The sequence below is a fragment of the Nitrospirota bacterium genome (assembly GCA_016194305.1).
In the GTDB taxonomy this organism is placed as follows: Bacteria; Nitrospirota; Nitrospiria; order JACQBW01; family JACQBW01; genus JACQBW01.
In genome coordinates this window covers 1-57,671 of record JACQBW010000005.1, presented here as the reverse complement: position 1 = coordinate 57,671, position 57,671 = coordinate 1, and the positions used below count along the sequence as shown (strand labels likewise).

Here is a 57,671-nt window from a genome sequence, read left to right as displayed (position 1 = left end):
AACCGGGCTATATTTATCATTTCCCCGCTGATCATGGATCGCATGAATCTTATCAAATCGAATGGTGGTATTTCACAGGTCACCTCTATGATAAGAAAGGAAATCAAACCGGATTTGAATTGACCTTTTTCAGAACCGGCATCGCCGATGATGCGATCCGCCGGAACCCTTCCAGGTGGAAGGTTGATAATATCTATTCGGCTCATTTTGCCCTGTCTCATGGGGCTACGAAAAAATTCTGGTTTAGCGAGAAGATGTCGCGTGATGCACTCGGCAGGGCGGGAGTGAAACAGGACCATTTCGAGGTCTGGATCGATCGATGGAAAGGCGAAGAGAAAAAGGGGGACTTTCGTCTCTCGGCTTCAGAGGGTTTCGGAAAGAACAGAAAAGAGATTGAACTTCTCCTGACTACGCAAAAACCCGCCGTGATACACGGCGAAAAGGGTGTAAGTCCAAAGGACGAAGCGGACCTGAACCGTTCTCATTACTATTCGCTGACCCGGCTTAAAACGTCGGGAAGAGTGATTTGGAATGGCGAGGAAAAAGAAGTCGAAGGGATCAGCTGGATGGACCATGAATTTGGATCCCATCCTCTTCTTCCCAGTCAATCCGGATGGGACTGGTTTTCGATCCAGCTCAACAACCAGACGGAACTGATGCTTTATCAAATTCGAAACAAAAACGGTTCTGCGCCCTTCTCTTTTGGCACTTTAATAGAATCCGATGGTTCTGTCATTTCCCTTCGGCAGAAGGATTTTACTCTAAGACCGAAACTCCAGTGGAAATCATCCGGTGGGGGAATATATCCTGTCGGATGGGATGTCTTGATACCGGACTGGAATATCTCTCTCAGTGTGGTTCCGATATTTCAAGACCAGGAATTGACGGTATTCGGGGGAAAAATGAGATACTGGGAAGGGAGTGTCGCCGTCACCGGATTTCCCGCTTCGGGGAACGGATATCTTGAGTTAACCGGCTATGCCAGGGACTTCGCCAGCCTTTTTTCGCAATAAGGACAGTAGTTCCAGTTAGGCTGAATCATTTGATTGCAATGACGGCACTTGTTATTCGGTTTTTCACCGCAGACGGGACAGAGGAGGTACTCTGCCCTGTAATGATGATTGCATTTTCCGCAAAAGGTTTCCAGATTTTCATCGATTCCGATACATCGCGTCACTTCGCTGCAGGTGGTGACGCCTTCTCTGACCTTCTGAAGCGCATTTTCATTCATGGAGACAAAACCGGCGTCTCTGCAGGCAGATTTAAATTGCTGTTCCGTGGGATTCAGCGAGAGGACTTCTCTCAGTTTGGAATTCATTTGAAGAATTTCATAGACGGCGCTCCTTCCCTTGAGTCCGGATTGATGGCAGAGTTTGCAGCCTTTTCCTTTGTAGAATTGAAAGGCTTTGCTTTTGTTTTCATTCAGATTAAAGATGATTTTCTCTTCTTCCGTAGGTTGAACCGGACTTTTGCATTCGGGACAGATATTCCGGACCAGGCGTTGGGCGATTACGCCGATCAGGAGCGAAGAGACCATGAAATTTGGAATCCCAAGATCGAATAAGCGGTTAACCGCGGAAGGGGCGTCATTGGTATGAAGGGTTGAAATGACGAGATGTCCTGTTAACGCGGCTCTCATGGCGATCTGTGCCGTTTCGGAATCACGAATCTCTCCGATCAGAATGACATTGGGGTCTTGTCTTAATATGGAGCGGAGCGCAGTGGCAAAAGTCAGACCTGATTCCGGATTGATCTGGACCTGGGTGACCCCCGGAAGGTGATATTCGATAGGATTTTCGACGGTAATGATATTGACGGTGTTTTGATTGATCTGGTTTAACATGGCGTAAAGAGAGGTGGTTTTCCCGCTCCCGGTGGGTCCGGTGACCAGGATTAATCCCTTGCGGTGAGAGAGCATTTCCCTGATTTTAGCCTGTTCGTCCTTCGAGAGGCCGAGCGATTCCAGCCGGAGGAGATCGGTCGTTTCGTCCAGAATCCGGATGACCACTTTTTCACCATAATAGGAGGGGAGGGAGGATATTCTTAACGTGATCTCCCTTCCGTTGGCTTTCAACCGGATATCCCCGTCCTGGGGAATTCGTTTCACCGAAATGTCAAGATTCGCCAGGACTTTGATTCTTGAAACGAGCGCACCATGAATCCATTTTGGAAATCGCATGCTTTCATGGAGGAGACCGTCCACCCGGTAGCGAACGATCGAATCATTTGCGAAAGGTTCGATATGGATATCGCTGGTATTGAGTTTCAGTGCCTTGGCGAGAATCAGGTTTGCCATTTCAATAATAGGGGCAAGCTGATGTCTTTGTTCGGCCATTCCTTCCGAACCGTCATCTCTGATTTCAGGAATAATCTGAAGCGCCGAGGCTGAAAAGTCCTTTTGGCTTTCATTGATAATTTTTTTGATCAGTTTTTCATCGGTCTGGCCATGAATATTTCCGTAAAATTTTTTAATCGACTCCTGGAGAAGCGTGGGAGTAGCCACCGCAGGCTGAATAATAAAGCCGCAATAAAAACTCAAATCCTGAATGGTATTAAAGTCGAGGGGATCCGCCATCGCAATGACCAGTTCCCCTTTTTCAAGTCTTAACGGGATGATCGAATGCTTTTTTACGAGGGTTTCGGGAACGAGGAGCAAAACCTCTTTATCGACAGCGCTAATGGTTTCCACAAACTGATATCCCAGTTGGGAGCCCACGGTCTGCGCGATCTCGATTTCAGAGGTAAATTTAGATTCAACGAGCACTTCACCCAGTCTTTTCCCGCTCTTCTTCTGTTTGTCCAGAGCCTTGAGAAGCTGTTCTTCAGTGAGGACTCCGCTTTGGAGAAGGAGTTCCCCTAATTTTCTTTTCTGAAGTTTTAAAGAGTTGCCGTTAACCTGGGGTTTGGCTGCCATGACGTGCTCCGTTTCGAAAGGGTATTATTCATAAAGGTTATCAAGAACCCGGAGTTTGTCAACCGGACGGGCCAGCCTGTGGTTAATACTGTATATCGAGAATACGCAGCCAATTTTCCCTTTCCTGCTTCCAGATCTCCTTTCCGGGGGTGATTTTCTCAGGCAATACATCTAAAGCGGAAAGGGTTTCGAAACGGGTTCCGTCTGTTCTGAAAAGGAGGCTCCCATCCCGGTCAGTCCGGTAGATGCGGGACTGAATTTGATGATAGAGTCGAAGGGCTTCAGTACTGGGATGATGATAGGGATTGTGCAATCCGACGGAAAAGAGGGCGATCTCGGGGGAAAGACCTCCGATAAAGTCGGGATCAGCCGAACTTTTTCCTCCATGATGGGGGACTTTCAAGAGGGTCACTTTCATTCCGGGATGCTCCCGCATCATTTTCTGTTCGGCTTCCTTTTCTATGTCGGCGGTCAGTAAAAGAGATCTCAGATTGTAATCAACCTTCAGGACGATCCCCTCGTTATTCTCATGGGAGTGAGATCGCGAGAGTGTCGGATTTTTCAGGTCGGGATTGAGAACGGTCAGTTTCAGATTTCCAATTTGGGACGTGTCACCGTTCTGGACAACTTTTGATTTGAGTTGCATTTCTCGCAGGGTATCGTCGAATTCTTCTGAAATATGCGATTCTTTGACGGCGCCATTCGTCCAGACTTCTTTGACCGGGAACTTTTTCATCACATAGATTAACCCTCCGATATGATCCGCCTGGGGATGGGTCGCGATCAGCGTGTCAATTTTTTGAATCCCTTTGTTCCAGAGAAATGGCGCAACGACCAGTCGTCCGAGATCAAACTCATGATATTTGCCCCCGCCATCCACTAAAATCGTCGTCCGGTCCGGAAATTCAATCAAGGCAGAATCTCCCTGTCCCACGTCCAGAAAGGTCACCTGGAGTTCTCTGGAGGGAAGGTGGATGCGTGGTCCCCAGAAGCACCAGACCGGAAGGAGAAGAATGACCATGAGGAATATTCCGGTGACTTTTCGGTTTTTTCGGAAAACGTAAGCGATGATCAGGCTGGTGTAAAAGAGAACGAGATAAATAATAGAGGGAGCGGCAAGATGAAGCTCCGCGTAGGGAAATCGCGCAAAGAATTGAACCATTTTGTAGAACCCTGTCATCACAGACTGAATGAGCGATCCTCCAAGCAGGAAATCAGTCTTAAAGAGAAGCGTGCAAAAAGAGAGTACGAGGCCAATAGGGACGACCAGAAATCCGACGAATGGAATGATAACGCTGTTTGCAAGAATCCCAACCCAGTTGAACTGATTGAAGTGATAAGCAACGAGCGGTGCGGTCCCGAGCGTTGTCGCAAGAGAGATCCACAGGTAATTCTGAGTCCCCTGAAGGATCTTTTTGTAAAGAAAGTGACTGCGGATTTTTTGATGAAGAGAAGAAGTTTGATCCTGCTCGTTCTTATTCCCGGAAGGGAGAGGAAGGGGATTCCGGTTCAATGCCATAGCGATGGCAAGTACGGATCCAAACGAGAGTTGAAACGAGATATCATAGGCCTGAAAAGGATCCGGAATGAGGATGAAGAGTGCAGAAAGTCCAAGCGGATTGAGAAGGTTTTGTTTTCGATGGATCATCTGACCGATGAGAAAGATCGCAATCATCATCATGGAGCGGTTTGTCGCAACTTGATTTCCCGCAAGGAGTCCGTAAATAAAAACCGGAGGGATGGAGAGAAATAAGGCAAGCCGCGACGGGAGAATGGTTCTACCCACTTGCAGGAGAACGGAAGATGGAAGCTGTAGAATCAGCCATCGCACGCCGTGAAAGGAGAGAAAGGCAACCAAAGCGAGATGAGACCCCGAGATCGAAAGAATATGGGTTGTTCCTGAAGCCATAAAAGTGTCCCGGATCGGGTTGGTCAAATAGCCTGATTCTCCGATAATCATGGCAAGAAAGAGTGCAAGGCTGTTTCCGGATAATGATTGAGAGGCTTTTTCCCGGATCTCCTCTCGCCAGGGATAAACTTTCCTGAAAATGAGGTTTCCCCCCTTTTTTTCCGTCAGGGTCATTTCTTCAGGATGAGTCAGACTGGCCGTGGCGTGGATGCCATGTCGCCAGAGATATTGACCATAGTCAAATCCGAAGGCGTTTCTAAATCCATGTGGTTCCCGGAGTGTCAAAGAGGCGCGGATTTCATCGCCGTAAGAAAGGGGAAACGGGATAGCCCGATTGATATTCAGTTTGATTCTTCCCGAAGTTGGAAAATTTTTCGAATCTTTTTCCAGCTGGCTTGATTGAAGAATCAGGGTCGTGTGATCAGGGTAATGTGCGACCGCTTCATCAATGGTACCGGTATAGAGAACGGTTTGACCCTGCCATTGTGAGATATCATTTTCGGAGAGGTGAATCTCTTTCCATTCAATAGAAAGAAATCCGCTCCAAAAAGAGAGGAGAATCAATATCGTATGGTAGAACTCCAGATGGAACCAGGAGAAAAGGGCTTCAGCGCCAAACAGGAGGAGAAGAAGAGTTAGAGTCGTCCAGGGATAGTAACAAAAGAAATCACCCGAGAAAACGCCCGCAATGAAAGAGAGCGCCATCCAGAGAAGGGGAGCTCTAGTCATTGCCTATCCTTATCGAATATGACAGACCAGGCAGAGGGTTTTGGGTGATTCTCTCAGATAGGCTGAAATTTTTGAAGAATGGGGATTATGACAACTCCCGCAATTGATTTTACCGTAGGAGGTGCGGACTGCCATCGCCGGGAGGGTCTGTTTCGAATAGTAATCCGATGTCGGACCGGTCGGCAGGGTAATGCCATGTCCGTTCTGATCTGGAATTGACCAATATCGAAGCTCCGTGGGGAGGGGGAGCGCGGGGACATAATGTCCGTTCGATTCTCTTGGATAGAGAATGTCAACAGGATGATCTTGAAACTTCCCGTGATTCTGTTTCATTCCATAAATATCGGCACCTATCGCTCCATCATGACAAGCCAGACAGGCAGCGGAAGGTTCATTTTTCAGGATCCCGGAACGTGCAGGGGAATAGCTTACCTGGTGATTGGACGCGCTCCAGAGAATCCTGGAGTTTTCCGGTCTTTTTTGAGGGACCGGTTCAAAGATAGCGGCGAGTTCCGGAGGTGTCTGCACTGCAGGTTCCAGGTAATTTTGAACTTCGTCCAGGGTGTGGCAAGTGAGGCAGACCTGGTGCGGCGAGGTCGGCGTTTCGCCTTTTGGAATCATATTATGACTGCTGCTGATGACTTCTTCGTATAGAGAACGCGGTTCATCGCCGAAAGCGGGAGAAGCGATCAGAATCAGGAGCCAAAGAGAGGGGAATAACCTGGTTTTCATTATCACCGAAGAGGACTGGAACGCAAAAACTGTTCTCTCGAGAATAACAAAAACAGAGAATTTTGTAAAGAAGATGCGGAAATATCAGCGAAAAGTTGACAAAACATTCAGGTCTGTTAAACTCCCTGACTATGGCAAAATCGTCCAAATTTAAAATCACCTTTTCAGAGTGGGGAATATTGATCATTTGGATGGCCGTTATCTTTTTTATGTCCACGGAATCCTTTTCATTTAGCCGGACGAGCAAATATGTGATTCCCTTGCTCCATGCGATTTTCCCCTTCTTCTCATTGAAAACTATTCATGATTTACATACCTTTTTGCGAAAATTGGGTCATTTTACAGAATATGCAGTCCTTTCCTGGCTCTGGTTCCGGACCCTGCAGGCGAGAGATCTCACCTGGTCTACCCGATCCGCCCTGATGGCCTTTCTTTTATCGTCGCTTTATGCCTTGACGGATGAATTTCATCAGTCCTTTGTCCCTTCACGAGGCCCTTCGTTTGTCGATGTGGGAATTGACTCCGCGGGGGCTGCGTTTGCTCTTCTCATTCTCAAACTCCGGAGAAAGTAATCGGTTTTCACCTCTGTTGACAGCTCTTTATAGCGAATGATACACTAACTCGCTTATGAACTATAAAGAGACGCTTAACCTCCCCCAGACGCAATTTCCGATGAAAGCCAGCCTGACCCAAAAGGAACCTGATACCCTCTCCTTTTGGGAAACGGAAAAGATTTATCAGGAATTGCGCCGGGTTAACGAGGGTCAGCCGGATTATATTCTCCACGATGGACCTCCCTACGCAAACGGTCATATTCATATCGGCCACGCGTTGAACAAAATTCTAAAAGATATTATCATTAAATTTCAATCGATGGAGGGGTATCAAGCTCCCTATATACCAGGCTGGGACTGTCATGGTCTTCCCATTGAGCACCAGGTCCTCAAGGAGCTGGGGTCGAAGAAAAAAGAGCTGACCACTCTGGAAATCCGCCAGCGGTGTCGCCAATACGCTGAAAAGTATATTCATATTCAAAAAGAGGAATTCAAACGCCTGGGTGTTTTAGGAGACTGGGACCATCCCTATCTCACGATGGATTTCAAATATGAAGCCGGCATACTCAAAGAGCTTGGAAAATTTATCGGAAAAGGAGGCGTCTATAAAGGGAAGAAGCCGGTTCTCTGGTGTATGTATTGTGAAACCGCTCTCGCAGAGGCTGAAGTGGAGTACCACGACGAAACCTCCCCGTCCGTTTACGTCAAGTTTGAACTGATCGAACTCCCCTCCTCCTACGAAAAAAAATGGGAGGATCCGGAAATAAAAAGATCCCTCGTCATTTGGACCACGACGCCCTGGACTCTTCCGGCCAATATCGCGCTCTGTCTTCATCCGGAATACCAGTATAAGGAGGTTGAAACGGGGGGGGAAATATTTATCCTGGCTGAAAAGAGAATCGAATCTTGTATGAACGCCTGGGGTATCGCCGATTTTAAGATTCGGAAAGGATATTACCTCGGACGCGATCTTGAAGGCGCGACGGCCCGGCATCCCTTTATTTCCAGGAAGTCTCCCTTGATTACAGGTGAGCATGTGACGCTCGACCAGGGAACGGGTATCGTTCACACTGCGCCGGGGCATGGCCAGGAAGACTATGAGATGGGCCTGAAATATAATCTGGATATTTATACCCCCGTGAATGGAAAAGGAGAATTTACCTCCGAAGTTCCTGAATATCAGGGGATGAAAGTCTTCGATGCGAATCCTGCCATCATTCAAAAATTAAGAGAAAAGGGAGCTCTCATAAAAGAAGAGCCGATTACCCATTCCTATCCTCACTGCTGGAGATGCAAGAATAAAGTCATTTTCCGGGCGACAGAACAGTGGTTTATCTCAATGGAAACGGGTGACCTGAGAAAGAAAGCGCTGCAGTGGATTGACAAGGTCCAGTGGATTCCGAAATGGGGACGCGACCGTATCTATGGGATGGTGGAGGGGAGGCCCGACTGGTGCATTTCGAGACAGCGTGTCTGGGGAGTTCCCATTGCCCTTTTTCACTGTCTTGACTGCAAACAGGTCTCCTTAAAAGAGGAGTGGGTGGAACATGTTGCCTCGTTGATGGAAAAGGAGGGGGCAGACATCTGGTTTAGCAAATCGACAGAGGAACTTCTCCCACAGGGTGCCACCTGCGAGGTCTGTCAAAGCCGGAAATTTGGAAAAGAGATGGATATTCTCGACGTCTGGTTTGATTCGGGAGTCAGCCATGCCACGGTGCTTCGAAAACGTGACGAGTTAAAATGGCCGGCTGACCTTTATCTGGAGGGTAGCGATCAGCACCGGGGTTGGTTTCACAGCTCACTCTTGACCGCCGTCGGTATTGAAGGAGAACCGCCCTACAAAGCGGTCCTGACCCATGGCTTCACCGTGGACGGCTCGGGAAAGAAAATGTCGAAATCCGCAGGTAACGTTGTTGCCCCTCAGGAGATCATCCGGCAATACGGCGCTGAGATCCTGAGGTTATGGGTTGCCGCGGAGGATTACCGTGATGATGTCCGCATTTCGTCTCAGATTATCAGTCAATTATCTGAAGCGTATCGAAAAATCAGAAATACCTGCCGGTTCCTGCTGGGGAATCTCTATGATTTTAAAATGGCAGAGAACTCTGTTTCTCCGCAGGATTTGACGGAAATCGACCGGTGGGCGCTCCACCGGCTGAATCTATTGATCAAAAAAGTACGAAAAGCTTATCGAGAGTATGAATTTCATGGCGTCTTCCATTCCATTAATAATTTTTGCGCGGTAGATATGAGCTCATTTTATCTCGATATACTTAAAGACCGCCTCTATACTTTTAAAAAAGACTCGAAAGAAAGAAGAGCGGCTCAATGGGTGATGTCGCAAGTCGTCGTCAAACTGGCTCAGCTCATGGCCCCCATTCTCTCATTTACTGCAGAAGAAATCTGGGTTCACCTCCCCGGAGATCTGAAAAAGGAAAAATCGGTGCTGCTTTCCCGCATTCCAAGAGAAAATGACTCGGAAATGGATCAGGCCCTTTCGAACCGGTGGGATCAATTGATTCAGATCAGGAATGAAGTGGCGAAATCGCTCGAAAATGCAAGGGCGCGAAAGGAGATCGGTTCATCGCTTGAAGCGGCGGTTCGTCTTGGTGCGACAGGGGAACTCTATCTATTTCTCAAAGAGGTTCAGAAAGATCTCCCGATGTTATTTATTGTCTCCCAGGTCGACCTTTCTGAAACGATGACCGATGAAATCAGGGAGACGCCTCAGGGACGCCTGGCCGTTGGAATTACCCGGGCCGCCGGAATAAAATGTGAACGTTGCTGGAACTACAGTCACCGGGTCGGCGAAAACAGGGACTATCCGGAATTGTGCGAGCGGTGTGCCCCTGTCGTTTCCTCAATAGTGTCTGCTTAATGGAGAAATTTTGTTGACGCCATTGGAAAACAAAAAACCCCCAAAATCGTATTTCTTATTGATTGCAATTGTTTCGGGCGTGATTCTGATTGATCAGGTGACGAAATCGTACATTGCGAAATGGCTCAATCTTTATGACTCGATTGTGGTCATTCGGAATTTTTTTAGTCTGACCTATACGCGCAATCCCGGTGCCGCGTTTGGGTTCCTGGCCGACCAGAACGGTCCATTGCGTACCGTCTTTTTTCTCGTTATTTCCACGGTGGCATTGGCTTTTCTGATCTACATTTTCATGAAAACCCCCTCGGCGGATACGCTTTCAATCGTGGCGCTCTCGCTGATCATGGGTGGTGCAGTCGGAAATTTTTTGGACCGTGTTCGAAGCGGGGAGGTGATCGATTTCCTCGACTTTTACATCGGCCGCTATCATTGGTGGATCTTCAATTTCGCAGATTCCGCGATTACAGTGGGGATTTCGATTTTAATACTAAGCTCTTTTTTCAAGAAATCCCGGGAGAATGAGTTCCATTTTAATCTATAATTCAGAGGAAATGAGTCCGACTGAATTAGACCCCTTCCAGCAAGTTGAATTTTTCGTTTCGAAAAGCGTGTCTCCCTGCCGGCTGGACCTTTATCTCATCAAGAGAGGGATTCCTCTGTCCCGGACCCGAATCCAGAGCCTGATTGAAGAAGAGAGAGTTCGCGTTAATGACAGAGCCGTAAAACCCGGTCATAAGATTCGACCCGGCGACAAGATTGTCCTGACCGTCCCAACGCCTCGCCAGATCCTCATTGAACCTGAACCCATCCCGCTTGAAATTCTTTACCAGGATTCCGATCTCCTGGTGGTCAATAAAAGTGCCGGGTTGGTCATGCATCCGGCTCCTGGAAACTACACCGGGACCATGGTCCATGCACTTTTGCATCATGTCAAAGATCTGAAGGGGATTGGAGGAGAAGAGCGGCCTGGAATTGTCCATCGCCTGGATAAAGAGACCTCCGGAGTGGTGCTGATTGCCAAATCGGATTATGTTTTAACCCATCTGATGAAACAGTTTAAGGCCCATACGATTGAAAAAACCTATCTTGCTTTAGTTTGGGGAAAAGTCAAACTCAATCGGGGAAAAGTGGAACTTTCTATTGGTAGAGACAAGAGGGATCGGAAAAAGATCTCGGCCAATACCGAAAGGCCCAAAGAAGCGCTCTCACATTATACGGTTTTGAAGAGATTTCAGCTTTCGCCCAAAGACGGGGATTTTATCTCGCTGATTGAAGTCAAGCCAGAGACAGGCCGGACCCATCAAATCCGCGTCCATATGGCATCGCTGGGACATCCGGTTGTCGGAGACAAGACCTATGGAGGAAAATCAGAGAGAAACGTTGAATTGAAAGCCGCACGGCAGATGCTTCATGCCTCGACCATTAGTTTCGTTCATCCCGTGCTTAGAGAGAGACTGGTATTTACGGCGCCCATCCATTCCGATATGAAATTCATCATTGACCAGCTCGAATTAGACCAGAAATCCCTTCCCAGTTCCTGAACTTCAAAAAAACCCGACAATTTTGCCCTCTTTTTGATGCCAAAAGAGGGATTTACAAACTGCCAGTATTCTGTACATTCCTTACCCTGGATACTTGATCAAAAAACGGATATTTACACTATATATAGTTGTTTATAACTATAATATACTATATATAGTGTATTTTAGATAGGGCACTATTCTTGCTTATTTATCCCTCTTTAGTGAATAGAGATCAGATTTCTTGATCTTTCGAAGAGGAGTCAAACTGAGATGACTAAACATTTAAAAACATTGGTTTTTTTCCTCTTTCAATTACTATTGATCAACAGTGCTCTATTCTCAACCTCATCTATTGCCAGCAGCACGGAAATTGGAAATAGCACCAAAGTGGTGCAAAATATCCCTCGGCCCAATTTCAACCATGATTCGACGACGTTTCAACTGTTAGGAGCGCATCGGGGGCTCGAATGTAATAAATGCCATCTTGCCGGAAGGTATAAAGGGACGCCTCGAAATTGTTCGGATTGCCACAATGGCCAGATCACCTATGGCAAACCGGCTGACCATATCATGACCACTCAGGCCTGCACGCTCTGCCATAGTCAAAATAGCTGGCTCCCGACGACCTTTACACACGATGCCTCTTCGGCGGGTCAATGTTCAACCTGTCACAATGGTCAAAAGGCAACTGGAAAGTCCGCAAATCATATCAGCACAAACAGCCAATGCGATACCTGCCACCGGACTTCTGCCTGGATCCCTGCAGGGTTTAATCATGCCAATCTGGGAAATCAGCTCTGTTCTTCCTGTCATAAGGCGGGGGGCACCGGCATGGCGCCGACGTCAGATGCCGTACATAGTAATCTGGGCGGACAGGATTGTAAAAGCTGTCACGCCAGCACCACGACCTTTACCACTTTAACCATGAATCATACCGGTATCGTCGCACCTTGTTCGACCTGTCACGCGACAGGGAATACTGTGGGAGCGATGGTCAAGCCGTCGAATCATATGGCGACGACACAGGAATGCAGTTCCTGCCATGCCGGAACCTCCACTTTTGCCAACGGCATTTTTAATCACTCAGGTCTGACCGGCCAGCTCTGTTCCTCCTGTCACAAATCAGGCGGCACCGGGATGGCGCCGAAGAGCGATGTTGTTCATAGTAATCTGGGCGGTCAGGATTGCAAAAGTTGTCATTCCGGAACGGTCACTTTTACCGGATCGACCATGAACCATGCTGGCATCGTCATCCCCTGTTCGACTTGTCACATAGCAGCTAATGCCGTGGGAGCAATGGTCAAGCCGTCAAATCATATGGTGACGACTCAGGAATGCAATCTCTGCCATGCCGGAACCTCCACGTTTGCCAACGGCATTTTTAATCACTCGGGTCTGACCGGACAACTTTGCTCTTCCTGTCATAAATCGGGCGGCTCCGGGATGGCGCCGAAGAGCGATGTCGTTCATAGTAATCTGGGCGGACAGGATTGCAGCAGCTGCCATACCGGAACGGTCACTTTTACCGGATCGACGATGAACCACGCTGGAATTGTTGCGGCCTGTTCCACGTGTCACTATGTCGGCAATTCGGTCGGTGCGGTGGCTAAGTCCTCGAATCATATGACGACGACTCAGGAATGTAATCTCTGCCATGCCGGAACGTCTACGTTTGCCAACGGCATTTTTAATCACTCAAGTTTAACTGGTCAGCTCTGTTCCTCCTGTCACAAATCGGGCGGCTCCGGGATGGCGCCGAAGAGCGATGTGGTCCATAGTAATCTGGGCGGACAGGATTGCAGCAGTTGCCACGCCAGCACCACCACTTTTACCACGGCGACTATGAATCACGCCGGAGTAGTTGCGGCCTGTTCCACCTGTCATTATGTCGGCAATTCGGTTGGCGCGGTGGCCAAGTCCTCGAATCATATGGCGACGACTCAGGAATGTAATCTCTGCCATGCGGGGACAACCACTTTTGCGAACGGGGTCTTTAATCACTCCACCTTGACCGGTCAGCTTTGCAATTCCTGTCACAAGACCGGCGGATCCGGGATGGCGCCTAAAAATGATGTTGTGCACAGCAATCTGGCAGGCCAGGACTGCAAGAGCTGTCACGCGAGTACGACGACCTTTACCACGGCGACCATGAATCACACCGGAATTGTTGCGGTCTGTTCCACCTGTCACTCTGTCGGCAATGCGGTCGGAGCGGTGGCCAAACCGTCGAATCATATGGTGACGACCCAGGAATGCAATCTCTGCCATGCAGGCACAGCAACTTTTGCGAACGGAATCTTTAATCATTCTACCCTGACCGGCCAACTTTGTAATTCCTGTCACAAGACCGGAGGGTCCGGGATGGCGCCGAAAAATGATGTCGTGCACAGTAATCTCAACGGGAAGGATTGCAATGGTTGCCATTCAAGTACGACGACCTTTACCACCGTGACGATGAATCACACGGGTATTTCTCCTCCGACTTCTTGCGCGACCTGTCATATTGCCGGGAATACGGTAGGAGCGGTTTCAACACCGAATCCGCATCCCTATGCGGCGGCCAATAGTGATTGCAGCCAATGTCATACCGGTTTTACCACATTTTCGGGGGCCTCCTTCAATCATACCGGTGTAACGACTTGCAAGACCTGTCATTTTGCGGGAAATACGACCGGGGCGATGGCTCCCCCGATGACGGCAGGAAACCTGATTCACAATCCGCTTTCAAATATTATTACCGATTGTAATTCCTGTCATACCAGCACGCAATCGGGTGGTTTTTCCAGCTATAGAATGGTTCATACGGCGATCTTGAATTATGCGACAACCTGTCAGAATTGCCACAAATCGGGAAATCCAATGGGTGCCGAATTTAAATCTAACCATAACGTCGGTGTCATTTGTGGAAATTGTCATAGCACTTCCACCTTTGACAAATAATAGGACGATGAAAGAAAAGTTAGAAATGCGATAATGGAAAACTTAATCTTCGGACAACTTCATTCGTAAAAGGGGTATGACCTGAGTGCCTTCAGATCAAGTCCTATTACTGTCTTTGTCAAATACCAAATCCTGACTTATTGTGCAATTGCGTTTAGGCATTTCCGCGGCTGGAATGCGACCCGGATCCATGGCAGGTTTTTGTACTACCTTTACCGTATGTACCATGACGACAGAATTGTTCAATTAAATTATCCTTTGTTTACAAACACTCCGAACTGCATGGACGTGTTTACACTCAGGCATTTTTATTGCATTTGAATTCAGGTGACTTGTTTTATCATTTTCAGACCAGGTCAGACTGAGACCTCGATAGACCTTACAGGAGGAGTTCAAATGACTACGGATTCAAAGGTTAATCGTCGAAGTTATCTTTCCAAAGTATGGATCTGCCTGGCAACAGGAATATTGTTCTTTTATTTCCCAATATCTGCCCAGGCTCAAACGACGCCTCGTCCCAACTTTAACCATGACTCCACCTCTTTTCAGCTTCAAGGGGCACACCGGATTCTGGACTGCAAGCAATGCCATTCCGGAGGAAGATATAAAGGGACCCCCCGCACCTGTGAGGAATGTCATAATGGACAGATCTCCTATGGTAAACCGGCTAGCCATCTCATGACCAATCAGAGCTGCATGTTCTGCCATAGCCAAAACGCCTGGATCCCTTCTACTTTTACGCACGACCCCTCGACAGCAGGCCAGTGTTCCAACTGTCACAATGGCCAGAAAGCCACGGGGAAACCTTCCAATCATGTCCCGACAACGAGCCAATGTGACACCTGCCATCGAACCACGGCTTGGGTGCCAGCGGGATTCAACCATGCAAATCTGATGGGCCAGCTCTGTTCCTCCTGTCATAAGATAGGAGGTCCGGGAATGCCTCCGCCCACGAATGCCACCCATAGCAATTTAGGAAGTCAGGATTGCAGTCAATGTCACAAGAGCACGAGCTCCTTTGCGGGTGCGGCATTTGACCATACCAATCTTGCCGGTCAGCAATGTAAAAGTTGTCATTTTTCCGGAAACTCCAGTGGGGCAATGGTACCCCCAACCACGGCAGGAAACCTGATTCACAATCCTCTTTCGAACATCATCACCGATTGTAACTCATGTCACACCAGTACCAAATCGGGTGGTTTTTCCAGCTATAAAATGGTCCATTCGGCGATTTTTAATTATTCATCGACCTGCCAGAACTGCCACAAAGCGGGAAATCCGATGGGTGCGGTCTATAAATCGAATCATAACGTCGGCCTGGTTTGTGGAAATTGCCATAGTACCTCCACTTTTTCTAAATAAAGTATGGTTGAGAAAGGGTATGAATTGATTAACAAAGGTTTGATTTTTTCCGTCGTTTTTTTTTTACTGAGCGGCTGTTCATGGGGACCGTCGTTCCTGAATCTAAGGGGCCATTCGGATGAAATGGCTAACGCGATTCGTTTTTATGAGCAATCGGACTTCGTCAAAGCCAAAAAACTGTTTTTGCATCTGATTGAAACGCGAATTGGTTCTCCGGAAATTGAAGATGCGCAGTGGTACCTGGTTCTGATCAGCGAGAAATCAGACAAACCGAATATCATTCGGCAGAAAATCAGATTATTTGTAAAAAGTTATCCCGGCAGTTCTCACAAGAAAGCGGCGGAGGGCAAATTAGTCCTTCTTGATCAGAAGTTGCCATCTAGTTCGGTCACTTCTGGCGCCGCCAGTTCCGTCCAGGCACATCCATCCCCTAAAGATCAATCTGATGAACTGGCCAAAGCAATCCAGCTCTTTCAGCAAGAAGAGTATAATCAGGCGAAATCGCTCTTTTATCGCCTGATTCAAAGCGGCAATGGTACGTCATCTGTGGAAGAAGCGTATTGGTATCTTGCTTTGATCAGCGAAAAGACGGAGAAGCCGGCTCTAGCCCTGGAAAGTTTCAAGCGCTTTTTGAAAAGTTTCCCCGCTTCACTTCATAAAAAAGATGCGGAAGAAAAGAGCCAGCTCCTGGCAAAATCGGGTACGGCAACCGGGGATCTTAAAGGGAAGGAAGGCGCGGAGAAGAAAGAAACCCCGGCAAAGCGGGTTCCGGTTCGAACAGGTCCGGACAGAATCTCCGGCTCACTCATTACCGAATATCTTTACGATTATGCCCTCGCAGGTGTTCCTGAAGGGATGTCTTCGAATACCCAGAGCCGCCTGAGCGAATTTCTGGATTTCAGATGGCGGAAGGGATCCGGTCCCGATCTCCGTTTCAACTTTTCCGGGATGAACGCAAACGACTTTTTGGTCAATCGAAATGACCGGACCCGACTCAATAAGTTATATCTTGAAGGGAATAATGTCGGCTGGTTTTCGAATTTCCGTTTGGGAAGACAGCCGAGCTCCGGAAGTACGTTATTTAACCGGTTTGACGGATTGTCTTTTGGTCTTCCGGTTTCTTCCGTGACCTGGACGAACAGCGTCGGAGCTCCAGTCGATATTTTTGCGACCGATACGCTCGCGATTGAATCCGAGCGAAAATTCTATGAAAGCTATTTATCGGTGGTCGACTATTATCATATCACGGGTAAGATCTACTTTACTCAGGAGTATTTTCAAGAATTTTCAACCCGAAGAGCCGTTGGTCTCAATGCATTCTGGATGTATGAAAACTTTAATTTGACGACGCTCCTCGATCGGGATATCGATTTCAATAAAATAAATGATGCCATGGTTAATTTCGACTATACCCGGTCCATCTTTCACTATTCCGGTCTGGTGGAGTACCGGAGAAATCCTTTTCTGGATTTCAACACGGCGCTTGCAGACCCGGCAAATTTCCTCGCGACTCCTCCTATTACGACGATGGATGATCTGATCGCAACCAAGTCGCGGGAGGAAATTATGGCCAGCGCCCTGGCTGCGACGCAAACGACGCTCGATTACAGTCTTGGACTTTCGATCGACCTCTCCCTTATCTGGCGAGTCGATTTCAGGTATGGGAAGACATTTTATAATCCAACCGATCTCGCAAGCCATATGATCACTTTTCCCATGGTCGATTCGGAGAAGATTGCAGACCGCTATTCGGCGTTTATTTTGGAGAGGAATTATTTCAATCAGAACGAGATTATTTCTACCCTTTTTCTCTATTCTCCCGGGACGGACTCCACGAATACTTCCATCGTCGCCAATATGCTTCGAATTTGGCCCAGTGGTTTCCAGGGGGGGCTTAGATTTCGATATGAAAACACCGTTTTCAATCTGTCAGCGGGGAGCTCCTTAACCCGGTATGTTCCGGGGTTTGTGATGAGATATTCGTTAAAGAATGGTGTGGAAGCGAGTCTGGAAGGGGATTATTTGATGGAAGACAATAGCTTCTCCTCGGGTTGGAACAATACCATCCAGACCCGCACCAGCGTCTCAATTCCGTTTTAATTCATTTTAAGAACTGCCCGGATCTTGACAAGTCAGAACAGAAAGGATTTATTAATGCAGATTAATATCGCCCAGCCGAAAGCGTATCAGAATATGCCAGCCAAGGAAAACTCGGCTCCTCCAAAAAATAGAGCGGATGCTGTTTCCAAAGAGTTCAATCCGATGAAATGGGCCAAATGGATCATGTTAATACTGGGACTCTCTGCGGCCGTCGGGGTTCCCATTTATATGGCGATATTTCCCTACAAAGTCGGCGATGACTTTTCCCGGCTGATCGGAATTATTGGTTCAGCCATGATGTTTGTCGGGGCCTCTTTTTATGTGATCCGGAAAAAGGTCAGAAGATTAAGTCATTTTGGAAAAATCAAGGATTGGCTCGACATTCATATCTTATTCTGTCTTTTTGGTCCGATGTTGATCGTATACCACAGCGGTTTTACGGTCACCGCGACCAATTCGGCCATTGCCTACTATTCGATGATGATCGTGGTGGGGAGCGGCATTGTGGGGCGTTATATTTACCGACATTTCCAATTCTCCCTTTCTGGAGAAAGAGCGACGTTAAGGGAAATGAACGAAGAGATCAGCCAGCTCAGTGAAAAGATAAAAACCCAGTTCTCCGATTCCCAGAAAACTTTGGACAGTATCAACCGGTTCTTTGGTTTAAGAGAGAGCAAGTCTTCTGCAGGACTTTTAAAATCTCTTTACCTGATGATCAAGATCGATTTACTGGAAAAAAAGGTCAAAAAAGAGGTGATTAAATATTTAAAGGAGAGAAAGTACCATGTTTTGGAAGGATCGCTTGAAGAGATGGTCATTAAACTCATCTCTCTGGAAAAACATGTGACCGTTCTCGAGTCGGCGGCGAAGCTCTTCTCGATCTGGCACAAACTCCATGTTCCTTTTATATGGATTCTGATTGTCACTTTTATTATCCATATTGCTGCAGTTATGATATTCTAGGTCCTGCCCTACCCCATAAAAACTAAAGGCCCATTTAAGAAACATTTGAAGAAACAGCTTCTATTTCTATCCATTCTCGTTCTTTTCTTATTGACTCCGTCCAAAGTCCACTCATTTGACCTCCTCAAAGGGGTCATGCCGGGCGAAGTTGCCTCTCTCCATCAGAAGATTGAAGGAAACTGTCTGGAATGCCACACCATCGGCCAGAAATTCTTTTTTGACAAATGCCTCGTCTGCCACAAAGAGGCAAAACGAGATGTCGACCAGAAGAGAGGATTTCATGGAAAAATCGATGCCACCAAATGCGAAATCTGCCACAGCGACCACAAAGGGAGAGTCTTTGAACTGGTCGATCTGAAAAAAGATGAGTTTGATCATCGTAAAACGGAATTTGATCTCGAAGGGAAACATCAAAAGGCAGACTGCGATAAATGCCACAAAAAGCCGAAATACCGTGAAACACAGAAAGAGTGCTCTCCCTGTCATATTAAGGATGACTACCATAAAGAGGCGCTCGGAAAGAACTGCAAGGAGTGCCACAACGCGAAAAGCTGGAAAGAGGCGAAATTTGATCACGCAACGACCCATTTTCCCCTGATCGGGCGACATGTCACCGGAAAACAGGGTCCTGTCGTCTGTGAAAAATGCCATACCGCTCAAAATTTTACCAAAACGCCCAAAGAGTGTTTTTCATGTCATGAAAAAGAAGACAAACATAAAGGGTCATTGGGAAAAGTATGTGAAAGTTGCCATACAGCTCGGGAATGGAAAGAGATCAAATTCGACCATTCCAAAACCGATTTTCCGCTCGTGGGTAAGCACGAAGAAGCCAAATGCGAAAAATGCCATCAACCCCAGAAGAAATTTAAAGAGACCCCCAAGGCCTGTTTCAGCTGTCATCAGAAAGAGGACAAGCACAAAGGATCATTGGGCAAGAATTGTGAAACCTGCCATACCGCCCGGGAATGGAAAGAAATTAAATTCGACCATAACAAGACAGACTTTAAGCTTGAAGGCAAACATATCGATACGAAATGCGAAAAATGCCATCTTCCTCTTAAAAAAGTCAAGGAAGCGCCCAAGACCTGTATCGGTTGCCATTTAAAAGAGGATAAACATAAAGGAAACCTCGGCAAGGATTGTGAGACCTGCCATACCGCAAAAACGTGGAAGGAACAAAACTTTGACCACAATAAATTTGAGTACAAATTAGTCGGAACCCATCAAAAGGTCGAATGTATCAAATGCCACCAGACTCCCCAGCTTAAACAGACACCGAAACTCTGTTACGACTGCCATAAGAAAGATGATTACCATAAAGAAAAATTGGGGCCGAAATGCGATCGCTGTCATCAGATTGTGCCCAAGTGGAAGGAGATTAGATTTGACCATTCCACGACAAAATATCCCTTGGTTGGGAAGCATATTCCGGTACTCTGCAGTAAATGCCATGCGAATGAGAAATATAAGATTTCCATCGATTGTATTTCTTGCCACCAAAAAGATGATAAGCATCGGGGAAAGCTGGGTGAATCCTGTGCGCGATGCCATACGGAAAATTCCTGGAAAGAGATCGACAAATTCAATCACAAAAAGACCAATTTCCCTCTCGAAGGGAAACATATCGAGACCAAATGCGCGCTTTGCCACAAAACCCAGCTCTTTAAAGATGCGCCCAGGCTCTGTATCGATTGTCACAAGAAAGATGACGAGCACAAAGGGTTATTCGGGAAGAAATGCGAAGCCTGCCATACGGCAAAGACCTGGGAAAGAGAAGATTTTAATCATTTCAAAGAGACCGGGTATCCGCTTCTTGATAAACATAGAAATGTGAAATGCCCCGAATGCCATACCCAGACCATGTTTGTGGCAAAAACCTCCAGAATGTGTGTCAGCTGTCATCGGAGAGATGATATTCATGACGGAGAATTGGGCCAGCGATGTGAAATCTGTCACAGTGAAATCGATTTTAAGGTGATTAAAAAAGACTCTTCTCTGACGCGATAACTTTTGAGATAAATGATTCGGTGATATTATCGTTGACTTTTAAAACAAGAAATGATTAACTGAACTCAACATTAAATTGTGATTGAAGTCACAAAGTTCATCTGTCAGACCAGAGTCAGTTTCAAAACAGCAGACCACGAAGGTTAAGAGGATTCTCATCGACTAAGAGGAGATCCGCGGTATTCGTGGTTTTTTTTTGCAAAAAATAGATTGAATGGTAAGGCCATGAAGGTCGAGATGGGATCAATCCCAACTCCGCATCATGGCCTTTTTTGCGAGAGACGGGATTATTAAGTTTTATTAGTCAGGGAGGAATGCATGATGTTTTCAATTAGAAAATTTTTTCTTTATGTGGGGTTAGGGACTATTTCCCTCATGCCGGTTCTTGCTTGGGCCCCTCCGGCAGAAGCCCATGTCAAAGGGGTGACTTTGAGCCAGTATGGCCTGATTGATATGTCTCTCAACATCAATTTGATGTATGCCAATATGACTCACTATGCGGAAGGATATAACCAGGATGTGGTGGGCGGCTCCATTCCGCGCGGATTTACGTTAAAGAGCGCGGATCTTTCTTTTTCCGCGGAACTATTCCAATTTCCCGCGAAATTCGCTCTCTTTATCACCGGAGCGGAATCCGGTTCCTCCATTGAAGAGTCCTTTGTTTATTTCCATAAAATGCCTTTTAATCTGGCGTTAAAAGCGGGTATTTTCAGATCGAATATTGGAAAGATCAATCCGGTTCACGACCATGAATGGAATTTTGCCACCCCTCCGATCATTACCAATATCATGCTGGGGGAAGACGGAATTCACAAGCTGGGAATGGAATTAACCTGGCAGCCGCCCATCGAGACTTTCGTAGAATTTTCATTGGACGTTCAGAATGCTCAATTGCAGGGTGATTTTGGAAATGTGAATCGTTTTTCCACCTTTGTGAGACCGATCGACACAAGAAATAATGCAGCGGATGACGCGGGTACGGATACCAATCAATTTGTCATAATTCCGAAGATCTCATCGGTGATCGGGATTAACGATGCGATGACCTGGGAACCTGGAATTTCCGGGGCATTTGGAAATAATAAGAATGCAGACATGATTGCAGCATCAGGCTGTACGGAATGCAATCCGGACGATAAGACCACGTTAATCGACCTGGAATCGACGCTCTTTTGGAAACCGCCTACTTCGCCGATATTCCCGAATGTCCGATGGACAATTGAAGGTATCCTCGCCAAGCGGGATCACCCGATCATCAATCAAAAGGATCTCAACAATTATGGGATGCTCACTTCGACCGCACTTCCTGGCAAAAGCGATACCCTATGGGGTGCGTATACTGAAGCAAGTTATCGTTATGCTTACCGACATGAATTGGCGGCTCGGTTAGATTATGTCGCCCCGTCCAGTCAGGATTATGTGGATCCCGCTTCTTCCCAGATCATTGGAAAGCAGGAAGATTCCCGTGTTCGATATGCTGCGGCGTATCGGTATTATGTCAGTCCCGTAGCCCGATGGACCTTTGAGTATGACCATTTGAATGCGAGCGGTTTACAACAGGATAGCGATATTTTGATCGTTCAGTTAAATATGGGATTGGGTACGGTAACCCCCGGAGTCGGTAAGTTTCTGACCTTATTCTAAATTGAATATCATCAAGAATTTTATTTAAGGAGATATCCATGTTTAATATCACTGGTTTAATCAAAAAAGGGCTGACACTCGGTGTCATCGCCATTTCAATAGCGGGAATGAATATTTCTTCAGAAGCTAAACCGTTTGTGGTCGGAACGACGGAACACGAAGCTCTCCTGGCGAAAGAAATCGGTGGCGGCCTGATCGACGTACGGTCACTGGTTAGCGCAGAAGAAGATCCACATTTTGTGGAGCCGAACAAAACAATGGTTCCGATCTTAAACAAGGCGGATCTTCTGTTGGTGAACGGGCAGGACATTGAGGTCGGCTGGCTGGGATTTCTTTTGGTCGATACCCGGAATGGGAAAATTATGAGGGATCAGGACAACTATATCAATCTCTCGGAAGAGGCAACGATACTCCCTTATGCTGCGGAAGAGTTGAGACAGACTAAATTCTATACCGTCATCCTCGGCATGGGGCTGGGGAAGACGGTGGGTAACCACCATTACTGGCTTGATCCGGCCAATGAGATTCCGATGATCAACAATATTAAGAAAGGTCTGATCAGCGTGGATCCCTCCAATTCAAAGACCTATGAGTCCAACGCCCAGGGATTGATTAACCGCTTGGAAGAAAAAATCAAGGAATGGGATGCCAAAATGGTTCCTTTTAAAGGGAAAAAAATCATCTCCTACCATCGGGACTGGACTTATCTCGCCCATCGCCATGGTCTGTCCATTGTCGGATACGTGGAACCGAGAGAGATGACCCGGCCGGCCGAGGGGGATTTGAACAATCTGGCTAACCGGAGTCAAAATAAAGGGGTTTCGGCAATCTTGATGTCCGAGAATCAGAAACCTCCCTATGTCGATATCGAGGCGGTGAAAAATCTGGCATTAAAAATCCATTCTAAAATTGTAGTGCTCCCGGACAGTTTGAGTGAGTCCGGAAAGCAAACCGATATCGTCGCCTTTTTTGACCGGATATATGACGAATTGGCTTCTGCGCTTAAATAATGTCCGACGCAAGCCCCTACTATTAGAGTTGACCTTTGTTCACTAATCGGGCATGATTAAATTTAACCTAAAATGATGAAAAAACGCAGTTTAAACCTATTTTTATTCATTATTTTACTGACGAGTCTTGCCCGGGAAGTTCAGGCCAAAATGCTTGTTCTGGCGACCTTTGAGCATTGGGCAGACCTGGCTCATCAGATTGGCGGCGACAAGATCGAGTCTCGTTTTCTGGGAAAGGGTTATCAGAATCCGCATGAAATTCCATCGACCCCGGCCTTTGTTCCCCTGCTAAACAAAGCCGATCTTTTGCTGGTCAATGGCCAGGAACTGGAATTGAACTGGCTTCCCCAGGCACTGATCCTCTGCCGGAATCAAAGAATTCAGAAAGGCGAGCATGGTTATGTCGACGTCTCGAAAGAGGTCCCTCTCCTCGAATATGACGCGGACGACTTAAAGGATTCCCCTTTTGCCCGTCTCCTGGTCTTGTTAAGCGCCGGGAAAATCGGGAATCATCATTACTGGATGGAACCTTCCAACAATTTGATTATGGCAAAGAATATTGAACAGGCTCTGGAAGAGTCCGATCCCGGGAATGCGCCTTTTTACCAGGCAAATTTGAAGACATTTTCGGATAAACTGACTCAAAAGATTAAAGAATGGGATGAAATGATGGCCCCTTACCGGGGAGAGAAAATAGTCAGTTATCACCGGAGCTGGACCTATCTTTCCGAACGCTATCATTGGAAGATAGAAGATTATGTCGAACCGCATGAAACGATCCCGCCTAGCGCCTCCTACATGGCAGCGCTGGTCGAAAAAATGAAGAAAGACCATGTCAAAATTATATTGATGGAAAACTACCAGAATCTCCAGATCGCAAGATCCATCGGAGAGCGGGCTCATGCGGAAATCGTCAATGTTCCCTCTTCGGTCAGTAAAGAGCTCGGCGTACCGGATGTATTTGCTCTCTTTGACAAGATTTTTGGAGAGTTTTCAAAAGCATTTAAAAACGCGAATCATGGAGATAGTTGATTCCTAAAAGTGAACTAAGCAATGACTGCGCAGATACACCTTAAAAATTTATCCATTGGCTACCACAAAAAGTCTCTGCTGTCCGGAATTTCGTTGGAAATCAAGGATGGCGATTTCTGGGGAATTGTCGGTCCAAATGGTGCCGGAAAGACCACATTTATCAAGACCATTCTCGGATCGGTGCCGCCGATCGACGGAACCATTGAGAAGAGTCCGGATCTGATCGTCGGTTATGTTCCCCAGCGGGGAACGTTAGACGATATTTTCCCTCTGACGGCGCTCGATGTTGTTCTGATGGGGCGCTACTCCAAAATTGGACTCTTCAAAAGGGTAGGGCCAAAAGACCGGCAGATTGCATCAGATCTTCTTGAAAAAGTCGGCATTCCGCAGTTGGCCAGAAAACCGTTCCGGGAGCTTTCGGGAGGGCAGAAACAGCGGGTTCTCATCGCCAGGGGGCTTGCAACGGACCCCAACATTCTCATTCTGGATGAGCCAACCGATGCGATGGATATCGAAGGGGAAAGTAATATCATGAAGTTGATCATGTCGCTGCATGAAGAATCGAATATTACCATCTTGATGATTACCCATATTTTGAATCTGATTGCGAATTATGCCAAGAATTTGATTATTATCCATGGCGATGGAATTTTTGAATCAGGGGACACAGAAGGTCTACTGACAGATGAAAATCTGAAAAAGATCTATAAAATTGATCTCGATGTCCACAATCTTCATGGGCAAAAATATGTCGTGGTACATAGCCACGAAGTCAAACATAGCCATGCCCACCAAAACCACTCTCACCCCCATCCCCACCCGCAGCGTCCCGCACCGGTTAAAAAGAGGCCTTATTAACTAATGGACTGGCTTCGTCATATTCCGCTTCTCTCCAGAATTCTTCTCGTCGAAAGCAATGGCATGAGCTTCCTCGATGCGATGCCGCTCCTTTATAGCGGCATTCTGGCCTGTACGCTGGCGGCTCTGGTGAGTTCATTTCTCGGGGTGTTCATTGTTCTCAAGCGGATCGTCTTCGTCAGTGCCGCACTGTCGCAAGTTTCCGCCTTGGGAATTGCGATCTCCATCGTCATGGGACTCTTTTTCGGAGTACATTTTACCGAGGGAGAACAGAGCGGATTTCTTTCAGTTCCTGCGTTGGTATCGTTTCTTTTTGCAGTGGTCGCCGCGCTCCTGTTGGCCATTCAGGTCGGGGAAAGGAAGATTACACGGGAATCCATTGTCGGGATCAGCTATGTCCTGCCTGCGGGTCTCGTCCTGCTGATCCTCGACAAGGTCGCTGTGGAGACTCATGAAATCGATAATATTTTATTCGGAAACGCGGTTTTTGTTTCCGATAAACAGCTGTTTCTTTTGGCAGGGGCTTCATTGTTGATCTTTGCGATTCATGCCTTGCTCCATAAGGAATTTCTCTTTTCCTCTTTCGATGCCGAGTCCGCCAGGGCAATGGGTATCAAAGCGGTCGCGTTCAATCAGCTGCTCTACTTTACATTTGCTCTGGCGATTTCAATATCCATCAGTGCAATCGGTGCCTTGCCGGTCTTTTCATTTATGGTGATACCGGCGACTTCGGCCCTTTTGGTTTCTGACCACATCAAGCGGGTTTTTGTTCTGGCCACGATATTTGGCCTTTTGTCAGCGTTATTCGGGTTTTATTTTTCTTTTGTCTACTCTCTGCCAACCGGATCAGCCATGTTGACCGTTTCTTCCTTCTTCCTGCTGCCAGGTCTTCTCAGGCGGTATTTTATTAAATAGGCGAATTTCAAGAAACAAACATAATGAAAGAAATCGTTTTGGAGTCCATTGATGGCGAAGGATAAAAATCGTCTGGTCGTAAAGTTATTTTCCCTTTTTTTTCTGTCGGTCTTGAGCTATCAAGGCCTGGCGGAAGGTAAAATTTTAGTCATGGCGACCACGGAACATGAGGCTCTTTTGGCGAAAGAGGTCGGGGGCGAGTTCATTGACGCGCGCTGGATTGTCGGCGCCGATATTGATCCTCATAGCGTCGAACCCGATCTCAGCCATCTTCCATGGCTTGAGCAGGCGGATCTCTTCTTTGTCAATGGGGAACAGCTTGAAGCAGGCTGGTTAGGTCCCTTGATTAAGGAGGTCAAGAACAAGAAAATCCAGCAGGGAGCGGGAGGGTATATTACCCTTTCTCACGGGGTGGTTCTCTTGCCTTATCCGGATCAGGAACTTGCCGGAAGTCGATTTCAGGAACTCCTGTTAAAAAACGGCTTAAATCAAAATGTGAAGAATCACCACTATTGGCTGGACCCCGCCAATACGATACCGATGATTGAACAGATCAAGAATGCTTTTATCCGGGTGGACCCCGCCAATTCCAAAATCTATGACTCGACCGCAGAAGGATTGATCTCACGGTTAAAAAACAAGATCAAGGAGTGGGACGACAGTATGGCCCCTTTCAGGGGAAAAAAGATCATTGCCTACCACCGAAGCTGGAACTATCTGGCCCTAAGGCATGGGTTGGAAATCGTCAGTTACATTGAACCCAAAGAGATGAATCGGCCCGATGAAGCGCGTTTTAAAGAATTGGCCCGGCGATTTAAAGATCAACGCGTCGCATTGGTACTCATTTCGGCTACGGAGCGCCCTCCTTTTGTCGATTTCGATCGGGTAACGGACCTGGCGGTGAGACTCCATGCGCATACCGTCATTCTTTCTGAATCAATGAATCCATCCAGTAGGCGGGGAGACATTATCTCCTATTTTGACGCCATGTATCACAGTCTGACTTCCGTTTTAAAATAACGACTTTCGTCATCCATTCTCAGTATTCCGGAATTTGACAAATCAAGGTCCTTTGTTATCCTTAGAGAGATCTCCCTTATTCACATTTTTAGCGGAAAGCCTCGTTATGATTACCTGCGCACAATGTAATGCCTCTAATCTGGAAAGCCGTCATTTCTGCGGCCAGTGTGGAATAAAAATGGTTTTTTCCTGTCCACAGTGCCATTTTATCAATCTCTCGGGCGACCATTATTGTGGAAGCTGCGGGAGTTCGTTTGCCGTCCGTCCATCGCCCAAAGAGTTTTTGAAGGAAACCGATTCTTCTTCAGAAAATTCCGCTTCCCAGGTTAAGAAAACCTCTTCGTATTCCTCCAGTAAAGCGATCCAGGAATTTCTCAACAGCGAAAAAATCTCGAAGGGGAAGAGAAAACCGTCCAGAGACGAAAAGAAGCAGGTCAGTCAGGACGAGATTGAGCGCCTGATTCATGAAAGTCTAAAAGAAGGCAAAGAGTCGTGAAGGTCGCTAGAGCGGTTGAACAAAAGCTGGGCAAAATTCTGATCGACAAAAAAATTATTACCGAAGCAGATTTAAACCATTCTCTCGAGGAACAGGCCAAAAGCGGAGATCCGTCCAGACCGATCGGGTCGTTCTTGATTGATCTGGGATTTGCATCTGAGAAAGATGTCACGGAAGCGTTAGGTGTCCAGTTTAATATGGCCGTCGTCGATCTGGATGATGTGACCATTTCGAAAGAGTTGATCAAGATCATTCCGGAGAGCGTGGCCACCAAATTTTTGTTTCTTCCCCTGTTTTTATTTGAAAAGGAGCTGACCATCGCCCTGGCCGATCCGACTTCGCTGGATACGCTGACCGCCCTGGGGCTGGATAACAAGTACAAGATCCAGACGGTTCTGGCGTTAAGGTCCCAGCTGGAAAAATTTATCGAATTAAACTATACCGAAGGACCGAGATCGATTTCGGTTGAAACGGATCTCCAGGAAAACGGCGCGTCTGAAGGAACTGCCGGGTATGTCGAAAAGTTAAAAAAGGCGGGCAAAGAGACTCCGATCATTAAATTGGTCGACAAAATCCTGATGGAAGCGGTTGAAGAAGGCGCGAGCGACATTCATGTCGAGCCGGCCGAAACCAAACTGATGATTCGATATCGGATTGATGGCGTTCTCAAAGAACAGGCCTCTTTTGTGATGAGTCTTCATCCGGCAGTGGTCTCCCGGTTTAAAATTTTGTCGAATCTCGATATTTCGGAGAGACAAAAGCCCCAGGACGGGAGAATCCAGTTTTTTCACCAGAAGAAAGAGATCGATTTGAGAGTCTCGACGCTGCCGACCCATTTCGGTGAAAAAATCGTCCTCCGGTTACTGGACCGTTCAAAAATTCAGGTCAAGCTCGAAGATCTCGGATTTTCGGAGGATAATTATGACCGGCTGTCCCAGATTATCTTTCAGCCGCATGGCATTGTGCTGGTTACCGGACCGACCGGGAGTGGAAAAAGCACGACCTTATATGCGATACTCAATACGATTCGATCGATCGAGAAAAATATCATTACGGTTGAAGATCCGGTTGAATATCAGCTTGCTTTAGTCAACCAGGTTCAGGTCAATTTAAAGAAAGACCTGACCTTTGCGACGGCCCTGCGTGCGATTTTGAGGCAGGATCCGGACGTGATCATGATCGGCGAAATCCGGGATACCGTAACGGGTCAAATCGCAACCGAATCAGCTCTGACGGGACATCTGGTGTTTAGCACCCTCCACACCAATGACGCCCTCTCGTCCATTACCCGTCTGGTGGATATGGGGATTGAGCCGTTTCTACTCGCTCCGTCGATTCTCGGCGTGGTTGCCCAGCGTCTGGTCCGGAAGATTTGCCAGGAATGCAAAGAATCGTATCGACCCAAAACGGCCGAACTAGCGCGGTTTGGACTGGAGGACCTGGAAACGGAAGGAGTCCTCTTTTATAAGGGAAAAGGGTGTAGTCAGTGTAAGAAGAAAGGATATAAGGGAAGAATCGGTATACATGAAGTTCTGCTCATAGACGAACAGCTGAGAGAATTAATCATTGAAGGGGCTTCCATCGAAACCATGAAGGAAGCGGCCTTTCAGAACCGTTTTGCCGAGATGAGAGTGGACGGCATCAAAAAAATCTTGTCGGGCTTAACCACTTCGGAAGAGGTCCTCCGCGCCACCCGATCCGAAATTACTTAGACGAACAGGAAAAAAGGAGAAGTTCTTAAGCATGGCCGAAAAAAAGAAAGGCAAGAAATCGATTTTGATCGTGGACGATTCGAGCGCGTTAAGAAACCACCTCAAAAAGATATTGGAAGGACTCGGATTCGAAGTGGCAGGCATGGCAGAAAACGGGATAATGGCCATTACCAAATACAAAGAGACCAAACCGGATATCGTCATGATCGATATGATCATGCCGCAACTGGGGGGACTGGAATGTTTAAGGCTCCTCAAACAGGTTGATCCGGCAGTGGCCGCTATCATGGTCAGTTCAGTCTCTTCTCAGGAGACGGTCCTTTCTTGTCTGAAGGAAGGTGCGAAACATTACATATTAAAACCCTACGACGAAGAAAAAATCAAGCAGGTCATGGAGACTTTCTCCTAAATTCAACAGTTTTTGTCAGCCACCTTCAACCCTTAAATAAAAATGCCTATCAGACCCAAGATCCTCGGTTTTTCAATTTTAGTCAGTCTCCTGGGGCTTGCGGCAGTTCCTGCCCTGGCGGTATTGGGAGAAGACCAAAATAGCATTGAATCGGATCGTCAAAGGCTCTCTGGCGAGAGAAAACCCGCAAGAGAGAAAAACGGGTACAGGCTGGAGACACTCAAAAGCCCCTCGATGACCCTGGAAGAATATGTTGATTCGAACGGGACGATCTTTGCAGTAACCTGGAAGGGAGCGGGTTTTCCTGATTTCGAGAAGCTGTTTGGAAAATATTTTGAAGAATTTCAAAAAGGATGGGTCGAACGAAGAAAAGACAATCGTTTAAGGCGCGTTCCGATTGTCATGAAGACAGATCATCTTGTGGTCGAAACCGGTGGAAGGAGAAGGTCGCTCATGGGAAGAGCCTTCGTCCCCTCGCTTTTCCCGACCGGTGTCACTGAAAAGGAGATCCGGTAGTTCGATGAAACGTGGGCTCACCTGGGGAGCGGTTGTCTGGTTTGCAGTCAGCTGCGGGAGCGGATCTAATACCAATCTCCCTTCGTTCGGACCCCAGGGTCCCAATGTTTTGAGCGTGACAGCGGGGGGAAGCGGTCTTTGCGCCGGACAGGGCTCCGTTCCGGACGCCCCTTGCGTTAGTATAAAAATTTGCCAGCCGGGCACCTCCATCTGTCAGATGATCCCGGATATCCTTGTCGATACCGGCTCGATCGGATTAAGAATTTTCAAGAGTAAAATTCCTCCTTCAATTACGCTCCCTTATACTTACGACTCATCTGGACGGAATGTTGCACAATGCGCGCTTTTTGGCGATGGCTCCGCTCTCTGGGGACCGGTTCAAATTACGGATGTCATTCTGGGCGGGGAACCGGCGGTAACCGTACCCATTCAGGTCATCGATTCAACTTTTTTCAATAGCGCCATTCCAAACACCCAATGCGGAACCAGCTTTGTGACATTAATCACCTCTCCTGGCGCTCAGCAAAATCAATTGGCGGCTAACGGAATCCTGGGACTGGATTTCTTTCCTTTCGATGCCGGCATTTATTATTCCTGTTCGACAGGGAACAACAGTTGTGCGGCCTTTAATTCGGGTCCTGTCTACTCGACCATTCCATCTTCTCCGGTTTGGAATCCCGTATTTCTCCTTCCGACTGATTCTAACGGTATCGCTCTCATGTTCCCGCAGGTGGCGGATAATGGGGCTCCCTATTTGACCGGCGCCCTCGTTCTCGGTATTGGAACGGAGACCAACAACGGGGTTGCCTCGGGAGCGTTGCGCTATCCCGTCGATCCAAATTACGGTTATCTGGACACGACCTACGCTGATTATGGAACGACCAGTACTAACCAATATTCGGCGTATATCGACAGCGGAACCAACGGATTTATGGTTCCAGATTCCGTGATCCCGCACTGTATCGTCAATAGTGTCCCGAACGGATTCTTTTGCCCTACGACAACCCTTTCCCTGACAGCGATCAATTTGGCTTCAGGTAATATTCCGCAACTCATCTCCTTCAAAATGGGCAACGAGTTGAATCTGTTTAGTACCAATAATCTGGTTTTCAATAACCTCGGCATTGTGTCGACCCCTTCCTTTGGATTTATCTGGGGATTTCCCTTTTTCCTGGGACGGACCGTCTATTTTGGCTATCAAGGACAGTCCACCCCTCTGGGAACCGGTCCCTTTTACGCCTATTAGGTCAATCATTTGGCCTGAAAATATTTGACAAAGTGGCGCTTCATACCTGACAATTATTGGATATTTTAATGATCCCCGTGAGAACACGATGAAAATAAATGCTTTTTTATCTCTCCTCTTTCTACTGGCGACCAGCTGTTCGTCGCCCTCCACCGGCTCGGCGCCTCCGAAGGGTGCGGTCAAAATCGTTCCCGCTCCGGTTCCGGTCATGTCAGCCCGTGCCGTTCAGAAAAGCGTTCCTGTCAAACTTCATGCCATTGGAAATGTTCAGGCCTATTCCACCGTCACGGTGAAGGCCATGGTTGGAGGAACATTAACCCATGTGAATTTTAAAGAAGGGCAATTTGTTTCGAAAGGAGAACTTCTATTCAGACTCGACTCCCGGCCCTTTGAAGTGCAATTAAGACAGATGGAGGCGAATCTGGCCCGGGACAAAGCGCAGGCGGAGAACGCCCGACAGCAAGCGGTTCGATACAAGGAGCTGGTTGCCAATGGTTATGTCGCCAAGGAACAGTATGATCAGATTTTTGCGAATGCCCAGGCCGAGGAAGCCACGTTACTGGCGGATGAATCCGCTGTCGAAAATGCGAAACTTCAGCTGGAGTACTGCTATATCCAGTCTCCGATTGACGGCGTGACAGGAAATCTTTTGGTTCATGAAGGGAATCTGGTCAAGGCCAATGATGTTTCACTCGTCGTGATCAATCAGGTTCGACCGGTTTTTGTCTCTTTTTCCGTTCCGGGACAAAATCTGCCCGAAATTAAAAAATTTATGTCGAAGGCTCCCCTAAAGGTGGAGGCTTTACCCACGGACAAAGAATCTCGTCCGGTGACGGGAGAGCTGGTTTTTGTCGATAATATGGTCGATCTTCAAACCGGAACGATCCAGCTCAAAGGAGTATTTCAAAATGGAACTAAATCGTTGTGGCCGGGACAGTTTGTGAATGTGGACCTGTTCCTTTCTCATTTGGACGATGCCGTGGTGGTACCTACGCAGGCGGTTCAGACGGGACAGTTCGGACAATACCTTTTTGTCGTTAAGCCGGATCAAACGGTCGAATCCCGAACGGTGACCGTTTCGAGAGTCATGGAAGAAGAGAGTGTCATTGAAAAAGGGATCGCGCCGGGAGAAGAGGTCGTTATCGATGGTCAATCGAGGCTTGTGCCTGGTTCCAAAGTGACGGTCAAGAAATGACCATTCCCGAGTTTTGTATCCGGCGTCCGGTCATGACCACGCTTTTGATGGTCGGGATTTTTCTCTTTGGCGTCATCGGATACCGGGCTCTGCCGGTCAGCGAACTTCCCAACGTCGATTTTCCAACCATTCTGGTTTCCGCCAACCTACCCGGCGCAAGTGCCGAGACGATGGCCTCATCGGTGGCGACGCCTCTCGAAAAGCAATTCTCCACGATCGCCGGAATCGATTCCATGAATTCGCTCAATGCGATCGGAATGACCCAGATCACCGTTCAATTTGCGCTCGACCGGAATATCGACGCCGCCGCTCAGGATATTCAGTCAGCGATTGTTGCCTCGCAGAAAAACCTTCCGGTCGGAATGCCGGTACCGCCGACTTATCAAAAAGTAAACCCGGCAGATCAGCCGATTCTTTTTCTTGCATTGAGTTCTCCCTATCTTCCACTCTCCCAAATCGACAGCTATGCCCAGAATATGATTGCCCAGCGGATATCAACGATTGAAGGGGTGGCCCAGGTTCAGGTATTTGGTTCCCAAAAATATGCGGTACGAGCCCAGCTTGATCCCAATGCGCTGGCCTCTCGCGGAATCGGTATTGACGAAGTGGCGACCGCAATCAGCGGAGGCAATGTCAATATTCCGACCGGGACGCTCTATGGTCATCATCAGGCATTTTCGATCCAGGCGACGGGACAGCTGACCAACGCCGCGGCATACCGCAAACTGATTGTAGCCTATCGAAACGGATCGCCGATCCGGCTGGAGGAAGTGGGCCGGGTGATCGACAGCGTCCAGAACGATAAAATCGCAAGCTGGTACAAGGATACGCGGGCCATTGTGCTGGCGATTCAACGCCAGCCCGGTACCAATACCGTTCAGGTGGCAGAGGCGATCAAGAAACTATTGCCCGATTTCCGTAGCCAGATGCCGGCATCGGTCAGATTTGAAATTCTTTATGACCGGTCGGTGTCCATTATGGATTCGATCAAAGATGTGAAATTCTCGTTACTCCTGGCGATTGCGTTGGTCGTGATGGTGATCTTTCTCTTTCTTCGTAAGATTTCCGCGACCGTCATTCCGAGTCTCGCGCTTCCCATTTCCCTGATGGGGACATTCGCGATTCTCTATCTCCTCGGCTACAGCATTGACAATCTCTCACTCATGGCCCTGACGCTCTGCGTCGGTTTTGTGGTCGATGACGCCATTGTGATGCTAGAAAATATCGTCCGACACCTGGAAAAAGGGGAGGATATCATGACGGCGTCGCTGACCGGCTCCAGGGAGATCGGGTTTACGATACTTTCCATGACCATTTCTCTGGCCGCCGTTTTTATCCCGGTTCTTTTTATGCAGGGGATTTTAGGAAGATTGCTCCATGAATTCTCCGTGACCATTATTACGGCGATCGTGGTATCGGGTATTGTTTCACTGACCCTGACGCCGATGCTCTGTTCCAGAGTTTTCAGGAATCATCATGAGGAAAAACATGGGGCGCTCTACATACTTTCCGAACGATTTTTTGAAGGGTGGCTCAGGCTCTATGACCGGACCCTCCAGTTTGCATTGAAACATCGCCCGGCCGTGATGATCCTCTTTACAGGCTTGTTTGTCGCTTCCATCTATCTTTTCAACAACATACCCAAAGGGTTTATTCCGAACGGAGATACCGGGATGATCTTTGCCTTTACCCAAGGCGCCCAGGATATCTCGTTTGAATCGATGAAGACGCATCAGCAGGCGCTTGCCAAAATCGTTCAGGACGATCCCTATGTGGAGTCCTTCATGTCCGCTGTCGGAGCGGGAGGACCGAATGTTACGGGCAACACGGGACGTATTTTCATGCGGTTGAAGCCCCGTTCCGAAAGACCGGATGTCGATAAAGTGATACAGGAACTGCGGGTAAAACTTTCAACAGTCCCCGGGATCAGGGCATTTCCCCAAAACCTTCCGATGATTCGGATCGGAGGCCAGTTGACCAAGAGCCTTTACCAGTACACCCTTCAAGATGTGGATTTGAGGGAACTCTACCATTGGGCGCCTCTGCTTGAAGCCAAATTGAGAACATTGCCCGGATTTCAGGATGTGAACAGCGATCTGGAAATAACCACACCGCAGATTATGGTGGATATCAACAGGGATAAGGCCTCTTCATTGGGCGTGACGGCGGATCAGATTGAAACAACCCTTTACAACGCATACGGGTCCCGGCAGGTTTCGACAATTTACACCCCTTCGGACCAGTACTGGGTCATCATGGAGCTGGAGTCCCGGTATCAGTTGGATCCCAACGCGCTATCGCTCCTTTACATTCGATCGTCCACCGGACAGTTAATCCCGTTAAATGCGGTAGCCCGGTTGAACCGGTCTGTAGGTCCACTTTCCGTTGCGCATCTGGGACAGCTCCCGTCAGTGACCATCTCCTTTAACCTTCAACCCGGCGTTTCTCTGAGCGACGCGGTTTCAGAGGTTCAATCTGCGGCTCGGGAAATGAATGTTCCCGTCACGCTAACCGGGAGCTTTCAAGGGGTTGCACAGGCTTTCCAGTCTTCGTTTCAGGGATTTTCTCTCCTCCTGTTTTTGGCAATCGGTGTGATTTATATTGTTCTGGGGATTCTGTACGAGAGCTTTGTTCATCCGATCACCATTCTGGCAGGCCTCCCTTCCGCGGCCTTTGGTGCTTTATTAACATTGACTCTTTTTCATCTGGAGCTCAATATTCTCGGGTTTGTCGGACTTTTGATGTTGCTCGGTATTGTCAAGAAGAACGCGATTATGATGATAGATTTTGCCCTTCACGCGCAAAGAAATGAAGGTAAGAAAGCGCACGATGCAATCTATCAGGGGTGCCTGGTCCGGTTTAGGCCGATCATGATGACGACGCTGGCCGCCTTGATGGGGACGCTTCCGATCGCCATCGGATTTGGTGCAGGATCTGAAGTGCGGCGGCCCCTCGGTATGGCCGTGGTGGGTGGGCTCCTGGTCTCTCAATTGGTGACCCTGTATATCACCCCGGTCATCTATCTTTATTTTGAAGAAGGTCTGGAGAAACTTGAAAAATGGAAAGAAGGGAGAAAGTTATCTCCCTCGAACCGGGAAGCTTGATCCCTTGAACATTTCTTCTATCACTTCTCCCGATTTGACAATGGGACAATTGTCCTGTATCATTAGGATAAATGTAATGGAATTCAAATGTTTGAACTGACAGAAGAAACGATGAACATTCTCGGAGGAAAGAAACTCCTCGGAAGGGCAATTCGTACCGGATTGGATCTCGACAAAATCATCAAGGAGGGATTTTCCGCTTCTGTGCTGAATTACTTCAAGAAATTACTCGGCCTCAGTGATCTGGAGCTTTCGAAAAGCCTCGGTGTCAGCACCAAAACGCTTATGCGGTCCAGGAAGACTGAAAGAAAGCCGGCAAAATTAGACCCGGTGACCAGTGATCGTCTATACCGCCTTGCCAGGATTTATGCGATGGCCTCCGAAGTTCTGGGTGGAATAGATCAGGCGAAAAAATGGCTTCATTCTCCGCAGATGGGGCTCAATCACCGGCTTCCTCTGGATCTTATTTCTACCGAAGCAGGATCACAGGAAGTGAAGGATCTCCTGGGTCGAATCGAGCATGGTGTCTTTGCTTGATCTTGGCCTGGAGAATTATTCAGGCGTCTCAGCGAGTCGAGGCCTTGACAGGCGAGGGATCCCGTCTTTACGGGGGTCGATGGAACCATAAAGGAATCCCTTTAATCTATCTGGGTGGTTCGCTGGCTCTCGCTTCCCTTGAAGTTTTTGTACACATCAGCAGTATTGTCCCATTTAACCAAAAATATTTTTCTATCTCGGCGCGCATTTCCGAAGATGTCACGATCAAGAAAATTGAACGGGAATCCCTTCCGCCGAATTGGCAAGAATTCCCGGCTCCGGATACTACGAAAGATATGGGGACGCGCTGGGCAGAACAGAAGGAAACGGTCCTGCTTCAAGTGCCTTCCGTATTAATTCCTGAAGAAGTCAATTATCTCCTCAATCCCGCTCACCCGGATTTTCGCAAAATAAAGTTTTCCGAACCCAAACCCTTTTATTTTGATGCCAGAATGTGGAAATCGGGCAAATAAGTATTCCGTCCCAAATTCGGTTGTAAGTGGATTGCTTGCATTTAAAGGAATTCAAATTAGATATCGAAACGCAAATCTGTTTGAAAATTGATGGGTCTCGCCATTTCTTTTCAAGAATCTGGATAGGAACAAGCAACTTTTTCTAGAAACCGGTGCTTAACTGGGGGAGCAAGTCAGTGGAAATGACACCGGACTAGACGTTTATGGGAATGACAAAACTGATATTTACCGTGATGGTGATGTTCAGTCTGATATCGCTTCAAGCGTCGGCCGGCATGATGGACTTCGACGCCTATCGCATGTTGGAAATTGGGACGTCAGAAGGGGAGGTTTTGGCTCGCGCAGGACCGCCGGATAGGGAGATCGAAGTCCGTATTGAAAAAGAAAATGACGATACTTATTCTGTCGTGCGAGAACTTACTTACATCCCCTATCCCGATCAGGAGGATCCTCACATCACGGTGATCACCATAAAAAAAGGAAAGGTCATTGCCATGGATCGAAATCCTGTCATGACCTCTCCCTATTTTAACCCGTAAAGAATTGTCTAACCTTGGGATGGAAAAGAAATAAAGTCACGCCACCAAAGACTAGAATAAAGACTTCCAGACCTATCGTGTTGTAATGGGTTAAGACCCTGGAACCGATCTTTCCCCGCCATATGAGACCGAGCAATAGGGATAGAATCGCAACGCTAAAGACAATCATCAGTTTTCGTCCTAAATCATTCAATCGGTAAACCAGAAAGATGATTGAAATGCCCAATGAGGAGATCCCGCCTAAAACGAGGATCAAATAGATCTGCTCATTCACCTGAGAGGATTCAACAAGGCTGAAAGACAGGAAGAAACTGAAAAGAAGAAAGGGAATAAGCGAAAAAACACCGATGAGTCCATAGAAGGCCGCCATAAAGTTGATGAAGAAATTAATCATGGTTTTGCCCAATAACTATCCTATTTAGTTTTTGGGTTCGAATCTGGAATGGCTCCAGGAGTCTGTGCCGGCAATTGAACGGCAACCAGTGCAGTGACTACTTTTTCGATTCCTGGAATACGAGTTCTCAATTCTGCAGTGGTCTGAGTTTCTTCATTAAGAACTTTATATTGTGGTCTAAAACGACCATTCGGGAGCGGGTCTGGAATTTCAATAATCAAAGTTCCAATATAAGTCACTTCGCGAGGTTTGATCTCAAAACTTGAAAAGGGTGTTGGAAGATTAATTGACGAATTGCCTGGCACTGACACGACGCCCAGGGGAAGAGTGAGAATGTTCATAAGCCAGGGAGAAGCCTTTGACATTGTGGTTTCATTGACATTGACGCCTGTTGCGGTCAAGGAAAGCAAACTATATTGACCGGCGGTTAACGGCAAACGAAAATCATACCCATCTATATCTTTTACATCCGCCGTCCCTTCGATTTTATGGGAATAGGTCTGACCCGTCGCGATATTCTTGATCTGAAACGTTTCTCCTGACCCCTGAGCGCCGGTAAGAGTGACCGTCTTTTCACCCTGACGTAACAAAAATGCGCCCACCAAAAGTCCGTTTTGGGATCCGGCAATTGATTCTCCCTGTTTGACGTTTTTTAGGGTCTGCAGTGAACTTGCGCATCCCATGATTACGACCAACCCTGATAATAGTGCGCCCGATAGAATGTTCCTCATTGCCTTTATGATCATCTAAATCTCCTCTTAAGTAGAAAATCTGATTTCCATCCATTTTAGTCACCAATTCAGGCATTATAGGTTTTTGATTTGATAAATGCGAGAAAAAATAATAAAGAGGTAAAATGAATCTAAATTTAAAAGCATCTGATTGAAAGAAGGAATACCTACTGATTGAACCAGGATTCGGATTGTTCATAGACACGGATTGTCAGTGATAAACAGCCGTTAGGTTACCCCGGCAGGAGCAGGATGGAACCGGTTGTTTTTCGGGCTTCGAGGTCTCTGTGGGCTTGTACCGCTTCGCGCAGGGGATAGGTCTGATGGATTGAGACCTTGACGATCCCAACTTCGACGGCTCTGAACAGATCTCCTGCGCTCTTTTCAAGTTCCGTTCGTTTGGCGACATAAGTCATGAGTGTGGGCCGGGTGAGATAAAGCGATCCCTTTTGAGAGAGCGTGATAATCTGAAACGGAGGAACCGCACCGGAAGCGTTTCCATAGCTCACCATAAGTCCGCGCGGAGCAAGGCAGTCGAGAGAATCCGCAAAAGTGTCTTTCCCAATTCCGTCATAGACGACGGAGACGCCCTCACCTCGCGTGATTTCACGAACCCGGACGGAGACTTTTTCCTTCGCCGAGACAATGACATGGGCACATTTCGAATGAAATGCCACCTTTGCTTTTTCGTCGCTCCCCACCGTTCCAATCACGATTGCCCCCAGGTGCGAAGCCCACTGGCAGAGGAGCTGGCCCACCCCGCCTGCGGCGGCATGGACCAAAATCGTTTCCCCTTTCTTCACGGGGTAAGTGCGCCGAATCAAATATTCCGCCGTCATTCCCTTGAGCAGAATGGCCGCTGCGGTCCGATCGTCGATATGATTCGGAATCTTGAGGAGTCGTGACGCGGGGCGAACGATCAATTCCGAATAGGAGCCCAGCCCCTCCGCGTAAGCCACCCGGTCACCCACTTTGAAATCTTTTACCTCGGCACCGATCTTTTCCACGACGCCGGCTCCTTCCGCACCGGGAACGAAAGGAAGTGGGGCCGGGTACAATCCGTTGCGAAAATAGGTATCCAGATAATTGACACCAATGGCCCGGTTTCTGATGAGAACGTCTCTGGAGCCAGGTTTGATCTGATCACCAGTTTCTTCCCAAATCATTTTTTCAGGGCCGCCGGTCTCGTATACTCGCATCGCAAAAGGCATTGTGAATCTCCGTGTTTCTTCCCCATGCGGGGGGAAAGCCATTTATAGTGGAACGTTCTTGTTATCGGGGGAGGGAGAAGAAAGCCACCCAAAGGGTATTGATCAGGCCATGAATGATAATGGGGGTGGAAATCCGTTTGGTCAAAAGATATCCGGCGCCGTAAAAAAAGCCCGCGATCGTCGCGAAAGCGAAAAGTGAAAGAGTGGGAAGGTGGGCCAATCCAAAAGCAAGGGAACTGAGTGCCAGAGGAATCCAGTAGGGATTGCTGTCAAACAGGATAAATCTTAAACGGTCCAGAATAATCCCTCTGAAAAAAATCTCCTCGAGCGGAGCGACAATTCCGAAAAAATAAAATAAGAGGGGAATCCATTGTTGAATCCCGAAAGTCTGGGGTCGGAATTGAAGCCATTGTAACGAAAATCCAACCGGAACTAAAAGTCCAATGACAAATAAGACCCCTGAGGCGATCCATAGCAAATCTTTTCCCGCTACCGAAAAATCAAGATTCGTTTTGAGGTTCTTGCTTAGAACAAAGAACTGAAAAATGATAATTGCCCCGATTGTGAAATAAAAAAGATCGATACCGTCCATCGGAATTTGCGAAATGGTATACCGGGCCAGCGGCGCAGAAAAGAGCTGGCTTTTGACGGCAGCAAAACCGATCAGGATGACCAACCCGTCGGAAAGCACCTGTCCATAATAAACCAGAATGAAGAAGAGGATCAGTGCGCCCATGATCTGGACGAAAGGTGCGGAGCCCAGGTATCCATAAAGGAGATAGAGTCCCCCGCCGACTCCGAATAAAATCCCTTTCAGTCGAAAGGAATCTTTTTCAATGTCCCATTTTGAAAACGAAAGGGTGATCGAAAACAGAAAGAGCCCGTAGCCCCCCAGGATGAGAAAGTAGGAGAAAAAGGTTTTTCCGAGAACGAAACTTTCCGGTGGGAGATAGTAGACGGAACCAAAACAGCCCAGAAAAAGGAGGAAAAGTGAAAATAAGTCCAGAATTTTCATATCGGCACTCCTCTTTTTAGATCAAGAGAATAGGTAACGCAGTTCTTATTATACCCGACATTTTCAGAAATAGCATCTTCCAATCGAAAATCGGGACATCTGAACCTTTCGTCCAAATTAATCTTGAGTCCTCAACCGGTTCATGGGAGAATCAAAACCAGATGATGAGGCCCCGGACAAAAAGTTTTTTAAGACTTCTCATTTTTGTTCTCATCCTTGCGGTTGCAGGAACGCTTTCGAGATATTTTGGTTTGATGCAATATCTGGAGCAGGAGAGGCTCAAAGAGTGGGTCGATAGCTTCGGGGGCATTGCGCCGTTGATCTATATCTTGATATTTGCAACCGCCCCTTCTCTTTTCTTGCCTGGACTTCCGATTACCCTTGCCGGTGGGGTGATCTTTGGCCCGCTCTGGGGAACGGTTTATGCCTCAATCGGATCAACGCTTGGAGCCGGAATCGCGTTTTTGATAGCCCGTTATTTTGCGAGAAAACAGATCGAAGCGCTATTGGGTCCGCGGTTTCAGGCTGTTGACGAAGGGGTCCAAAAAAGGGGCTGGATTTACGTCGCGACCACCCGTCTTATTCCTCTCTTTCCCTATAATCTTTTGAACTACGCGTTTGGATTATCCAAGATCAGATTCCTGGAATATCTCCTGACCTCCTGGATCTGCATGTTGCCCGCGACTGCAGCCTATGTTATTTTCAGCAGTTCTCTGCTCGGGTTATTACAGGGGAGAGTCTCCGGGGAGATGGTCATCGGGTTTCTTTTGATTCTTCTTGTTTCGGCCCTGCCATTTGTCATCAAGAAAGTTCAAAAACGAAAGGGAAAATAATCCACCATGCCGGAACTGGACAAACATGATCAGGCCTTGATTCAAAATGTGCATCCTCCAGGCTGGATCAATCCGACCCCAGCTGGAAGATATAATCTGGTGGTTTTGGGAGGTGGAACGGCAGGTCTTGTTTCCGCGGCGATTGCTTCAGCGCTCGGAGCGAAAGTGGCGTTGATTGAAAAGAATCGTACGGGAGGAGATTGCCTCAATACCGGTTGCGTCCCTTCCAAGGGGATACTCCGGGTATCAAAAGGCGTCGGAGAGATCCGGCGCTCCTCATCCTTCGGGATTCAGATTCCGGGAGGGGTAGCGGTTGATTTCCCAAAAGCGATGGAACGGATGCGGAAGTTGAGAGCAGAAATCAGTCAGAACGATTCTGTGGAACGATTTCGTCAGATGGGCGTCGACGTCTTCCTGGGTGAAGGAAAATTTCTGGACCGGCAGAGCATACAGGTTTCCGGAACAACCTTAAACTTTTCGAAGGGGGCGATCTGTACCGGAGCCCGTCCGGCAATCCCTGCCATTTCGGGGCTCAATCGGGAAGAAGCCTTGACGAGTGAAAACCTGTTCAATTTGACAACGCTTCCTGCAAGGCTTGCCATTATCGGTGCCGGTCCGATTGGATCTGAAATGGCCCAGGCCTTTCGACGATTTGGAAGCGAGGTATTCCTTTTTGATGGCGCAACGAGGATTCTGCCGAGAGAAGACAAAGAGGCCGCGATACTCCTGCAGGAAAAGCTGATCCGTGAAGGGGTTCGTCTTTACCTGGGTTCGAAAATAGTGAATGTAGAATCAGACGGAAGCGATAAGGTCATTCATTACGAGTGGAAGGGAGAAAAAAAGGAACAGCGGATTGATAAGATACTGGTCAGTACGGGCAGGACACCCAATGTGAATGGTCTGGGATTGGAAGAGGCCGGTATCAAATACGATTCCAGGTCTGGCATTCATGTGAATACACGGCTCCAAACAACCAATCCAAGGGTCTATGCGGCGGGAGATGTCTGTTTTCCTTACCACTTTACCCACGCCGCGGATGCGACTGCTCAAATTCTGATTCAAAATGCGCTCTTTCCCCATCCCTTCGGGATCGGCTATGCCAAAACCGGCGATCTGGTGATCCCGCGATGTACGTATACCGACCCTGAAATCGCCTTTGTCGGGCGTTTTGACGAGACTGAATTTGGAAAAACAGAAGAGGTTGAAACGGTCACCGTGCCCTTAAGTGAAGTAGACCGGGCGATTCTCGATGGGGAGGAAGAAGGTTTTGTCCGAATCCATTTGAAAAAAGGTTCCAATCAAATTGTTGCGGCTACTTTGGTAGCCTCCCACGCAGGTGAAATGATCAATGAAATCACCATGGCAATGAAATCAGGAGCAGGGATTAGCCTGATAGGCGGAAGCATCCATCCTTACCCCACCCAAGCCGAAGCGATTCGTAAAGCGGCGAACCTATGGCGAAAGAAGGGCCTGACTGAGAGCAAGAGAAATCTTCTCAAAAGATGGTTCTCTTTGAGCCGTTAGCTCTCAAATTTAGCTTCCATTCCTTGTCGAATTTGTCAGGTCGCTTCGACGTTATTTTTATTTCTTTCTGGCCAATTTTTAAACTGTTATCTGATGACAGAGGTCGGTGTGGGGTACCGGCTTCGTGTAGAGTAGGCACTCATCTTGCATTCTTTCCAGAGCGGGTTAATAAACTTGTTTTGAGGAGGAGTTCGCACGCAAGATGGCATTGGGCAAAATACTTGTAATTGATGATGAAGTCAATTTTCGCCAACTGTTTTTACAGACCTTACGCAAAGAAGGTTATCAAGTCCAGACTGCTGAAAACGGGGAAGAGGCTTATCATCTTCTGCAAAAAGAACCCTTTGATCTTGCCCTGATCGATATCAAAATGTCCCCGATAGATGGATTTTCAATATTGGAAAGAGTTAAAAAAGACTATCCAAAGATGAAAGTGATCATGATAACTGCCTTCGCCGCCATCGACACAGAGACCCGATCTCTCCAACTGGGTGCTGACCGATTCCTCACCAAACCTCTTGAGATTCCTGAACTTAAACAAGCGATACAGCTTACCCTCGTCTCATCAAAATAAATTAAAAAGGGTTTTTCCTTTTTTCAAAAAGATCTTTCCTTTCGTCAATTCTCCGAATCCCTTTTATGTTCCAGATGGACAAAGGTGTTGAATGATAATGTCTAACTGAAAATCCCTGAGATTTGAGTGCAATAGAAAAGATAGCTCATTCAAATTGGTTCAACTGTCTATTTATTTATACAGCGTTGGGTAAGAGTTTAGAATCCAATGTTTCTTCAGAATAAAAGGGTTTCTTTCTTTGTGAGAAACCTCACACCCCCGATTTTCAAACAAAACTGTCCATTAAATTAGACATCCGAACCGTAAAAAGAGACGTGAAACGGGAAGCATCAGGAGAATGGATTATTTCGGTTATGAAAGCTTCTATTCTAATCCGTTGAAAAATGGCGGGAATTTTAAATTAAAAATGCATGGTATGAACATTGCACAGTAGCACGTTTCTATAAAGGGAAGTTTTCTTCGAGTGGTTCCTTCGGCAACAAATCGATTTCAGGTTTTTTATATAGAGTGGAGATGAATCAATCAATTTAGATTGGTTCAGCGAAAAATAACAAGAGGAGATCATTTTATGAATTATTTACGAATGAAGGTCGCAGAAACATTTTCAAATCATAAAAGGCTTATCTTGCTTTTTCTGATTCTGGGTATCGGTTTCCTCTGGATGACTCAGGCCGTTTTTGCCGAAGAAGGCCATCAGCATGGGAGTACCGTCGTCGCGGCGGCGGATTCCGAAGGCTCCTGGCAGACGAAGCTCAAGAAACAGATTGAGCAGGAAGAGTCCATGGAAGGGAAGTCGGGCAATAACGATAAAATTGATGCCGCGATGAACAAGTTAATGGAAGAGATCTCCGGCGGGAAACACCCGCATCAAGCTGCAGCAGGTCCCTTTCAGGATATGTCGACCATGCAGCAGATGGATCGAAGTTTCTTCCTGGGACCCGGGACCGTCAGCGAGACCGTCACACAGGGAGGCCGTTGTCCCGCAAACGCTCCTCGAAAAGAGTATGATGTCTCGGCCATTACCGTTGAGATCACTTTGAATCAATGGGGTGATTATCATCCCGGCTATATGTATGTTTTAACCGAAAATCTTTCGAAAGTCCGAGAAGAAGAGAAAAAGAACAAGGAAGCACGAGGCCACGATAACGATCCGGGTGCGGTAACCAACGGATTACAGACCGACGTGATTCAGCCGCTGACCCTGCGCGGGAATCAGGGAGATTGCGTGATCTTGACCCTCCGGAATACGATGAAGGACGAAGATGTCGGACTCCATATTCATGGCTCCAGCTTTATTGTCAAATCAACCGGACAGCCGGCAACGATGGTGAATCCGGATTCCAATGTCAAACCGGGAAAATCACAGGCATTTGAATGGTATATCCGTCCTGATGAACAGGAAGGGGCTCATATGTTTCACAGCCATGTCGGGCGTGAATCGAGCAGTCTCGGGATGATCGGTTCGTTTATCGTGGAGCAGATGGGAGCCGTTTACCTCGACTCGATCACCGGAAAAGTCAACATGAGCGGCTGGCAGATGATGATTACTTTTGACCAGAAAAGATACCCCACCACGCATGACTTCCGTGAATTTGTCATGTATTACCATGAGATCGGCGATGAATCCTTCCGTCCGCTCAATCGTCATGGAGAAATGATTCCCCAGCGCGATCCAAACTCGGATGCTTATCGCCCCGCGGCCCGCGCGATCAATTTCAGAAGCGAACCGTTTGGAATCAATAATTTAGCCCAACAAGAAAAATATTTCCATTTTGAAGATGAATCCCACAGTTACAGTGCCTATACCTTTGGTGACCCTCCCACGGCGCTCCCCAGGTCCTATATGGGGGATCCAACCAAATATCGTTTGATTCATGGCGGCGGAGAAGTTTTCCATTCCCATCATCCGCACGGAGGAACGATCCGCTGGCTGCGTCAGCCGAAAGCCGATGCGAAAGCCGAAGAGCTCTTTTTGGCCGGGACGGACGGCCCGATGAAATATCCGGTCATTCGGACCACTTCAGACCGCGTCGATGTGGAAGTGATCGGACCGACCGAAGCGCTCGATCTTCAGGTCGAATGCGGTTCGGGTCTTTGTCAGCAACTAGCCGGAGATTTTCTGATGCATTGCCATGTGGCGCATCATTATGTGGCCGGCATGTGGTCTTACTGGCGCGTCTATAACACGCTTCAGACGGGGAACTATCCCTATGGAAGCACCGACATTATGCCCGCGCTTCAGGAACTTCCGGAACGGAAAGGGAGAATGAAACCGCCGGTGACTTCCGACCAGCTTGTGGACAAAACAGTCGACTGGTATAACAAGAAATGGCATATTACGGCCGACAAAACCGATTGGTCAAAACCGATTCCCGACATTTCAATCAAGGAATGGGTGAAGATGATGCTCCCCCCTGCCGGGCAGCCGGGCCATACCGCCGATGAAAAAGGCCAGATAATGGCTTATGACGCGACGGTGTGGGACTGGAGTTGGGACGGGAATAAGGCGATGGGCGAACCGGAAATGACCGATCAGTTCGCGTTTCCGAAATTCAAGTCTCCCATTCCCGGAAAGCGACCTCCTCTTTTATTCGAAGAGAAGACCGGAAAACTTTCCTGGCCCCATCTTAAACCGCACTTTGGAAAACGAATTCCGTTTGCCCGCCACCATGGTCCTGCCCCCTGGCTGGAACCGATCCACGTGGCCAAAAACGCAGGCGCGCTGGCAACCGATCCGGGAAGTGAAGGGGCATTAGGTCAGGAGACCTCCCTTCCGGCAAAACCGGGCGAACAGGGAAAATGGAGCCTTTGTCCCGAAGGGGCCGGGCGTAAACAATACACCATTCATTTTATCGAGACGCCGATTACCATGGAGACCGCCATCGGAAGTCAAAAACCGATTGTCGATCAGCATGGAACGATTTACGTCCTTCAGGAGGAAGAAGCCGCAATCCGGGCAAATTCAGACCTGGCTCGCCCGCTGGTCTATCGCGCCAATGTCTATGATTGCGTTGATGTGATTCTGAAAAGTGAGTGGAACGACAACGATAATACGAATTTCCAGATGTCGAAGATCAACATCCACCCTCATTTCATCCAGTTTGACAATCAGGCCTCAGACGGGGTGATGAGTGGATTTTCGTATGAACAGTCGGTCCGCCCGTTCACCATGATCGGGAAAAAAGAACATAAAGGGATGCCCGCGCCGATGAACGCGCTGTTGACTTCGGATGCCGCAGCCAAAGCCGATTCCATTAAAATTAAAATGGGCGATGGCGCAACAGCGTTCCATGTCGGCACCGACATTATGATCGGCATGCACGAGCTTAATTCTTCGGAAGTCCGGTGGATCAAGGCGATCAATGGCGACACGATCACCTTTACCGAACCCCTGAAACATGCCCATAAGAAAGGCGAGATTACCTCGGCTGAATATGTCCGCTACCGCTACTGGGTCGATTCGGACCTCGGGACGGTCTTTTGGCATGACCACGCGCTGGGCGCGACCACCTGGCCTCACGGCGGGGTCGGCGGCATGATTGTGGAACCGGTAGGGGCCACCTATCACGATCCGAAAACCGGCAAGGAGATCCGCAGCGGACCGATTGCGGATATTCATTCCACGGAACCGATTGGTTACAACCGGAGCGGCAGTTTCAGAGAGATGGTGGTGTATCTCCATGACACCGTTCCCTTTACCGCACAGGTGGTTACGGAAGGGAATCCTCCCGGACAGTCGCTCAAAGCCTCGATTGACGCCGGACAGACCATCTCGTTTGTGATGCCTGAGGATCTTCTGAAGGTCACCAACACGTCGATCAACGGAGGAACCCATACGACAGGCGGAGGAATGTTCTTCCGTGCGGAATCGCTGGCCCGAAGGCTTGCGGACAATTCAAAATCGGAGCTCGTCTTCTCGAGTCTTGCGCACCACAATCAGGATCCGGACACCCCGCTCTTGAGAGCCTATCTGGGGGATACGGTCGTCTTCCGCCTGATGCATGTGATGATGAACGAATCGCATACCTGGCATATTGCAGGCCATGCCTTCAGAACAGAACGTTATGCGCAATTCTCCGACCTGAGAAATGCCTATCATGTGGGAATCGCCGAACGGTATGACCTGGTCACCACCGCGGGCGGAGCCCAGCAGATGGCAGGCGATTACCTTCATTACAATGGCCGGGCGTCTCACCTCTCCGAAGGGAGTTGGGGCATTATGCGGGTGCTGGACAAAAAAACCGCCGATCTGAAGCCGCTTCCGGGACATGAAGAAATACCACAGTCAGCCAAGTCGGTCTGTCCATCGGATGCGCCGGTCAAGGCATTCAATGTGATTGCGGTGGATCGTTCGTTAAAATTCAATAATCAGGCGCCGGATACGATCGAAGTCGATTTCGACCGGAAACTGCAGGTTGCCAACCCCAAAGGGAAGATCTTCATGCTCGAAGGGGACAAGAGCAGGGTTGCGCTGGACAGCCAGCCTAATCCGCTGACGCTCCATGTCAACATCGGTGACTGTATCAAGATCAACTTGAAAAACGAAATGAAGGCAAGCCGCGCTTCGTTCAGTGCCGATATGCTGGCGTTCGATCCAAAAGATTCGCAGGGGATCAACGTCGGCATGAATCCGGGAGACCAGACCATCGGCCCGGGTGAGCATAAGACCTATATGTATTATGCACCGGCTGAATATGGCGAAACGGCCGCGCTGGTTTACGACTGGGCCAATATTCTCAATAACGTGAGAGACGGACTCTTCGGCGGAATCATCGTCGGTCCGCGAGGTTCCACCTATCGCGATCCGAAAAGCGGCGAAGATGTCAGCTTGAAAAATGCATGGAATGTCGATGTGATCATCGATCGTTCGGTCCCGGAGAATGCGAGCCGTGCCGACTATCGCGACGCGTCACTCTTCTTCCAGGAAGAAGACAACATTATCGGAACCTCCTTTATGCCGTATCTTCAGCATATTGCCGGGTTGACGGGTGTCAACTACCGGATCGAACCCTGGAGCTGGAGACAGGACAAGGGGTGTGAGTTGGGGAATCTCTATTCCGCCTGCGTTGCCGACGAGAAAGATCCCGTGACGCCGACTATTTCCGCCCATGCCGGAGACCCGGTTCGGATCCATGTATTCGGAGCATTTGATGAACAGAATCAAATCTTCAGTCTTGAGGGTCATGAATTTCCGCTCAAGCCGAATATGGTCGGTGCCGATATGTTGAGCTCGGAAGAGTTTGGCGGGTCGGAAAATCTGGATGTCTTCATCAAGGAAGGGGCGGGAGGGCCTTACCATCTTCCGGGCACCTACGTCTGGCAAAACCACCGCATGCCTTACGCGGAAGCCGGACAGTGGGGCTACCTGAGAGTCCTGCCGGTGGGAGACAAGAGTCTTCTTCCGATCAATACGGGTGCCGGGTCGATGGGGATGAAAACAGCTGAAGAGCCAAAGGCTCCCCCGGCTTCTGTGCCGGTCTCAATGCTGGAGAAGAAAAACGAATAGAAAGGTGATTCAGCAGTAAATCAGGGAGGTACCTCCCTGCAGCAGATATCTTGAGGGACTCGCTCTCTCATTCCGAATTTCCACTCTGTTTACCTTGGTAAATGGGATGACTGACCGGAATGAGGATGGGAGTCCCTCTTTTTTTTATTTTTAAGCCGTTCCCGAAATTGACAAGGTTTTCCAAAGGGATCTATACTCACGCAGATGACTTCTCAACCTTTTATAAACGGCGCGCTTGACGGGCAGATTTTCGAACGGGCTTCGGGAGCTCCTTTGATTCAAGGGAATCGGGTAGATATTCTCATGGACGCAAAAGAGAATTATCCGGCCTGGGAGGCAGCGATTCGTTCCGCGAAAAGTCATATTTTCTTTGAAAGCTATATCATTTTTGATGACGAAATCGGAAATCATTTTACCGATCTTCTGATTGCGCAAGTTAAAAACGGAATACGGGTCCGGTTGATTTATGACTGGGTCGGCGCGTTCGGACGGAATTCCAGCCGATTTTGGAAACGATTGAGATCCGCCGGAGTGGAAGTCCGCTGTTTTAATCCGCCGCAGTGGCGTTCTGAAATCGGATTTTTTACCCGGGACCATCGAAAGATGTTGACTGTGGACGGTAGGGTCGGATTTGTCAGCGGACTCTGTCTCGGTCAAAAATGGGTCGGGAATCGCGAACGGGCCATCGAGCCCTGGCGAGATACGGGGGTGAGAATTCAGGGCCCCGCCGTGTCGGAACTGGAACGGGCTTTTGCGTCGGTCTGGGAGACGACCGGTACGCCCATTCCGAAAGAAGAACTTGAAAAAAGAGCGCCATCGGGTCAGGAAGGAAACACGGCGCTCAGAGTGATTGCAACCATTCCAAACCGGGCAGGCGTCTACCGTTTAGATCAATTGATTGCAGGGATAGCGACCCGGACCCTCTGGTTAACCGATGCTTATTTTGTAGGGGTCAGTCCGTACTTGCAGGCCTTAAAGGCGGCCGTCGTTGATGGCGTGGATGTCCGGCTCCTGGTTCCCGGGACGACCGATATCCCGGTGCTTCAGGCGATCTCCCGAATGGGGTATAAGCTCCTGCTGGAAGCAGGCGTTCGCATCTTTGAATGGAACGGATCGATGCTCCATGCAAAAACCGCAGTGGTCGATGGAAAATGGGCAAGAATCGGATCGACGAACTTAAACCTCGCAAGCTGGATTGGAAATTACGAACTGGATGTGGCCATTGAGGACCCCGAACTGGCTAAAAAGATGGAAGAAATTTATCTGGAAGATCTTTCCCACTCGACTGAAATCATCTTAAGCGAGCAGTATCGGGTCAATCCGGTCCGGAAAAGGCGAGTTGAAGCGGATCAGGAGAGGACTTTAAGAGGCGGAAAGGCAAGCCAGGTGGGCGTCGGAGCAATCCGGCTTGGATATGTAGTCGGGTCGGTCGTCAAGAATCAGAAAGAGCTGGGACCGGCGGGGATAAAACTGATGACGGGAATTGGAATTCTCCTCTTGTCCATGGGACTCCTGGGACTCCTATGGCCTCTCCTTCTAACGATCCCGCTTGCCATTATTTTCGGCTGGATCGGAACAAAACTCCTCGTCAACGCCTATCGCACTCATTCAAATGGAGAATAAAATGCGAAAGCCTTTACGCGGAAAAGATTTAAATCGCTCTTGAAACGAGTTTTCGTCTGGCTTTGGAGGCGATGACAGGAGAATGTTTTTTTCGATGGGCATCAATGAGCGGATCAAGCACCTTTCCGCAGATCAGACATCTCCAGCCGGAAAAACTGTTCTTGCCCGTATCATCCTGCCAATCGAAAAACTGTTCATATGCCATGAGGCCTTTACATTTTGGACATTCCATAATATCCACCCCTTTCAAAAAATAATTTCAAAATGAGTTCAATTCAGTTTAAAAGTTTTAATGTTAAACTACTTAAACAAAAAAACTATTTTACTTCAGTGGGCAAACCCGATAGCTTTCGGCAAATCGATCTTAAGAACTGCTGTTCTTCTCCCGACAACACTTTGAGCTCTTCCTGAATAAAGTTCGCCACTTTCGGCAGAACTTCGCTGATCACCTTTCTCCCATCATCGGTGAGATGAATACTGATGAATCTTCGATCGTCACCCATTCGTTCGCGCCGGACAAATCCTCTTTTCTCAAGATTATCAATGACAAGCGTGATATTCCCACTGCTTTTAAAAATCTTCTCTCCCAGCTCCTTCTGACACTGGGCGCCTCCACGATAAAGCGCGTCGAGAATCCCAAACTGACTGATCGTCAGCCCTTGATTTTCACACTTAAAACTGATCTGTGACGTCAGAAAGTCGCTCGCTCTGATGAGAGATAAATAGGAAGAGAGCGCCATTCCCGCCTGGTAATTTTCGTGACATTCTAAATGCAAAGCTTTCCTACTAAGTGATTTAATATTAATCTAACTCAATATGAGGTAATTGTCAAGATAATAAGCTTTATCGTAATTTAAGATCTTTAAAATTTAACCGGAGATTAGTAAGGACGAACCGGCCCTCTGCCGGCCGACATTTCTATGGTTATTGATGCCATGTCGGCTGGGAGCGGAGGGAGGTGAGCACCGTAAGCGCAACCGACCGTGCCGGAGAGTCCTTACTAGTTTCCGGTTTACGATTGGTTTTTTTTAAAGCGATCCAATGACCCGCACCAGCCTTTCACGCGCTTCTTTCGCCACCGCCGCAAGCTCCTTCTTATCTCCGACTATATTGAGGAAAATGGCCGGATCTTGAGCAGAAACCACGCATTCATTCGCCTTTTCTTCGTAGATAATGACATTGCAGGGAAGGAGGAGCCCCATTTCGGTTTCATTTAGAAGGGCCTGATAGGCAAGCTGGGGATTACAGGCCCCCAGAATCAGGTATTTCTTGAACTCTTTATCCAGTTTCTTCTTGAGAGTCTCTTTGACATTGATCTCGGTCAAGACGCCGAATCCCTCTTTTTTCAGAGCTTCAGTGACTTTCGGCACCGCCTCTTCATAAGAAAGATGAATTGTTTTACGAATGCCATAATCCTGACTCATAAAATGCCCCTTTCGTAAAGTGAACCTGTTTTTTATGACGAAAATCTCTAGTTATGTTAAATCGTTGTTGTGAAACAGGCAAGCGTTTTCGCACCCGCTCTGGCATTGCCCGGCAGCTTGACGGACCCCATCGACGTGTTACACTAAAATAAGCATTATTATCATAATCCAAAACTGTCACTGGACGAAGCGAATGTCGAAGCCACCTTCGAACAAGAAAATTGAATCAAAACTGGATCGACAAAATATCTATCTAAAATGGCTTCCATTTCTGATCCTGTTTCTTTCTCTGGTGATCACCTTTCTAGCGTGGAATTATACTCGCAAAAAGATCGAACAGAGAACGCAAAGCTATTTTGAACAACAGGCAATGCGCTCTCAAGAAGAGGTCATTCATGGGGTTGAAGATTATTACCAAGCCCTATATGACCTCAAGGGCCTTTTTATGGCGACCGGGAATTTGACCAGAGCGCAATGGGACAAATATATCCAGTCGCTGGACTTAAAAAGACGATTTCCTGGCATGCACAACTTCTCCTATGCCCGATATGTTCCGAAGGATCAAAAAATAGCGTATGAAAATAGAATTCGTACCGAGCTGCGTCAGGAAGCGTACAAGATTTATCCGCCCGGCAACCGAGATGACTATTTCCCGATTGAATATCTTGCATTCACCTATTCAGAAAACAATGATTACGGGTTTGATATCGGCGGAGATCCGGTACGGCGCGAAGCGTTAATTCGCGCCATTCAAAGCGGTGAGCCGACTGCGACGGGAAAAACATTTATCCGATCGGCCAATAAAAGCGGATTTTGCATTCGTATTCCGATCTTTAAATCAGGGCTTCCACGTCGAACCGAGCAGGAGAGATTCAACGCGCTGCAAGGAATCGTTTCAGTCGTCTTTTCAATGGATACTTTCATTAAATCTGTGCTTGAGAACAGCTCGAAAAAAGAGATCGATCTGGAGATATTCGATCTGGGTCCGGCACAATCTCCTCGCCCTATCCCGGTGATCCAATCGGACTTAGATGCCTCCCTTCTCTATGATGGCGATGGCGTCGTACATTTCGAAAACGCAAATTACAATCCATCCTATCGGCTGACCCAACAGTACGACATCGCTGGAGAATGGTGGTTATTCTATCTCACAGCCGGTCCCGGGTTCAGGATCGGATCTGAACATTATTTTCCTTTTGTAGTTCTTATCGCGGGGCTGCTGATCAGCGGCCTCTTCTTTGGCATGACCTGGACGCTTGTCACCTCTCAGAAACGGGCGGTCAAGATTGCCGGCGCGATGACCTCCGAATTGAGAGAAAGTGAAGAAAAATTCCGCTCATTTACGGAAACCGCATCGGATGCGATTATTACGACAGATGGAGAAGGACAGATTATCTATGCCAATGAGGGAGCGATGCAACTCACCGGATTTTCCTCCGGAGAATTGGTCGGAACCCATTTTTCAAATCTGATTCCAGAACGATATCGCGAAACTCGGCCGGGTGATTTTTTGAAGGAGATGTCATTAAAAACAGCTTCGCGAAGTGGAAAATCTATTGAAATGGTGGGATTGCGCAAGAATCAGACCGAGATCCCGGTAGAGCTGTCTTTGACGCGCTGGAAAAATGAAAAAGGGACGTTCTTTACCGCCATTATCCGGGATATTACCGAACGCAAAAAGACGGAACAGAGCCTGACGCAGAAAAATGCGTTTGTTCAGCTCCTCTACGTGGTGACGGTCGCGGCAAATGAGTCTTCCACTCTGGAGGAGGCTCTTGAAACCTGTCTCAGTGAAATATGCGGACATATGAACTGGTCGGTCGGGCATGTCTATTTCAAATCTGAGGATGAGGGAAAAAGCCTTTTCCCATCGACAATCTGGCATTTCGACAATCCTGCAAATTACCTGGAATTCAAAACGGAATCAGAAATGACATTTCTTAAATCGGGAGAGGGAATTCCCGGAATGGTCCTGGAGAGCGGTGAGCCGATTTGTCTTTTGATCACTTCCGGAGAATCCGAATCCAAAAGAAACCGCTCTGCGATATTGTCCGGGATCAAGTCGGGATTTGCAATCCCGCTATTGGTAAAAGATGAGGTGGTCGCGGTACTGGAATTTTTTTCAAAGCGGGTGGTTGAGACGGATGCCTCAACACTGGAGGTGATGGCCCATATCGGCACCCAACTGGGAAGAGTCATTGAAAGGAAAAAGGCGAAGGAGGAACTTGATTTTACGGCGACACACGATCCCTTGTCTCATCTGCCGAACAGGACGCTTTTTTCAGACCGGCTGGAACAGGCGATCTTGAATGCCAAGCGAAATGGGAGTATGGCCGCGGTCTTCTTTGTCGATCTAGATCAATTCAAACGGATTAATGATACGCTCGGACATACTTTGGGAGACATAGCCCTGCGGGAAGTCGCAAAACGGCTCCAGGATTGCGTGAGAGCAGGTGATACCGTTGCCCGATGGGGAGGGGATGAATTCACCCTCTTATTTGAAAACATCACCAAAGTCGATAACCTGGTTCGAATTTGCCACAAGGTTCTGGATGCCATTTCGCAGCCGATCCTGATCGAAGAGAAGGAACTGCACCTCTCCACCAGTATCGGAATCACCATCTCTCCCTTGGATGGGGATAATGCCGAACTTCTCCTCAAAAATGCCGATATTGCCATGTACCGGGCGAAAGAAAAAGGGAGAAATACCTTTCAATTCTACTCGCAGGAGATGAGCAAAGATTCGTCGAACAAGCTCGAATTGGAGAACCAGCTCCGTTATGCGATCGAAAGAAAGGAATTTATTCTTCATTACCAGCCCTTTGTCGATCTGAAGACCGATAAGATTGTTGGAGCGGAGGCGCTGATCCGCTGGAATCATCCTACGCTGGGGATGGTGCCGCCCGGAAAGTTTATCTCGCTGGCGGAAGAAACAGGTCTGATTGTTCAGATCGGGGAATGGGTATTAAAAACGGCTTGCGAACAGAATAAAGCGTGGCAAAACATGGGTCTTCCGCCGATCCGGGTGGCAATTAATCTCTCGGCCAGACAGTTCCAACGCACCGGTATCGTCGAGATGATCAAGAAAAGCATTCAGGAATCTGGGCTATCTCCACGGCATCTTGAACTGGAACTGACCGAAAGTATCTTGATGCAAAAAACAGATGAAATGGTCTCCACGCTGGGAGAACTTCATCAGATGGGAATTCATATCTCGCTGGATGATTTTGGAACCGGGTACTCTTCGCTCAGCTATATTAAGAAATTCCCGATCGATACCTTAAAAATTGACCAGTCCTTTGTGCGTGATGTCATCACGAACAAAGACGATGCGGCGCTGTCCACGGCAATTATTGCCATGGCGCATAGTCTGAATCTCAAGGTGATTGCCGAAGCGGTTGAAACGGCGGAACAACTCGAATTTTTCAGATCCCATGGTTGTAATGAAATTCAGGGATACTATATCAGTCCGCCTCTTCCCCCGGAAGTGTTTAAAGCATTTCTCCATGAAAAAAGTCTCATTAAATCGATCTGAATTTTGTCTTTCCCGCAATCTATTCTCGTCATTCCCGAATGATCTTATCGGAAATCCAGAAAATAAGTTGCAATTTCGGGTGATAAAGATTAAAAATAAAAATCGAAATTATATGAATATTAGCGCAAAAGGTTGGTCAAAAGGGTTCATTTGCCAGGCCGCAGTTTTGAGAGCGACTGAGGCGTACAATATCGGGTACGTTGAAGGAGATCGAGAAACGAGAACGCAGCAAATGGCCGTTTTCACCAACCTCTAAAGGTGTCATCCATGGGAGGTTTGGTAAAAAAGCGCGTTTTGGTGACCGGTGGTGCGGGTTTTCTAGGCTCCCACCTCTGCCAAAGACTTATTTCTGAAGGAAGTGACGTCATCTGCGTCGATAACTTCTTTACCGGAACCAAAGACAATATTCTCTCCTTAATGCAAAATCCGCGTTTCGAGCTGATCCGCCACGATGTGACTTTTCCTTTATATATTGAAGTAGACGAAATCTACAATCTCGCCTGTCCCGCCTCTCCCATTCATTACCAGTTCGACCCGGTGCAGACCACCAAGACCAGTGTCCACGGAGCGATTAATATGCTAGGGTTGGCGAAGAGGGTCAAAGCGAAAATCTTCCAGGCCTCCACCAGTGAAATCTACGGCGACCCCGAAGTACATCCTCAAACGGAAGAATATTGGGGCCATGTGAACCCGGTTGGTATCCGTTCCTGTTATGATGAAGGAAAGCGTTGTGCTGAAACCCTCTTTTTTGACTATTTTCGTCAGCACCATCTTAAAATTAAAGTCGCTCGGATTTTCAACACGTACGGGCCCCACATGCATCCCAACGATGGACGAGTTGTTTCCAACTTCATTGTCCAGGCCCTGCAGAACAAGCCGATCACCATTTATGGCGATGGAAAACAGACCCGTTCGTTCTGCTACGTCAGCGATTTGATCGAGGCTTTTATCAAACTCATGCAGACGCCGGATGATTTCACCGGGCCGGTCAATCTCGGCAACCCGAATGAATTTACGATTCGCGAACTGGCTGAAAAGGTGATTGTTCTGACCGGCTCAAAGTCAAATCTTCAATTCAAACCGCTCCCAACCGATGACCCAACCCAGCGCTGTCCGAACATCTCCCTCGCCAAAAAAAACCTCGATTGGGAACCCAAAATCCAGCTCGACGAAGGCTTGAAATCGACCATTTCCTACTTCGACAAACTCCTTAGATAACTGGTTTTCCTAGATACCTTCTATGCCCATGTGTTGACATCTTCTTTGAAAGAAGATACACTATAGGACAGATGAGAATATCTTAAGGGGGATAAAAATGAAAGGCAAACTTTCTGCCACCATAGACAAACCTTTGCTTAAGTACCTTGACACCTTGCCCGGAGAATCACGATCGGAAAAACTCGAGGCTCTGATATTAAAGTTTAAGAAACTTGATGAAGAAAGACTGCTTCGAAAGTTATTGTCGCAATATCAGGAAGATGATGACGAACGTACGGAAAGGGAAGCCTGGGAACAGACCATGGAAGAAGGAATATGGAGCGAATAAGCCGAGGAGAAATTTGGATTGTTGAACCCGCTTCCCATCCTAAGCCGAGACCAGCATTAATTATCAGTATCAACCCGGTTAATGATTTATGCCCAGACATTCTCCTTATTCCAATTACCACCAAACCTGGGCCGCTTAGGATCCAACTCTCCGAAAATTCTGAGAAAACTGGCCTAATGTCCGAAAGCTACGCGAAGTGCGAATCGTTAGGACCTGTGCATAAATCACGATTAAAGAGAAAGATCGGTCGACTTTCTCATTCCGAATTGAAAAGCGTTGACGAGGGTGTAAAAAAGGTATTGGGGATATCGTAAGAGCCCACACATTAAAATGGCTAAGAAAAGGGGCAGGCTTGGATAGAAAAAATATTGCAACAGGGACAAAATGGGAACCGATTATCGGATATTCCAGGGCAGTCAAAGTGGGCAACTTTGTCTT

Annotated in this window: 45 protein-coding genes (1 of these 45 running past the window's edge); 35 read left to right on the top strand and 10 right to left on the bottom strand. The window is 47.8% G+C overall.

What is annotated here, in order from left to right:
- Positions 1-1,013 carry the 3' portion of a carotenoid 1,2-hydratase gene (locus tag HY200_01725; GenBank protein MBI3593656.1) on the top strand. The gene continues 124 nt to the left of window position 1, outside the view, so 1,013 of the gene's 1,137 nt are visible here — the last part of the coding sequence; its start codon lies beyond the left edge, outside the window; it ends in the stop codon at positions 1,011-1,013.
- Here the strand turns inward: HY200_01725 and tadA (HY200_01720) are convergent.
- The 3 genes from tadA (HY200_01720) to HY200_01710 all read right to left on the bottom strand — a co-directional run bounded on the left by tadA (HY200_01720) (position 977) and on the right by HY200_01710 (position 6,284).
- Positions 977-2,914, bottom strand: a complete 1,938-nt coding sequence (gene tadA / locus HY200_01720) for a Flp pilus assembly complex ATPase component TadA (GenBank protein MBI3593655.1) — start codon at positions 2,912-2,914, stop codon at positions 977-979. The two genes, HY200_01725 and tadA (HY200_01720), sit on opposite strands and share 37 nt — an antisense overlap.
- Positions 2,915-2,996: 82 nt before the next feature.
- Positions 2,997-5,552, bottom strand: a complete 2,556-nt coding sequence (locus HY200_01715) for a DNA internalization-related competence protein ComEC/Rec2 (protein ID MBI3593654.1) — start codon at positions 5,550-5,552, stop codon at positions 2,997-2,999.
- Between the two features lie 9 nt (positions 5,553-5,561).
- The gene (locus HY200_01710; GenBank protein ID MBI3593653.1) at positions 5,562-6,284 is read right to left on the bottom strand and encodes a cytochrome c3 family protein; all 723 of its coding nucleotides are present in this window, start codon (positions 6,282-6,284) and stop codon (positions 5,562-5,564) included.
- Between the two features lie 191 nt (positions 6,285-6,475).
- Here HY200_01710 and HY200_01705 point away from each other — a divergent pair, with 191 nt between their 5' ends.
- The 25 genes from HY200_01705 to HY200_01585 all read left to right on the top strand — a co-directional run bounded on the left by HY200_01705 (position 6,476) and on the right by HY200_01585 (position 37,317).
- On the top strand, positions 6,476-6,856 hold the full coding sequence (locus tag HY200_01705; GenBank protein MBI3593652.1) for a VanZ family protein: 381 nt from the start codon (positions 6,476-6,478) through the stop codon (positions 6,854-6,856).
- A gap of 55 nt (positions 6,857-6,911) precedes the next feature.
- Positions 6,912-9,716, top strand: a complete 2,805-nt coding sequence (gene ileS / locus HY200_01700; protein ID MBI3593651.1) for an isoleucine--tRNA ligase — start codon at positions 6,912-6,914, stop codon at positions 9,714-9,716.
- Positions 9,717-9,738: 22 nt separating this feature from the next.
- Positions 9,739-10,257 carry a signal peptidase II gene (gene lspA / locus HY200_01695; GenBank protein ID MBI3593650.1) on the top strand — a complete coding sequence of 173 codons (519 nt, stop codon included), beginning with the start codon at positions 9,739-9,741 and terminating at the stop codon, positions 10,255-10,257.
- A gap of 10 nt (positions 10,258-10,267) precedes the next feature.
- Complete coding sequence (locus HY200_01690; protein ID MBI3593649.1) at positions 10,268-11,257, top strand: RluA family pseudouridine synthase; 990 nt, start codon at positions 10,268-10,270, stop codon at positions 11,255-11,257.
- A 252-nt stretch (positions 11,258-11,509) separates the two neighbouring features.
- Positions 11,510-14,179, top strand: coding sequence for a hypothetical protein (locus HY200_01685; protein ID MBI3593648.1), 2,670 nt, complete (start codon positions 11,510-11,512; stop codon positions 14,177-14,179).
- 396 nt (positions 14,180-14,575) lie between these two features.
- Positions 14,576-15,541, top strand: a complete 966-nt coding sequence (locus HY200_01680) for a hypothetical protein (GenBank protein ID MBI3593647.1) — start codon at positions 14,576-14,578, stop codon at positions 15,539-15,541.
- 123 nt (positions 15,542-15,664) lie between these two features.
- Positions 15,665-17,641 carry a tetratricopeptide repeat protein gene (locus HY200_01675; protein ID MBI3593646.1) on the top strand — a complete coding sequence of 659 codons (1,977 nt, stop codon included), beginning with the start codon at positions 15,665-15,667 and terminating at the stop codon, positions 17,639-17,641.
- 54 nt (positions 17,642-17,695) lie between these two features.
- Positions 17,696-18,604, top strand: a complete 909-nt coding sequence (locus HY200_01670; protein MBI3593645.1) for a hypothetical protein — start codon at positions 17,696-17,698, stop codon at positions 18,602-18,604.
- A 45-nt stretch (positions 18,605-18,649) separates the two neighbouring features.
- The gene (locus HY200_01665) at positions 18,650-20,611 is read left to right on the top strand and encodes a cytochrome C (protein MBI3593644.1); all 1,962 of its coding nucleotides are present in this window, start codon (positions 18,650-18,652) and stop codon (positions 20,609-20,611) included.
- A 318-nt stretch (positions 20,612-20,929) separates the two neighbouring features.
- Positions 20,930-22,255 (top strand): hypothetical protein, encoded by a 1,326-nt coding sequence (locus tag HY200_01660; protein ID MBI3593643.1) that lies wholly within the window; start codon positions 20,930-20,932, stop codon positions 22,253-22,255.
- A 38-nt stretch (positions 22,256-22,293) separates the two neighbouring features.
- The gene (locus tag HY200_01655; GenBank protein ID MBI3593642.1) at positions 22,294-23,265 is read left to right on the top strand and encodes a zinc ABC transporter substrate-binding protein; all 972 of its coding nucleotides are present in this window, start codon (positions 22,294-22,296) and stop codon (positions 23,263-23,265) included.
- 72 nt (positions 23,266-23,337) lie between these two features.
- Positions 23,338-24,297, top strand: coding sequence for a zinc ABC transporter substrate-binding protein (locus HY200_01650; GenBank protein ID MBI3593641.1), 960 nt, complete (start codon positions 23,338-23,340; stop codon positions 24,295-24,297).
- Positions 24,298-24,318: 21 nt separating this feature from the next.
- Entirely contained in the window at positions 24,319-25,155 is an 837-nt protein-coding gene (locus tag HY200_01645; GenBank protein ID MBI3593640.1) for a metal ABC transporter ATP-binding protein, read from the top strand.
- Positions 25,156-25,158: 3 nt separating this feature from the next.
- Complete coding sequence (locus HY200_01640; GenBank protein ID MBI3593639.1) at positions 25,159-26,070, top strand: metal ABC transporter permease; 912 nt, start codon at positions 25,159-25,161, stop codon at positions 26,068-26,070.
- 51 nt (positions 26,071-26,121) lie between these two features.
- Entirely contained in the window at positions 26,122-27,090 is a 969-nt protein-coding gene (locus HY200_01635; protein MBI3593638.1) for a metal ABC transporter substrate-binding protein, read from the top strand.
- Positions 27,091-27,196: 106 nt separating this feature from the next.
- The gene (locus tag HY200_01630; GenBank protein ID MBI3593637.1) at positions 27,197-27,586 is read left to right on the top strand and encodes a hypothetical protein; all 390 of its coding nucleotides are present in this window, start codon (positions 27,197-27,199) and stop codon (positions 27,584-27,586) included.
- The gene (gene tadA / locus HY200_01625) at positions 27,583-29,298 is read left to right on the top strand and encodes a Flp pilus assembly complex ATPase component TadA (GenBank protein MBI3593636.1); all 1,716 of its coding nucleotides are present in this window, start codon (positions 27,583-27,585) and stop codon (positions 29,296-29,298) included. The genes HY200_01630 and tadA (HY200_01625) overlap by 4 nt, the downstream gene beginning before the upstream one ends.
- Before the next feature lie 31 nt (positions 29,299-29,329).
- Positions 29,330-29,707, top strand: coding sequence for a response regulator (locus HY200_01620; GenBank protein MBI3593635.1), 378 nt, complete (start codon positions 29,330-29,332; stop codon positions 29,705-29,707).
- Positions 29,708-29,749: 42 nt separating this feature from the next.
- Positions 29,750-30,223, top strand: coding sequence for a DUF2844 domain-containing protein (locus tag HY200_01615; protein ID MBI3593634.1), 474 nt, complete (start codon positions 29,750-29,752; stop codon positions 30,221-30,223).
- 4 nt (positions 30,224-30,227) lie between these two features.
- Positions 30,228-31,469: a DUF3443 family protein gene (locus tag HY200_01610; GenBank protein MBI3593633.1), complete on the top strand. Its 1,242-nt coding sequence runs from the start codon at positions 30,228-30,230 to the stop codon at positions 31,467-31,469.
- 88 nt (positions 31,470-31,557) lie between these two features.
- Positions 31,558-32,664 carry an efflux RND transporter periplasmic adaptor subunit gene (locus tag HY200_01605; protein MBI3593632.1) on the top strand — a complete coding sequence of 369 codons (1,107 nt, stop codon included), beginning with the start codon at positions 31,558-31,560 and terminating at the stop codon, positions 32,662-32,664.
- The gene (locus HY200_01600) at positions 32,661-35,768 is read left to right on the top strand and encodes an efflux RND transporter permease subunit (protein ID MBI3593631.1); all 3,108 of its coding nucleotides are present in this window, start codon (positions 32,661-32,663) and stop codon (positions 35,766-35,768) included. Before HY200_01605 ends, HY200_01600 begins: the two co-directional genes overlap by 4 nt.
- A gap of 87 nt (positions 35,769-35,855) precedes the next feature.
- Complete coding sequence (locus HY200_01595) at positions 35,856-36,305, top strand: DUF2384 domain-containing protein (protein MBI3593630.1); 450 nt, start codon at positions 35,856-35,858, stop codon at positions 36,303-36,305.
- Positions 36,306-36,307: 2 nt separating this feature from the next.
- A complete protein-coding gene (locus HY200_01590; GenBank protein MBI3593629.1) occupies positions 36,308-36,778 on the top strand; it encodes an RES domain-containing protein in 471 nt (156 codons plus the stop codon).
- Between the two features lie 209 nt (positions 36,779-36,987).
- Complete coding sequence (locus tag HY200_01585) at positions 36,988-37,317, top strand: hypothetical protein (GenBank protein MBI3593628.1); 330 nt, start codon at positions 36,988-36,990, stop codon at positions 37,315-37,317.
- On the opposite strand, the gene HY200_01580 is transcribed toward HY200_01585, so the two are convergent.
- The 4 genes from HY200_01580 to HY200_01565 form a co-directional block, all read right to left on the bottom strand.
- Positions 37,307-37,723, bottom strand: a complete 417-nt coding sequence (locus HY200_01580) for a hypothetical protein (protein MBI3593627.1) — start codon at positions 37,721-37,723, stop codon at positions 37,307-37,309. The genes HY200_01585 and HY200_01580 overlap by 11 nt on opposite strands.
- Positions 37,724-37,731: 8 nt before the next feature.
- Positions 37,732-38,457, bottom strand: a complete 726-nt coding sequence (locus HY200_01575; protein ID MBI3593626.1) for a hypothetical protein — start codon at positions 38,455-38,457, stop codon at positions 37,732-37,734.
- A gap of 218 nt (positions 38,458-38,675) precedes the next feature.
- Positions 38,676-39,653: a quinone oxidoreductase gene (locus tag HY200_01570; protein ID MBI3593625.1), complete on the bottom strand. Its 978-nt coding sequence runs from the start codon at positions 39,651-39,653 to the stop codon at positions 38,676-38,678.
- A 61-nt stretch (positions 39,654-39,714) separates the two neighbouring features.
- Positions 39,715-40,668: a CPBP family intramembrane metalloprotease gene (locus HY200_01565; protein ID MBI3593624.1), complete on the bottom strand. Its 954-nt coding sequence runs from the start codon at positions 40,666-40,668 to the stop codon at positions 39,715-39,717.
- A 161-nt stretch (positions 40,669-40,829) separates the two neighbouring features.
- Here HY200_01565 and HY200_01560 point away from each other — a divergent pair, with 161 nt between their 5' ends.
- From HY200_01560 to HY200_01540, 5 genes are all read left to right on the top strand, one after another.
- Positions 40,830-41,501, top strand: a complete 672-nt coding sequence (locus tag HY200_01560; GenBank protein ID MBI3593623.1) for a TVP38/TMEM64 family protein — start codon at positions 40,830-40,832, stop codon at positions 41,499-41,501.
- Between the two features lie 6 nt (positions 41,502-41,507).
- Positions 41,508-43,025, top strand: coding sequence for a mercuric reductase (locus HY200_01555; protein ID MBI3593622.1), 1,518 nt, complete (start codon positions 41,508-41,510; stop codon positions 43,023-43,025).
- Positions 43,026-43,227: 202 nt separating this feature from the next.
- Positions 43,228-43,599, top strand: coding sequence for a response regulator (locus tag HY200_01550; protein MBI3593621.1), 372 nt, complete (start codon positions 43,228-43,230; stop codon positions 43,597-43,599).
- 661 nt (positions 43,600-44,260) lie between these two features.
- Positions 44,261-49,105: a multicopper oxidase domain-containing protein gene (locus HY200_01545; GenBank protein ID MBI3593620.1), complete on the top strand. Its 4,845-nt coding sequence runs from the start codon at positions 44,261-44,263 to the stop codon at positions 49,103-49,105.
- Positions 49,106-49,309: 204 nt separating this feature from the next.
- Entirely contained in the window at positions 49,310-50,728 is a 1,419-nt protein-coding gene (locus HY200_01540) for a cardiolipin synthase B (protein MBI3593619.1), read from the top strand.
- Between the two features lie 28 nt (positions 50,729-50,756).
- Here HY200_01540 and HY200_01535 read toward each other — a convergent pair whose 3' ends face one another.
- The 3 genes from HY200_01535 to HY200_01525 form a co-directional block, all read right to left on the bottom strand.
- The gene (locus HY200_01535) at positions 50,757-50,960 is read right to left on the bottom strand and encodes a hypothetical protein (protein ID MBI3593618.1); all 204 of its coding nucleotides are present in this window, start codon (positions 50,958-50,960) and stop codon (positions 50,757-50,759) included.
- Between the two features lie 85 nt (positions 50,961-51,045).
- Complete coding sequence (locus HY200_01530; protein ID MBI3593617.1) at positions 51,046-51,468, bottom strand: MarR family transcriptional regulator; 423 nt, start codon at positions 51,466-51,468, stop codon at positions 51,046-51,048.
- A gap of 288 nt (positions 51,469-51,756) precedes the next feature.
- Positions 51,757-52,152 carry a DUF302 domain-containing protein gene (locus tag HY200_01525; GenBank protein ID MBI3593616.1) on the bottom strand — a complete coding sequence of 132 codons (396 nt, stop codon included), beginning with the start codon at positions 52,150-52,152 and terminating at the stop codon, positions 51,757-51,759.
- 193 nt (positions 52,153-52,345) lie between these two features.
- Here HY200_01525 and HY200_01520 point away from each other — a divergent pair, with 193 nt between their 5' ends.
- The 4 genes from HY200_01520 to HY200_01505 all read left to right on the top strand — a co-directional run bounded on the left by HY200_01520 (position 52,346) and on the right by HY200_01505 (position 57,547).
- Positions 52,346-55,687, top strand: coding sequence for an EAL domain-containing protein (locus HY200_01520; GenBank protein MBI3593615.1), 3,342 nt, complete (start codon positions 52,346-52,348; stop codon positions 55,685-55,687).
- Between the two features lie 267 nt (positions 55,688-55,954).
- Positions 55,955-56,905 carry an SDR family oxidoreductase gene (locus tag HY200_01515; protein ID MBI3593614.1) on the top strand — a complete coding sequence of 317 codons (951 nt, stop codon included), beginning with the start codon at positions 55,955-55,957 and terminating at the stop codon, positions 56,903-56,905.
- 97 nt (positions 56,906-57,002) lie between these two features.
- Positions 57,003-57,233 carry a hypothetical protein gene (locus HY200_01510; protein ID MBI3593613.1) on the top strand — a complete coding sequence of 77 codons (231 nt, stop codon included), beginning with the start codon at positions 57,003-57,005 and terminating at the stop codon, positions 57,231-57,233.
- Positions 57,221-57,547 (top strand): type II toxin-antitoxin system PemK/MazF family toxin, encoded by a 327-nt coding sequence (locus tag HY200_01505; protein MBI3593612.1) that lies wholly within the window; start codon positions 57,221-57,223, stop codon positions 57,545-57,547. The genes HY200_01510 and HY200_01505 overlap by 13 nt, the downstream gene beginning before the upstream one ends.
- The last annotated feature ends 124 nt before the right edge of the window (positions 57,548-57,671 follow it).

Bases quoted from the DNA above. Each gene is read 5' to 3' on its own strand.
- HY200_01715 (MBI3593654.1), bottom strand. From the start codon at position 5,552: ATGACTAGAGCTCCCCTTCTCTGGATGGCGCTCTCTTTCATTGCGGGC.
- HY200_01560 (MBI3593623.1), top strand. From the start codon at position 40,830: ATGATGAGGCCCCGGACAAAAAGTTTTTTAAGACTTCTCATTTTTGTT.
- HY200_01640 (MBI3593639.1), top strand. From the start codon at position 25,159: ATGGACTGGCTTCGTCATATTCCGCTTCTCTCCAGAATTCTTCTCGTC.
- HY200_01710 (MBI3593653.1), bottom strand. From the start codon at position 6,284: ATGAAAACCAGGTTATTCCCCTCTCTTTGGCTCCTGATTCTGATCGCT.
- HY200_01520 (MBI3593615.1), top strand. From the start codon at position 52,346: ATGTCGAAGCCACCTTCGAACAAGAAAATTGAATCAAAACTGGATCGA.
- HY200_01575 (MBI3593626.1), bottom strand. From the start codon at position 38,457: ATGATCATAAAGGCAATGAGGAACATTCTATCGGGCGCACTATTATCA.
- HY200_01600 (MBI3593631.1), top strand. From the start codon at position 32,661: ATGACCATTCCCGAGTTTTGTATCCGGCGTCCGGTCATGACCACGCTT.
- HY200_01685 (MBI3593648.1), top strand. From the start codon at position 11,510: ATGACTAAACATTTAAAAACATTGGTTTTTTTCCTCTTTCAATTACTA.
- HY200_01530 (MBI3593617.1), bottom strand. From the start codon at position 51,468: ATGGCGCTCTCTTCCTATTTATCTCTCATCAGAGCGAGCGACTTTCTG.
- HY200_01525 (MBI3593616.1), bottom strand. From the start codon at position 52,152: ATGAGTCAGGATTATGGCATTCGTAAAACAATTCATCTTTCTTATGAA.
- HY200_01565 (MBI3593624.1), bottom strand. From the start codon at position 40,668: ATGAAAATTCTGGACTTATTTTCACTTTTCCTCCTTTTTCTGGGCTGT.
- HY200_01705 (MBI3593652.1), top strand. From the start codon at position 6,476: ATGGCCGTTATCTTTTTTATGTCCACGGAATCCTTTTCATTTAGCCGG.
- HY200_01615 (MBI3593634.1), top strand. From the start codon at position 29,750: ATGCCTATCAGACCCAAGATCCTCGGTTTTTCAATTTTAGTCAGTCTC.
- HY200_01680 (MBI3593647.1), top strand. From the start codon at position 14,576: ATGACTACGGATTCAAAGGTTAATCGTCGAAGTTATCTTTCCAAAGTA.
- HY200_01585 (MBI3593628.1), top strand. From the start codon at position 36,988: ATGACAAAACTGATATTTACCGTGATGGTGATGTTCAGTCTGATATCG.
- HY200_01550 (MBI3593621.1), top strand. From the start codon at position 43,228: ATGGCATTGGGCAAAATACTTGTAATTGATGATGAAGTCAATTTTCGC.
- HY200_01675 (MBI3593646.1), top strand. From the start codon at position 15,665: ATGGCTAACGCGATTCGTTTTTATGAGCAATCGGACTTCGTCAAAGCC.
- HY200_01690 (MBI3593649.1), top strand. From the start codon at position 10,268: ATGAGTCCGACTGAATTAGACCCCTTCCAGCAAGTTGAATTTTTCGTT.
- ileS (MBI3593651.1), top strand. From the start codon at position 6,912: ATGAACTATAAAGAGACGCTTAACCTCCCCCAGACGCAATTTCCGATG.
- HY200_01650 (MBI3593641.1), top strand. From the start codon at position 23,338: ATGATGAAAAAACGCAGTTTAAACCTATTTTTATTCATTATTTTACTG.
- HY200_01660 (MBI3593643.1), top strand. From the start codon at position 20,930: ATGATGTTTTCAATTAGAAAATTTTTTCTTTATGTGGGGTTAGGGACT.
- HY200_01645 (MBI3593640.1), top strand. From the start codon at position 24,319: ATGACTGCGCAGATACACCTTAAAAATTTATCCATTGGCTACCACAAA.
- HY200_01620 (MBI3593635.1), top strand. From the start codon at position 29,330: ATGGCCGAAAAAAAGAAAGGCAAGAAATCGATTTTGATCGTGGACGAT.
- HY200_01545 (MBI3593620.1), top strand. From the start codon at position 44,261: ATGACTCAGGCCGTTTTTGCCGAAGAAGGCCATCAGCATGGGAGTACC.
- HY200_01610 (MBI3593633.1), top strand. From the start codon at position 30,228: ATGAAACGTGGGCTCACCTGGGGAGCGGTTGTCTGGTTTGCAGTCAGC.
- HY200_01670 (MBI3593645.1), top strand. From the start codon at position 17,696: ATGCAGATTAATATCGCCCAGCCGAAAGCGTATCAGAATATGCCAGCC.
- HY200_01635 (MBI3593638.1), top strand. From the start codon at position 26,122: ATGGCGAAGGATAAAAATCGTCTGGTCGTAAAGTTATTTTCCCTTTTT.
- HY200_01570 (MBI3593625.1), bottom strand. From the start codon at position 39,653: ATGCCTTTTGCGATGCGAGTATACGAGACCGGCGGCCCTGAAAAAATG.
- HY200_01505 (MBI3593612.1), top strand. From the start codon at position 57,221: ATGGAGCGAATAAGCCGAGGAGAAATTTGGATTGTTGAACCCGCTTCC.
- HY200_01555 (MBI3593622.1), top strand. From the start codon at position 41,508: ATGCCGGAACTGGACAAACATGATCAGGCCTTGATTCAAAATGTGCAT.
- HY200_01510 (MBI3593613.1), top strand. From the start codon at position 57,003: ATGAAAGGCAAACTTTCTGCCACCATAGACAAACCTTTGCTTAAGTAC.
- HY200_01605 (MBI3593632.1), top strand. From the start codon at position 31,558: ATGAAAATAAATGCTTTTTTATCTCTCCTCTTTCTACTGGCGACCAGC.
- HY200_01655 (MBI3593642.1), top strand. From the start codon at position 22,294: ATGTTTAATATCACTGGTTTAATCAAAAAAGGGCTGACACTCGGTGTC.
- HY200_01540 (MBI3593619.1), top strand. From the start codon at position 49,310: ATGACTTCTCAACCTTTTATAAACGGCGCGCTTGACGGGCAGATTTTC.
- HY200_01535 (MBI3593618.1), bottom strand. From the start codon at position 50,960: ATGGAATGTCCAAAATGTAAAGGCCTCATGGCATATGAACAGTTTTTC.
- HY200_01630 (MBI3593637.1), top strand. From the start codon at position 27,197: ATGATTACCTGCGCACAATGTAATGCCTCTAATCTGGAAAGCCGTCAT.
- tadA (MBI3593655.1), bottom strand. From the start codon at position 2,914: ATGGCAGCCAAACCCCAGGTTAACGGCAACTCTTTAAAACTTCAGAAA.
- HY200_01515 (MBI3593614.1), top strand. From the start codon at position 55,955: ATGGGAGGTTTGGTAAAAAAGCGCGTTTTGGTGACCGGTGGTGCGGGT.
- HY200_01595 (MBI3593630.1), top strand. From the start codon at position 35,856: ATGTTTGAACTGACAGAAGAAACGATGAACATTCTCGGAGGAAAGAAA.